Source organism: Undibacterium sp. Ji50W (assembly GCF_049340445.1).
Taxonomy (GTDB): Bacteria; Pseudomonadota; Gammaproteobacteria; order Burkholderiales; family Burkholderiaceae_D; genus Undibacterium.
In genome coordinates this window covers 749730-807400 of record NZ_JBMPOX010000001.1, presented here as the reverse complement: position 1 = coordinate 807400, position 57671 = coordinate 749730, and the positions used below count along the sequence as shown (strand labels likewise).

Sequence of the window (57671 nt, the reverse complement as noted above, 5' to 3'; positions counted from 1 at the left end):
GGCACGCTGCACCTGCATCAATGTGCACAGTGCAGTGATGAATTCACTGGTCTGCATGGTGGCGGCGGGATTGAAATATCCTTGCGCATCTTTGTGCAGCACGCCGAGTTGCAATAGTTTTTCGATCTGATTCCGGTAGTAGGCGTTTTCTCCGCTGACGATGTCCTTGGCAATTTCTGGATAAATCGTGCTCCAGTCATTGGCGGCAATAGCTGACTGAACATCGCCTCTGAGTGAGGCGGCAATATGGGCTGCAAGTGGATCGCCGCTTTTGCCCAGATGCACCAGTTCGGTTGCTACAATGCGCGCATATTGCTTCGCCATCGATTCCTTGAAATGTGTCCCGTCTATTTTCTGGGCCGGATGGCCGTTGGCATAACTGCCATCATTGGTTTTACCCGGTGTTTCGCCTGCTTCCAGCGACATCACCATCGCCGTGGTTGCTGCAACACCATTCTGGTTGAAATACTCGACGCTGAGCGAATTGAGATCAACCACGGTGATGCCGAGTTCGGCACCAATTTTTTTCATTAAATCGGGAAAGCGCCGTTTGTTAAATGAGTTGACGTAGATATAATCTGGTTTGGCTGCACCGTTGACGCGCGACATCGGCGTGACCAGTACCGGCAGCATACCGCGCGCACGAATCGCAGGCAGGTAGACATCCCGGATCATCGCTTCGTACATGGCTTCGGTTGCGCCGCGTCCTAGCCGGCGCATTTCGTCTTGACTCTCATCGTTGTGGCCAAACTGGATCAGCACGATGTCGCCGATATAGCCACTCATCAACAGATCATTGAAGCGTCCTTCAGAATAGGCACTACGGAACGAACGCCCGCCCTGTGCGTAATTGACGACCCTGACTTTTTCCTGGTCAAACAATTGATCGAAAACTTGCCCCCAGCCGCTCATCGGTGCCTCGTCGAAGGTATACGACTTCATGGTCGAGTCGCCCAAGGTGTAGATGGTTGGCAGCACATTGGCTGGACGCACTTGCGCTGGGATCGGTGTGATGATGATTTCTTCCACGCCAACCGGTGTATTGAGTTTCTTTGGTTCAATTTCGATATCGATGAATTGCTGACCATTGACGTAGCGGTAAGACCAGTCTTTTCCATTCGTAGCAATACGCGTTAAATTCGGCAACAAGCCCGCAGCATCCCAGAATGTAGAAGGAATCAAGCGACTAGCCTGCATGCCCGAGACCGATACAGTGGTATCGCTGGCATTCGATGTGGTGCGTACCCGGATAGCGTAGGCTCCGGGTGCAGCTTTGATTCGAAACGCCATGCCGAAATTATTGTAATTATCTTTCTCGAAGCCCTTCTCTGCTTCAAACGCCGGTTCGCTAATCACAAAACCATTGCCGTCGCTGCGAATCTGCGCAGTGTGTACCACACGCGCAGGGAAAGCACCGGTCTGCTCGATAAAACCGTATCCGGCTTTGGCGTCGAACAGTGGTGCGCCTGTACCATCATTCCAATTGACATTGGTAGCGCCGGGTTGGGTTTGATGTGAGAAATTGAAGCGCATCTCCGCAGATGCTGCCGTGATGCCGGGCGATACTGATGCTGCCTGCACGGGGGATGTCAGGTAAAAAAATGCAGCTACCAAACTGCCGATGCCAGCGCGCGTGACCATATGAAAAGTTAGATGCGTTGAATTATTCATTACCTCGTCGTCCATTCCATTGATAGAGTGCGCCTAAAAGCGAATGCAAAAGTGTACGTGGGAAGTCTGTGAAATAGCAATGGCAATCGACAGGCCACAAAAAAACGACCAGTTTCCGGGTCGTTTCTTAATGCAAATTCAGCCGCTGCAGATTATCTTTGGTAGCAAGATCGGATCGTTTGACTCTGAGATCGTAAACACGTTCTAAGTAGGACATTCTTCCACCAGTTCTTCGAAGAGAAGCTATCGCGTAGTATCTCTTTTCCGTCAATCAGTATTTACATCAGCCTGGTTGCACAGCACACTATTTTCCTTACCGCGTTTGGCTTGGTACATGGCGTCATCTGCCAGTTTGAGCAGGTCATTTGTATCGCCGGAATGTTCTTTTGCCATGGCGATTCCGATGCTGACGTCAACGATCACGTCTGTTTCGCCAATACTGATAGGAAGTATGATTTCCTTGCGCATGCGTTCTGCGATCATACCTGCTTCGCCAGCATCGGCATCTGGTGCAAGCAGGGCAAATTCATCTCCACCCAGGCGGCACAATACATCGGTTTCTCTTTTAATTGCGTTCAGGCGTTCGCCTATCGTACGCAAGACAATATCACCAGCCTGATGGCCATACGTGTCATTGATGGGTTTGAACTGGTCCAGATCAAGTACCAGCACTGCGAATTGTCTGTTCGAATGACGTTTTAATCTGGCGAAACTGGCTTTCAGTTCTTCGTTAAAGCGCCAGCGATTCGCCAAGCCGGTTAAATCATCATGTGAAGCCAGATACAAAGTACGTTCATCGCGCAGACGCTGTTCGGTGACATCACGTGCAACGGCATACAGAAAATTAGAGCCAGGTATAGGTGCCGGCGTAGTCCAGTTCAACCAGCGATAACCGCCATCTTTGTGCTGGTAGCGATTGTCAAAACTGATGGTGTCTATGCCCATGCGCAGCTTGTCTACTTCTTGCTTGGTTTTTTCAAGGTCTTCTGGATGTACAAACTCAAGAAAGCTGCGCGATAACAATTCTTCTTGTGTATACCCCAGTGTACGTTCAAATGCCCGGTTGATTTTATGGAAGTACCCGCTGGTTGTGGCAATGCACAGCATATCCAATGACAGACTGAAGAAGGCTTCGCGCTCTTCCACTATTTGTTGAACCAATTCCAGGCCATGCTTTAAAGAGTCTGCCAGTTGGTAATGGTGTTCGGCTTCTTGCTTAAGTGCAGATACCAGCTTATCTAATGACTCCAGCCTTTCAGCGCGAGAGCGCAAGGTTTCCACCAGTTCGCGCAAAGAGGTCTCGTCTATTGGAGGACGTTCAGCTTGAACCATGGTCATTTTCTCTTTTAAAGTCTTGGTAATTTTTATATAAACGCATCTTTATACCTTGCTGATACTTCTCGCATTAGCGTTATCAAGGGCATTTCTGATTTATAGCGTAGTGTGCATATGACCGCAATAGCAGGTTCGTCATGCATTGCTCATGATCAGGATAGAGTTAGCTCAGCGCTGGTTGAAAAAATGTTACGACCAATCTGAATTAATGGCGCCGCCTGATAGACGGCGCACTTTTCATGTAGATGAATTTTGATAATTGATTGATCACAAATTTGGTTTGTTGAACAAGTTTTGGCCAAGCCTAAATAATGCCCGGATGTGTGGCATTTTTCTCGAAAGAGTAAATTTTGATCATGTCCAATGGTTTGTGGTGATATCTGCTTGCATAAAAGTCAGGGCAGCTCATGTACGTTCATCTCTTGCACGTTCATCGAAAAATTAAATGCGCTCAAATGAGGTTCGCACACCTTGCCAAATATCGTTTGGTTCGTCGGTGATTTTCATCATTGGGGCGTCATGGGGTAACATCACAGAATGCGCCCACAGCATGGTAGTGCCTTAGAATAGAGTTCTTGCCAAATGCGATAACGTCCTCAAGCACCGCTACTCGACCATGACATTGTACAGAAAATCCTTTTTGATAGGCGCACTGCTCCTGCTCGCCAGCGCTGTGACCAATGCCCGGGCCCAGGCAACATGGATCTGGTATCCCGGCGACTTTGAAATCTGGTTGAGCAACCAGATGCAGGTTAAACGTATCGAGCGCGATGCTTATTTCATGCCGTTCTGGCGTTTGTACGGCCACCAGCCCCAGCTCAACTTTACCCGCGAGGTGAACCTGCCTGTTGCCGAAGACATCACGGTGCATGTCGAAGGCCGGCATGCTGCGAACATTGACGGTCGCTTCGTACAAGGTGACCAACACCACATCCATGTCCCGGCAGGCAAACATAGAATCAACTTCCAGGTGTTCAATCCTGTGACACCGCCTGCCATTTTTGTGCAGGGCCCAAGCATCCAATCCGACGACAGTTGGCTGGTGGGGCCGCGCCCGAACGCCAGGTCGCCTGAATTAGGCGCGGTCTATGCCGCGCGCTGGAATTTCGATGGTGAGGACCGGCGTCCATCGCAATTCAAGTTGTCAACGCAGGAAATAATGCCAACCAGCCTGAAGCCGGGAGTACAGTCGCTGCTGGTGGATTTTGGTCAGGAGACGATAGGCTTCGTCAAACTGAAGCAGCTTAAAGGCAGCGGCAAGCTTAGCTTTCATTATGGCGAGACTCTGGAAGAGGCCATGGCTACCGAGACCGGCGAAACGCTGGACCGGTTCAGCGTCAATGGGCACGACGGTGAATTCGTGGCACCCGAGTCGCGCGCGTTGCGTTACGTGAACATCCAGTTCGGCGATGGGATGAGCGTGGACGGTGTGTCGCTGCTCTACGAATACCTGCCGCTGACCCGCCACGGCAGCTTCAGAAGCTCGGACGAGGAATTGAACCGCATCTGGGATGTATCCCAGCGTTCACTGGAATTGAACACGCGCGAATTCTTCCTTGACGGTATCAAACGCGACCATTGGGTCTGGGCTGGCGATGCCGTGCAGACCTACCTGATGAATTACTACACCTTCTTCGACAACGAAGCCGTCAAGCGGACCACTTGGGCACTGCGCGGGGCAGACCCAGTCGACATGCACGTTAATACAATTCTCGACTACTCGCTTTACTGGTTCATCGGCATCCGCGACTATTATCAGTATACGGGCGACGCTGCGTTCTTGAAAAGCGTGTATCCGCGTATGGTCACGTTGATGGACTTCGTACTCAAGCGACGCAATGCCAACGGCATGCTGGAAGGCAGGCCTGGCGACTGGGTTTTCGTCGACTGGGCCAAGATGCCCAAGGATGGCGAGCTGAGCGTCATCCAGTTGCTGTTCGCACGCAGCCTGGAGAGCATGGCCGATTGCGCCGACGTCGCCCAGGACCGGGAACATGCGACCCAGTATCGTCAGTTAGCCTATGAGCTTAAGGACAAGATCAAGGCCACGTTCTGGGATACAGAAAAGCAGGCTTTCATCCACAGCCATCAGAATGGAAAATTGAACCGCCTGGTGACGCGCCATCCCAATATGCTTGCGCTGACGCTGGGCTATCTGGATGAGGACCAGGCGGCAGCGGTGAAGCGCAATGTGCTGCTGAACGACAATGTACCGGCAATCACCACTCCGTATATGCGCTTTTATGAGTTGGCAGCATTGGCCCAAAGCGGCCAGCACGACTATGTCATTCGTCAAATAAAGGATTACTGGGGCGGCATGCTGCGCGATGGCGCGACCTGCTTCTGGGAGGAGTACGATCCCAAACAGACCGGTATTGAACGCTACGCGATGTATGGCAAGGCCTTTGGCAAGAGCTTGTGCCATGCATGGGGAGCCAGTCCGCTCTACTTGCTTGGCAAATACTACTTGGGGGTAACGCCGACCCAGCCGGGTTATGCAGAGTATCTTGTCGCACCGCACCTGGGTGGCTTGAAATGGATAGAGGGCAAGGTGCCCACACCGCATGGCGATATCGCAGTCGCCGTCAGCGAAAAACGGATCAGTATCGTCAGTGCAGGTGGCAAGGGTAGCTTACGTTTCATTAGCAGCAGCAAGCCGCACAGTGATTCCGGTATCGTGCGCAGCCTGGGCGGCGATTTGTTTGAGCTGCCCTTGGAGCACGCCGGAAAGTACGTGGTGGATTACACCGCAGCGGCGCAGCAGTAGATTGGTGAGGGCCTGGGTTCAAATGCCCTCGATAGATAGCGGGCGACCTGTCGCGACGAACTGATCAAAATGCGCCGACGTAGTTTTCTGCCAGCGCCGTTGCCATTGCGCGTGAGCTGACCACGCATTCCAGTTCTGCTCGCTGCATTTCACGCTGGAATGGGCTGGCGTCAGTGAAGTTATGCAGCAGGCTGGTCATCCACCACGAAAAGTACTCAGCGCGCCAGATGCGCTTCAAGGCTGCTGCCGTGTAGCCATGCAGCCGGTGTTCTTGCCCCTGGTGGTAAAACTGTTCCAGCCCCTGCGCCAGCAAATGCACGTCTGACACCGCCAGGTTCATGCCCTTGGCACCGGTGGGCGGCACGATGTGTGCGGCATCACCCGCCAGGAACAATCTGCCTGACTGCATGGGCGTAGACACAAAACTGCGCATACCGATGATATTTTTTTGGAAGATACGTCCTTCATTAACCCGCCAACCATCGTTGTTTTCCAGGCGTGCATGCAATTCGGCCCAGATGCGGTCATCCGACCAGTTGTCGACGTGATCGGCAGGATCGTACTGGAAGTACAGGCGCTGCACGGTAGGTGTACGTGTGCTGACCAAAGCGAAACCGCGCTGGTGCTGCGCATAGATCAGTTCATGGGATGATGGTGCTGATTCCACCAAAATGCCGAACCAGCCGAAGCCATAGGTGCGCTGGTAATCCTGACGGCCCTGTGACGGCATCGCTGGTCGCGTGACACCGTGGTAGCCATCACAGCCAATGACAAAGTCGGCCTCGATGCGTGTCGCTGCACCTTGATGGGTGAAGCTGACCGATGGCGCGACCGTGTCAATGCCATGCAATTCCACCTCACTGACCTCGAACAGCAACTGTCCTTGCGCTGCCTGCCGGGCAGCCACCAGGTCCTTGATCACTTCATGTTGCGGATACACGGTGATGGCCTTGCCGGTCAGTTCGGTCAAGTCAATGCGGTGACGACGGCCATCGAAGGCTAGTTCTATCCCATGGTGCAGTGCACCCTCGGCTTGCATGCGGGCACCGACACCGGCGTTCTTCAGAATGTCCATGGTGCCTTGTTCCAGCACGCCGGCACGGATTGTCGCTTCAATCTCTGCCTGGCTGCGCGACTCCAGTACGATGGAGTCTATGCCGTTCAAATGCAGTAGATGGGATAGCAGCAAGCCAGCAGGGCCGGCACCGATGATAGCAACTTGGGTACGCATGATGTCTCCGATATGGTTTTAATATGTCGTCATCGTAGCGCCGGACCGGTCGAAAAAAAATGGATGAAACAGCTTAAAACTTGTACTATTTCGACACTTCATCATTTTTAGCCTATACCATCATCCATGGCCCGCAATGCAAAACCGGCACCATCCGACATCCCACAGTTTGGTCTGTATGGCGAGTATACAAAGGGCGAGAGTGCCGAATTTGTGCACATCGAACTCATAGAAACGCGCAGCCGGGTGCACCACTGGCATATCGAAAAGCATACCCACAGCGGCTTGTTTCAGGTACTTTTTCTTTTTGGCGGCGAGGTCAGTGCCAGCATCAATGGCGCTGTTTGGGAATGCAGCGCGCCGACCGTCATTACCATCCATCCATCGGTGGTGCATGGCTTTGATTTTTCGACAGAGGCGCACGGCTATGTGCTGACGGTGGATCAGAACGTGGTTTTCGCAGTGGCAGAAAATCATGGCGACCTGTACTCTTCACTGTTCGTTGAGCCACTGGCGATTGACCTGGTTGGCCATCCTGAGCTGCGCACGCGGCTGGAGTCACTGTTGCAAAATTTACTGACGGAAGCAGCCTGGCCGCAGTATGGTCACAGGCTGATGCTGGAATGGCTGGCGCGCAGCACCTTGCTGCTGCTGGTGCGCCTGAATGAAGAGCGCCGTTTTGTCGATCAGTCGGGGCGTCGCGACTTTGAATTATTTAGCCACTTCCGCGCTGAGGTGGAGAAGCATTACAAGGATCAATGGCAGCTCAACCAGTATGCGGCTGCGCTGCGTGCTTCGCCAGTAAGCCTGAACCGCCTGTGTCTCAAACTATCCGGCAAATCGGCATTTGACATCACACAAGACCGGCTGATACTGGAAGCCTGCCGCAAGCTGACTTATTTGCCCGCCAGCATCGCCAGCATTGCCTATGAACTGGGGTTTCAGGACCCGGCCTACTTCAGTCGCCTGTTCAAAAAACGCATGGGTTTGACACCCAAGGAATTTCGCAGTAGTTGAGGTGCAGTCACGGTATCACAGCAAGGCATTCAACTCGACCTGGATCTTGATCAGTGCCGGCAGGCATCGCTCCACCATTTGTTCACGCGGCATGCGACCGGCATGCACGCTGATGTTCATGGCTGCCACTACCTCGCCACGAAAATTCTTGAGCGGGACGGCGATAGTGCGCAGCCCCAACTCCAGTTCCTGGTCCACCAGCGCATAGCCTTGCGTGCGGGCATGGGCAATCTCCAGTGCCAGGCGCTGCTTGTTGATGAGGGTGTATTCGGTGATTTGTTCCGGCTGGGCGCGCTCCAGGAATTGCTGGACCTGCTCTGGTGGCAGATGTGCCAGCAGTATCCGTCCGTTAGCAGTGCAGTAGGCAGGCACCCGAGTACCTGGCTGCAGCGTGACGGACACCAACTGCCCGGCACTGGCGGCAGCTACACACACCAATTGATCGTGATCCAGCACGCCAACCGATGCCGCTTCGCCCAACGAATAAGCCAGCCGGTATAGCAAGGGCTGCGCAATGCGCGGCAAGCGTGCTGAATGCAGATAGGATTGCCCCAGACGCAGTACCATCGGTGTCAGCGCGAACAGCTTGTTGTCATGTCGCATGTAGCCAAGATGGGTCAGCGTGATCAGATAACGGCGTGCCGCCGCCCGCGTCAAGCCGGTGCGCTCGGCTACTTCGGCAATGGTCAGGCGGCTGCGCTCCTGGTCGAAGGCAGCGATCACCTGCAAGCCTTTTTCCAGGCTAGCCACCATGTCGCGCTTGGCGGGAAGTTCGGGTTCTGCTGACATAAGACAGGAAAATAAAGAATTTATGTGAATTCGTGCGATTGTCGCACATTTTGTGCGTATAGCGAATGTTGCCTGCATGCGGTGTATTGTGATGCCGGGACACATTTCATACCATGGTTTTCACACAATCTTAATAACAGGAGACCTGTCTTGAAATTCGATGCTATCGCGTCCGGCGTCTATCCGGAACTGATCTATCCACCCTACAAGTCCACGCTGAAGCGCGGCCCTACCCAGCCACTGTTGCGTATCCAGGCAGACCAGCCGGTGCTTGACAATCTGGTTCCCTCGCCGCGCATCCTGCTGCCTAATGACGCCGACCTGACCGCGCGTGGCGTGGGCGAGCCGCTGGGCGAAAAGATCGTCGTTACCGGTCGGGTGTTCGATGAGGATGGCAAACCGGTACGTAATTCGCTGATTGAAGTCTGGCAATGCAATTCCGCTGGCCGTTATTGGCACAAACGCGACCAGCACCAGGCACCCCTCGATCCAAACTTCTACGGCTTTGGCAAGATGATGACTGATGGCGATGGTCGTTACCGCTTCATCACCATCAAACCCGGCCCTTACCCATGGGGTAATCACGACAAGGCATGGCGTCCGGCGCACATCCACTTTTCCTTGTTCGGCAATGTCTATGCACAACGCCTGGTCACCCAGATGTATTTCCCCAGCGATCCGCTGTTCGACTACGACCCTATCTTCCAGAGCATCCCGGACCTGGCCGCACGCCAGCGCCTGATTTCGCGCTACAGCCTGGAACATACAGACAGCGACAAGATGCTGGGCTATGAATTCGACATCGTACTACGTGGCCGCGACGCTACACCCATGGGCATTTAACGGAGAAACCCGCATGAGCAATATCACGACATCACAAACTATCGGTCCCTTCTCGCATGAAGCCTGGCAATGGGCCGTGGATGCAACCGCTGCAACACGGCTGGAAACCACAGTAGCCACCATCACCATTAGCGGTGCTATTTATGACGGCGATGGTCAGCCTGTCAATGATGCCCAGATCGAAGCCTGGCAACCGGCCGAAGCTGGCGCGGAAGCGGCACAAGCGCTGCCGGGTTTTCGCCGCGTGCCAAGTGATGACGCGGGCCGTTTCAGCCTGCGGCTTTCGCAAACTGAAACACCCACCAAGGGTGAGCCGGCCACCTTCATCACGGTATTCGCGCGTGGCCTTGTCAAGCACCAGTTTACCGCCATTTTCCTGGATGACGACAGCGGTCTGGCACAATCTGCCATACTGCAACAGGTGCCGGAAAATCGCCGCCCTACCCTGATTGCCCGCAAAACCGCGCCCGGCACCTATCACTGGGACATCTGGATGCAGACCGATAAGGAAACCGCATTCTTTGACTATGTATGACCTTGCAGCGGAGTTCTCTTGAGCGTATCCATTTTCGACAACTTCCTTACCACGCCGGACATGATCGCCGTCTTTGACGATGCAGCGATCGTGCAAGCCATGTTGCGCTTTGAAGCAGCGCTGGCACAGGCCCAGTCTGAGGAAGGTTTGCTTCCGGCGGCGACGGCGCGTGCCATTGCCGGCGTCTGCAATGCGCAACTGTATGACATTCCTGCCATCGTCAATGCTGGCCGCCGCGCTGGCAGTCTGGCGATACCGCTGGTGCACGAGCTGACACGCACCGTGGCGCTGTACGATGCAGAAGCGGCGACGCGTGTCCATTGGGGCAGCACCAGCCAGGACGTGATCGACACCGCCATGGTGCTAGCCACGCGTGACGCACTGCAGTTGCTGGACGATGGCTTGCATGAGCTGACCAGTCACCTGCTGCAATTGGCAGACCTGCACATTGCGACGCCGGTGCTGGCACGCACGCTGATGCAACCGGCGCAAGTCAGCAGTTTTGGCTTTAAAGTGGCTGGTTGGCTGGCACCGCTGGTGCGCGCACGCGCACGCCTGCGCGAGTGTGCGGCACGGGCCTTGCAACTACAATTGGGTGGCGCAGTCGGCACCCTGGCCGTAATGGGTGAGCAAGGTGCGGCGGTGGCGGCACGCGTGGCCCTCGATCTGGGCCTGAAGGTGGCGGACGCTGCCTGGCATACGCAACGCGACGAATGGGTGCGACTGGGGCTGGAAGTCGCAGTCCTGACGGGTAGCCTGGGCAAGATCGCGACCGATGTCAGTCTGATGGCACAAGGTGAAATCGCCGAACTGGCTGAACCATCTGGCCAGGGGCGCGGCGGTTCTTCTGCCATGCCGCACAAACGCAATCCGGTATCGTCCATGATCACGCTGGCGGCAGCCATCCGCACGCCGCAGCATGGCGCGGCGCTACTGGCCAGCATGGGGCAGCAACACGAACGCGGGCTGGGTAACTGGCAAGCCGAACTTGCCGAGTGGCCCGGTCTGTTTCTTAGCGCGCACGGCGCGTTACAGGCACTGAACGACGCTTTTGCAGGCTTGCAAGTGGATACCGGCCGTATGCTACGCAATATCGACGCTCTGCAAGGGCTGGTATTTGCCGAAGCAGCATCGGCGGCACTGGCAGCCAGTATCGGCCGTCCGGCAGCTCACCGGTTGCTGGAGAAAATGAGCAGCGAAGCGCTGGCCAGTCAGCGTCATTTGGCGGATGTGCTGGCCGATGTGGTACAAGCCGACGCCAGCTTGCGCCAACAAGTTGATCTGCCCGCCCTGACGGCACTATTCGATCCAGTCGCCGCTACCGTACCCGCACAGCGCCTGGCACGGCAACAACTGGTCCGCCTGCGCAGCGACATTGCGGCACAAAATACTCCCCACTTTTATCACAGGACTATCGCATGAGCTTTGATCCTATCGACCACGATTTTGAGCGTGGGCTACACAATCGCCGCAGCATCCTGGGCGACGCCTGGGTGGACCGCTCGCTGGCCGGTGCCAACAGCTTCAACGCCGAATTCCAGAACCTGATTACACGTTTTGCCTGGAATGAAATCTGGGGCCGGCCAGGTCTGGAGCAACAGACCCGGCGTGCCATTGTCCTTGCCATCACGATTGCGCTGGGGCGCTGGGAAGAATTCGATCTGCATGTGCGGGCCGCACTGCTGGGCGATGACACTAACCGCCTGACGCCGGACCAGTTGAAAGAGGTCTTGATACAGTCGGCCATCTATGCTGGCGTGCCTGCTGCCAACACCGCGTTTACCCATGCGCAAGTGATCCTGCGTGAAGTGGGGCCGCAGATCGGCTATGAACTTGCCCCGCTGTCACCGTATGTGACCTGCCACCCCGGTATTGGTCATGCTGCCCGTAGCAGTGGCCAACCGGCGCTGCACTACACTACCCGCTTGCCACGTAACGGCAAGGTGCCGCGCCATACGGTGGTACTGAGCCACGCACTGGGTTGTGACCTGAGCATGTGGGACGACCTCGCCAATCTGCTGGCCGAAGATTGCCGGGTGATTGCCTACGACCATCGCGGTCATGGCAGTTCCGAAACACCCGCAGGCATGTACAACATGGCCGACCTGGCCAACGATGCGGCAAGCCTGCTGCGTGAACTGGATACCGGGCCGGTCGTCTGGATAGGTTTGTCGCTGGGCGGGATGGTGGGGCAGGAACTGGTACTACGCCATCCGTCGCTGATACAGGCACTGGTGCTGGCCCATACTACCTCAGGCTATCCCGATGCCGCGCGTGAGGCCTGGCGCCAACGTATCGCTACCGTGCGCGAGGGCGGCATCGAAGCCATCGCCGATGCTGTGATGGGGCGTTATTTTCATGAGCAGTTTCGCATCGATCACGCAGCCACGGTCGCCCGCTTTCGCCGTCGCGTGGTCAACACAGATGCAGCAGGCTATATTGCTTGCTGCCATGCGGTCGGCGCAATCGATACAACTGCTCGGCTGAGTGCCATCACTGCGCCGACGCTGGTGATTGCTGGCGAGCTGGACCAGGGCACGCCAGTGGAGATGGCGCGCACACTGGTGGCCAACATCCCCGGCGCACAGTTGACGATACTGGCTCAGGCTTCGCATCTGGGCTATGTCGAACAACCGCAAGCCTTCACGCTGGCTGTCCGGGAATTTATAACCATACTGTGAACCGATGCTGGCCATCAGAGGGTCCGCCGGGCACGGATAAACGCTTAAGTCCAGACGACGCCGGGAAGAGGATTAATCGCCAGCAGTGCTTTCTGATCCTGCAAATACTGGCGCAGGCAGAAAGAGGCGTCATGAGAGCGCTCCTTCAGGTGTTGTCTGCAATCAGCCGTTCAGTGTGCGGCCACCGTCAACGATGATTTCGGAGCCGACAGTCCATCGGGACTCGTCGGAAGCGAGATACAGCACCGCCTTGGCCACTTCCTCCGGCGTGCCGAAGCGACCGAACGGAATGCTTGCGGCAATGTCCTTGTTGACCTGGTCACGGTAGGCATCAGGGATACCGAGTTTGTCGTACAGTGGCGTTTCAACCGGGCCAGGACTGATGGCGTTGATGCGAATACCGCGTGCTAGCAGTTCGCTCGAAAGCGTCTTCGACATGTTCAGAAATGCAGCCTTGGTCGCGCCATATACCGACGAATGCGCCGCACCGACATGCGCGTTGATCGACGTATTGAGCACCACCGATGCGGGGTTCGCGAAGACAGGCAACAGCGCCTGGATCAGGAAGTATGGCCCCTTGACGTTGATGTCGAACGAGCGGTCGAACATTTCTTCCGTCCACGCTTCGATCGGCACCCAAACGGATACGCCGGCATTGAGAAAGGCGACATCGAGCTGGCCATAGTGCGCCTGGATGGCTTGCGCCAATTCCTTCTGAGCGGCCACGTTGGCAGAATCGGCGCGCAGCACCAGAACCTCAGTGCCAAGTTCCGCCTTGGCCTTTTCAATGGAATCCGGATTGACGCCGGTGACGATGACGCGTGCGCCTTCGGCGAGGAACTGCTTGGCTGTTTCGAGGCCAATGCCACTGGTGCCACCGGTGATGAGTGTACGTTTGCCTTGCAAGCGGGACATAAAAATTCTCCTGTAGATGATTCGTGGCCAACCAAGCTTGGCTGACCTGCCGTGAGGAGAACTATGCGCTCATGCTTGAAATTAGATAAGATAGTGTTTTTGTATATGTTTCATGCTTGTAGTGCATGAATAGGAGATTTAACTTTGGACCTGTTTCTTGTGATGACATGCTTCGCGCGTGCGGTGGAGACGGGCAGCTTTTCCGCTGCCGGTCGCGACTTGGGCTTGGGGCAGCCGAACGTCAGTCGCTATGTGGCGGCGCTGGAAGAACATCTACAAACTCGACTGCTGCACCGGTCAACGCGCAAGCTTGTCCTCACGCCAGAGGGAGAACGCTACTATGCGGAAGTCCGGCGCATCCTTGACGCCGTGGACGAGTCAGAATCGTCCTTCAGGGAAAACGTCGATCCGTCCGGATTGCTGCGCGTCGCCTGCCCGACCGCTCTGGCCCATGCATTTGTGTTGCCGCATGTCCCCGCTTTCCTGGAACGCTATCCAGGATTGGCGCTGGATCTACAGATCAATGATCGCTATGTGAGTCTGTTAGATGAGGGAGCTGAACTGGCGATTCGGATTGGGCATTTGGAAGACAGTGCACTGCGCGCGCGGCGCATCGGTTTGTTCGAGCGCGTTTTCGTAGCCAGTAAGGGCTATCTCGCTAAACGCGGCGTTCCCGTCACACCGGATGATTTACGCGGGCACGATTGTGTGATCTACACCCTGCTGTCGACAGGTACCACATGGCGCTTCCGGGATACCCAAGTTCCGGTATCCGGCAGGCTCAGTGTCAACTCACCTGAGGCCGTACGTGAATCGGTCAATGCGGGACTAGGGATCGGACATGGACCGGAATGGCTTTTCGAGGAAGGGCTCAAGAACGGTAATTTGCAGTTGCTGCTGACGGAACACACTGCCCCTCCGGTCCCGGTTCAAATCATCTATGTTGCAAACAGGCTGCTGCCGACGCGGGCTGTGGTATTCATGGATTTCATTGCCGAAGTGTTTTCCCAGATTCCAGCTCTTAACGCCGTTCAACTGCAAGTAGGGCAATAATCCTATCGACAGGAAGTGGTTATCCGCCAACCCCTCGGCGACGGGAACGTTTCGCTGAACCAAAGAACGCGTGGCTGGCGCAAATTGTTCTAGCGAATCGGCCCTGGCAGCTTTCAGGAGCGCCGTCGCCGTGGATCAAGCCTTCGCGCTCTTGACCGCCGCGCGGTTGGCGCGCTCAGCCCACTGCTGCAGTTGCTCATGATCTTCAGTCACGTGGGCGGGTACTTCCCAGTAAGATTTCAGCGCATGTTCGTCGCCTTCACTCACGTAGCCCAGGCATGGGAACCTGCGGCCTCGTAATTCTTGCGCGAGTCGTCATCAACCTTGAAGTAGAGGCCACCATGCCAAACCATGGCAAAGACATGACCGTGCCGATAGAGTCCGACGGCACCGAACAACGGCCGCGTAGTGATCTTCGCCCAGGAGGAAAGCTGATCTACGTAATGATCTGCAAGTTCTTGGGCCTTTCGGGATTGCTGGGTCATTGCCTGGGTCCTTTTTTTGAGGTGGTTTGTCCGGTCCTTGGCCTGGATCGGCCTATCATGCACAGGCATGCTTTCGACGACCAACTGATAGGATGTATTGACCAGTTCAGTGATCAACTGCGGGGTGATGCCACGGCCCGCGCCGACGGATATCCAGTGCCCCTTGTCCAGGTAACGTCCAAAAGTCACCGTTTGGAAGTGATCACGCAGCGCACTCGCATGGTCAGGATCGGCTTTTAGTGTGATGATCCTCTCGTCGGGATCATCGGTGACGATCATGAAAAGTTTGTCGCCGACCTTGTACACGTCCAGCTTTTCCACGAATGGGCGGCCGTGGCTCACACCTGGCAGCGATGTCGCTACTTCTCGCGCCAGCGTCTGAAGTCGGCGCTGCGAAAGGCTCCTTGTACCTGACCTCCAGTCGCCGGAATCGCGCACGTTCATATGAATACCTGTCCCAATATGCCTGTAGGACTCGCGTGTTTTCGTCCTGGGAGCGCCTTGGCGCTGCTCCATGCGTCTTTTGCCACGAGCTTGCCTTGCAAGGAGCGCGGAGAGCAGCGTTCCTCGATCAGGAGGCCGAGGGAATTGTCATGGACTGCGTTATCGCCCAATTCGAGTGAACGATACGCCATGCGCCCGTGATCTTCCGGTAAACCTCTGTCGAGTTCCAGGCACGTAGCAATTCTTCTGTGCCGTTGGCATCCACGACGTAGCTACGCAGGTTATAGCTCAGGACGGCCAGGTCACCCGCCTCGCTGGTGATCACATGTGGATTGAGATACTCACTGCGCACGATATGCGGGTTCTTATACAGCTTCTGGATGTGCGCGACGACGGCGTCGCGTCCCACCAGCATGCTCTCTAGAGCAGGATCGAAGTAGCTGATGTCATCATGGAAGTTGTCGAGATAACCGCGGTTGTCTCCCGCGCTCCATCGCTCATTGATGGAGCGCTCCAACTCAAACACTTCCTGCTTGACCATTTCAAGATTGATGTTCATTGCTGATTTCCTTATTGTCTCTAAAAATGTTATTTTCTCTCACTGGGTGCAATCTATAAAGGCAGAAATTTGCATTTTTACGATACTTTTCGGACAATTTTTTTGTGACGGCTCGTGATCTCGCTGCTGGAAGGAGTCAATGAAATGATGGAAATATTAAGGAACCAGGTCCAGGAAATTCGTTATCGGCCCGAAGGTTTGTACCCCTATGGCCTGGAGGTGTTTCGTGTCTCAGATCTACGTCGAAGGACGAGCCGGGAAGACATGCGCCGAACCTACGGCTATACGTTCTACATGCTTATACTCGTGACCGAGGGGCAGTGCAATCAAATGCTGGATTTCCAGCCCATCTCAGACGTGGCTGGGAGCCTGATCATGGTTCGCCCTGGGCAGGCACATAACTTTGGAGAATGCGAAGCGTGGGATGGCTGGATATTGTTGGTGCGTCCGGATTTTCTTTGGCCCAAGTCCTCGCGTGAGAACCTTCGCTCTGGATTCGATATAGAACGCTTCCCAGCCGGCGTGCGCATTGATGCCAAGGATTTAGAGCGTGCAGAATACGCCATCCAATGGCTGAGGCATGACGCGGCGCGAAATGACGAAAGCAGCTCAGAACGTGCGCGGCATGACCCTGGGAAATCCGAGGAATTTATCGAGCACATGCAGTCTCATCTGCGATATGGCTTTTATGCGCTGGTTTCCTGGATTGCCATTACCTACAGGGACAAGGGCTTGGACGATCTGCGCAAGAGACCGGCGTTGAGGCGTTTCCATCACTTCAAGGCATTGGTGGAGCAGCATTTTGTCGATTGGAGAAGCATCACTACTTACGCTAGTGAAATGGGGTGCACCGAGAGAAGCCTCACCCGTGCGGCCCTGGATGCCGAAGGTATTAGTGCCAAGGAGTATATTTTAAGACGGCTTGGCCTGGAGGCGAAGCGTCTAATGGTACATACCGATTGGCCTGTCGGCGTCATTGCCGATCATCTTGGCTTCAAAGAGGCCACTCATTTTAGTAAATTCTTCCGGCGCATCAACGGATGCACGCCTCAGCAATTTCGATCCGCGAACGGGCATGGTGGAAGCGGGCGCTGTAGCGTGCCCGAATAAGGCGACCTTATTGTTCTCGGTCTTGGGCAATGGCCCGAGTCGCAGCTTCTTGGCCGTGTTCAAAGTGAAATTCCCTTGGTGAGATCAGGGCAGCGTTGCGCATCGATGGCACGCTCGAGCCGAAGTGTTTTCAAAGGTTCCTGCACTCAATGCACTCAATAATGGTAACTAAACCTGTCAATAAATCGTGTGGTTACAGAAGCATTTGGGTATTTTTACACAAATCGCGGCCGCTCCTCCATCAGGTCATTGTCCTTACGGATGGTCTGATGGTCAACATGGCCGGCAAATTATAAATCCAGCAGCAAGGTGGCAGTTTTGGCGCGTGAACAGCAGGGAGTAAACTGATTATTGGCAGCCTGCTCCACCTCGTCCAGATACTGGTCGCGGTGGTCGGGCACGCCGTCCAGCACCCGTGTCAGGCAGGTACCGCACACACCCTGCTCGCAAGATGCAGGAATGAACACGCCGGCATCGTTCAGCACCCGCAGCACCGTGCTATCGGGCGGAATGACATATACCTTGCCGCTTGAAGCCAACCGCACTTCAAACGCCTGCTCGCCTCCAGCCGCCGCAGTTGGAACCGTGACGGCACCGAAGTATTCCAGGTGCACCTGGTCTTGCGGCCAGTCGTGCGCTTTGACCGTGGCCTTTACATGATCGATGAAACCGGCCGGGCCACACAGATAGATGTGGGTCTGACGGTCCAGTTGCGTCAGCAGCGTGGCCAGATCCAGTTTTTGCGCGGCATCGCCACTGTCATAATGAAAATGCACCTGTGCCGCGAAGCGCGATGCTGCGATGCGCTGACGGAATGCAGTGCGCTCAGGTGAGCGTGTGCAATAGTGCATCTCGAACGAAGCCCCTTGTGCTGACAAGGCTTCCGCCATGGCAAGAATTGGCGTGACGCCAATGCCACCCGCCAGCAGCAGGCTGTGTTTGGCTACAGTCAAGGGGAAAAGGTTCTTCGGTATGCTGATCTGCAAGGTGGCGCCAGCTTGAATATGCTCATGCATGGCTTGCGATCCGCCGCGTGATACAGGGTCGCGCAACACGCCGATCAGGTAGCGGTGACGTTCATGGGGCGGATTGCACAGCGAGTATTGACGCACCAGGCCAGTGCCAATATGCACGTCAATATGTGAGCCAGCCGTAAACGCGGGTAGCAGTGTACCGTCCGTGCTGACTAATTCGTAACTGCAGATACCCTCTGCTTCGATGTGTTTGCGCTCTACCCGCACTTGCAGCAAAGCGGCGCTCATATCGCCTGCTCCCGCTCCAGCCATTGATCCAGCACGCGACGTGACTGCACGCCGCCGGCATCGATATTCAACATCAGCAACTTGCGCTCGGGATGATGCAGGATATTGGCCTGCTGTCGTTCCAGCATCTCGCGGTCCTCGCCGAAGATCTTGCCCTGGCCTTCACGGATGGTGGCGGTCAGTTCCTTGTCGTCCGGCCTGAAATTGCGCGCCATGCCCCAAAAGTACCAATGTGAGGTCTCGGTTTCTGGCGTAATGAAGTCCACCACTATGCTCGACGCCTTGTGTTGCAGACCGGCGTCGTAGCCGCCCTTGCCTGCATGTGCGACGCCGACCTCGATCATCACATGACTGGGCGGCGTGAAGCGACAGATTTGCCAGCGGTCCACCGGCACATCATCTGCCAAGCCATTGCCACGCAAGGCGGCGCGCCAGAACGGCGGTGCCATGATGTTTTCCATGAAACGGCTGGTGATGACTTCTTCGCCCTCGACGCGGGTGTGGACCGGGGCTTCGTCAATCTCCTTTTGGCCTATGCTGGACGCATGCACATAGGTTTCGTGCGTCAGGTCCATCAGGTTATCGATCATCAGCCGGTATTCACAGTTGATGTGATACAAGCCGCCGCCATAAGCCCATGCCGGATTGACTGCCCATTCCAGGTGGTGGATTTTGGCCGGATCGGCCAGTTCAGGTTCGCCGGTCCATACCCAGATGAAACCATAGCGCTCCTCCACCGGGTAACTGCGGATGCAGGGGAAACCGCGCACGCGCTGGCCCGGCATGCTGATCACCTTGCCGTCGCAACCCATCTCCAGCCCATGATAACCGCACACCAATTGGCCATCGCGCACAAAGCCCAGCGATAGCGGCGCGCCGCGGTGCGGACAAAAATCCTCTACCGCCGCCACCTTGCCCTCCGGCCCGCGATAGAAGACGATAGCCTCACCGCAGATCTTGCGTCCTAATGGTTTATCTTCGATTTCATCCGGCGTGCAAGCCACATACCAGGTGTTTTTAGGGAACATCTCAGTCTCCTTTTCTAATTTTGAATTAATATTCAGTGTACTGAATGTAGTAGAGTATAGACTGGAATTTGGCGATGTAAACGCCGCACATGAATTTTTTTACGTTGCAACGCACCAGTTGAGAAAGCGCTATGCAAAAAACAGAGAGCAAGCTGATTGACTTGTATGAACATCCGGGCCATTTGTTGCGCCGCGCACAACAAATCTCGGTGTCGATTTTTTACGACGAAATGGGGACCGAACTGACACCTGTGCAGTACGCCATGCTGCGCAACCTTGAGAATCAAGAAGGTATCGACCAGGTATCGCTGTCTGCCATCAGTGGCATCGATACCTCGACTGGTGCCACCGTATGTGCACGGCTGGAGGAAAAGGGGCTGCTGGAACGGCGGGTCATCCCCACCAATCGCCGCCAGCGTGCACTGACCATTACCCGCGCTGGAGAACAACTGTTGAGCGACCTGATTCCCGGCGCGCAACGGCTGCGGCGTCGCTTACTGGCACCGCTCACAGATGTTGAGCAGCAACAATTCATGAAGTTGCTGAGCAAACTTGTGCGGGAAAACAACGAGCAAAGCCGTGCCCCGCTCGCCGATAGCGCGCCGGTCGCACGCGAGCTAAGCTGATATAAAAAACGGAATATCCCGTTCATCATCTCTCTATGTCAGTGTCCGCAATTCAACCATGAATACTTGTGACTGTTGGCGCGCTGCCGAATCGCGATATCAAATTATCAAATGGATCATCTACATCACATCTTCCGTAGGACTGACAAAAAAGGCATCCCGCGCGACGCTGAGAAGTAAACTGCTGGCGCATAGGTACATTGGAAACCCAAAATCCTGCTGGCTTTTCATCTTGCGCAGTCAGCCGTCTCCAACAGTTCCGTCATCCGACGGAACAGCAGCAGCGGTGCCACCGGCTTATGCAGCAGCGGAATGCCAGACGCACTGGCCTCGCGCAGGCGTTCCGGCGCAGTGTCGCCAGTGATAAGCAGCGCCGGTATATCGACGCCGCACATCGTGCGTAGTGTGCTGACGGCCTGAGCGCCGTTGCCCTGCTCTCGCAAACGGTAATCGCTGATGATCAAATCTGGCACCCGCGCGCAGGCCGACGCTATCGCCTGGTCGATCGACATCGCCGCCGTGCAGTCGCAACCCCAGCTCTGCAGTAAGCGCTGCATGCCGGCGCAGACCATTTCTTCGTCGTCGATCACCAGCACGCGCACGTCTTTCATAGTCGAAAAATCCGGCACGCTGTCGGCTGCCAGTTGCGGCAGTAGCGCGCTGTCTGACACCGGCAATGCCAGCCTGAAGACGCTGCCGCGCCCAGGCCGCGACGCCAGTGATAACTCGCAACCTAGCTTGCGTGCCAGACTGTCGGCAATCGCTAATCCCAGGCCCAGACCCTTGCGGCGGTCGCGTTCCGGATTGCTCAGTTGATTGAATTCCAGGAAAATCTCCTGATGCTGCGACGCATGGATGCCGATGCCGGTATCCCATATTTCCAGCAGCAGATGGCCGCCACGCCGGCGGCAGCCGATCAGCACGCCGCCTTGCTCAGTGTAGCGGATGGCGTTCGATACCAGGTTGCGCACGACGAGCTCGACCAGCGCTGGATCTGAATCGACGATGGTCGATGTTTCGCGCGAACGGTACACGATCCCTTTTGAGTCGGCCTGCCCGGCCAGATCGTTTTCGATTTTATTGAGCAGCACCTGCAAAGTAAAAGGCCGTAGATGGGACTCAATTACGCCAGCCTCGATGCGCGAAAAATCCAGTAGCGTGTCGAGCATTTCAGACGATGCCTGCGCCGCAGAACACACGCATGCCAACACCTCGCGCTGTAGTATCGACAGCTCACTGCGCGCCAGCACTTCCAAAAACAAGCCCTGCGCATGTATGGGCTGGCGCAGGTCGTGGCTGGCCGCTGCCAGGAAGCGCGACTTGGCCAGCGTGGTTTCTTCAGCCTGCTTGCGGGCGTTGAGCTCCAGTTCCACCTGGTGTTCCAGCATACTGGCCTGGGCTCGCGCTGCCTCCGCTTGCAGATCAAGATTTAAATGATGCGCGGCATTACCGATTGCACGCACTTCGTCTGGCCGGTAGGAAGCATCGTCCGGCTTGGTTGCCATCAGAATGAAACCGGTGAGTTCATTCCGGTGCAGCATCGGTCGCACCAGTACCTGCGCTCCGCCGAACGCGGCCAGCCGGGCGGGGCAGAGGCCCCCAAGCAAACGTTCCAGATCCGCGTTTGTCGGCACGAAATGTGACTCGGCACCCTCCCCGCTGTTGGTAGCCAGCATGCAGCCGATTGGACTACACAGGTAAATGGCACATGCGCTGGCACCGGAGTAGCAAACCAGCGCTGCAAGATAGTGCGCCAGCAGCGCGTCATGGCCATGCACGTACTGGGCCGCATTCAGCGCGTCTTGCAGTGTGCGCTCGCGTAAATCCCAGTCGCGCCGGAACAGCAGGCGCGCGAAGTGTTCACCAAGCTGGTGCAGATGGCGGTAGCCAACCAGCAGTAGCGCCCCAATGGTGCCGTCCAGCAGCAGCCGCCGCCAAAGCTGTCCGCCCTGAAGCAGCGGTGCAATCAAGACCTCGGCCGTGGCGATGCCCAGCAATCCCGCCAGCAGCACGACCACCCACACGGTCAGGCGATTTACGGCCAGGCCGAAGTCAAACACACGGTGGCGCAACATGGCGTACGCCAAACCGCAATAGCAGCAAAAGAGGATGGCGTTCTGCATCAGCGAAAACTTGACATCGAAATTGGCTGATCCCAGTGCCACGATCAAGGTGCTGGTGGAAGCGGTAACGCAAATCACGCCCATGCAAGAGGCGATCCACGCCAGCTTTTGCCGCATGACGCCCTTGCTGGCACGCCAGGAAAACCAGAGCGCTGTGAACGAAATCAGCGCCTGGAGAATGACCGGAATACCGCGCAAGGCATCGAGCGTACACCAGCGGCGCACGGCCCACGGCAGCGCATAGAAATCGTCTGCCATTTGCATTGCGCAGATAGTCCCGGCCAACAGCAGTTGCCCGCGAAACAGCTTGCGCACCCCGGGCAATCTGATATGGGGCAACTCTTCGGGGAAGATCAGAGTAAAATAAACAAACGCCGTGAAGGCCACAAACATATTACTCGGCAGGATAAGCGTCACCAGCAGGTCCGGCCAGGTCCCGCCGGGTAGTTGCCAGGCAAACGCCAGCGGGCTGAAGATGGTCATCATCATCGCCATGGCGCGCATGGCACCGCTGTCGGCGCGGCGCCAACCAACCAGCAAGGCCACCAGCAAGGTGAAGTAAACGCCAGCCCACGCCGCCACATAGTTCAAGGTTTGTACCAGTGACAAGCGCAGCTCAGGGTCAGCTACCGGCCTTACCGTCAGATGTACAGGACCGGCAACGCCGCGCACCGTGAGACCGACCAGCTCGTCGGTGCCAAGCTGGCGCAGCACATCGCGAAAATTATCAAACACGACCTTGTCGCCCAGCTTGAGGCCAGCCTGCGCCAGCGGCGAACTGGCATCAAGGCGAGTAATTGGCTGGTAGTAATTGCTGTCGGCTACGCCAAAACTTGCGGCCAGCGTGCCTGCGGTTGGCGTGATCACGCGTTCCCAGTAGGTGTTGGCCCAGATGTCGAGTGCGAGGTAGACCAGCGTGATCGACACCAGACATATTTTCCACGACACTGCAGGAAGCTGCGGGCTGGACGACTGCAACGCGGCTGGCAAAGCGCTACCCCACCATACCCAACCGGCGTGCCGCGACGATCGCCTCGGACCGGTTGGATACCTGCAGGGAAGCCAGTACCGCCTGCACATGCACACGGACCGTATTTTCCGACAGCAGTAGTTGCCTGGCGATCACCTTGTTGGGCATGCCCTGGCAGAGCAAATCCAGCACTTCCGTCTGACGTGGTGTCAGACGCGGCGCGGCGATCTGCGTAATCCTGGGCGTTTCAGGCGATACCGCCTCGCCGTTCAGCACTTGGCCTATCAGCGCCAGCATGTGTTCGCTGGTATCACCCTTGGACAAGAACGCGGTCGCCCCGCATGCCAGGGCCAGCTTCACCGTTTTTTGCATCGCATCGGAAGACAGCATGACGATGGGTGTATGCGGCCAACGACGCTTGAGCAGGCTGATGCCATCTATCCCGTTCAGTCCCTGCAACAGGATGTCGAGCAATACCAGGCATGGTGCCGTCTGGTCGGGTTCGCTGCGTGCCTTGCGCAACGTCTCCTCCAACGAGGCCGCCTCCAGTATCGGTATGCGCAGATTCTGCCGCAGCAGCATGGAGAGACCAGAGCGAAACAGCGCATGGTCGTCAATGATGAGAATGTGGGCAAGCAATTAGTCAGGTACTTATTAGATAAGCATGGATGTTTTGGGGGATTTTGTCAGATCTGGTCTGACAAGGCTAGCGACAAAGTCCGGGTGAACAATTAACATTTCGTCCGCATTTTAACCGCCTTATAGATAATTTTACGCTTCCTTTCTTTTAAAATCTTTTAGCTCGTTCTGATTACTTATTTCGATCAGCTGTTTCAATCAGCTGCTTCAATCAGTTATGCCGGTCATGTGCCCATCTTTTTCTTGGATCTGTTATCTGAATGTGCGTGGTTTTGACGACATGCTAACATCTGCGGCTGGCGGCATGGTTCATCACCGCCGCCATACCTGATCGTACGGGGATATCGGGCGAAGGCAACAAGCACGGCTTAAGCGCTAGCTTACCTTACTATGCAGCAACTATAAAGTTGTTTTGATGTCCGGCTAAACTTTCCGCATTATGAAGCGGGCGTGGACATAGGGTTTGATCTTCCCAGTTTTTGGAATTCGCGCTCGGCGGCACAGCGTATATGGTGGCGGGTGACGTTTGTTCCATCCTGTGCCGCGAGAAAGGCTGCAGCCAATGCTACGTTCTTGATGTTGCCTCCACTAAGCTTCAATTCTTGCGCCAGCTCATCCATATTCACGTCATCAGCCAGGCACATGCCAGACGGCCAGACACCGTTCCAGATCCTGCGTCGTTGCACCTCATCGGGGAATGGGAAGTGCACGATAAAGGCAAGCCGCCGTACAAAGGCATCATCCAGATTCTGGCGCAAATTGCTGGCGAGAATAGCGATGCCCTGGTACTGCTCCATTTTTTGCAGTAAATAGCTGATCTCCAGATTGGCATAGCGATCATGCGAATCTTTTACCTCGGTGCGCTTGCCGAACAAGGCGTCGGCCTCGTCGAAAAACAGCACGGCATTAGCCTGGGCGGCGGCGGTGAACAGTCGGTCCAGATTTTTCTCTGTTTCACCGATGTATTTACTCACCACTGCAGCCAGATCGATACGGTACAAATCCAGCCCCAGTGCATGTGCCAGCACTTCGGCGGCCATGGTTTTTCCGGTACCGGATGGGCCGGCAAACAAGACCGTTGTTCCGGTGCCGTAGCCCAGCTTGCTGGCAAAGCCCCATTCTCCCAGAACCTGGTCCTGATGAAGAAAACGTGACGTGATTTCATGCAATTGCGCCAGCGTGTCAGCGGGCAGGATCAGATCGGCCCAACTGTGACGGGGCTCGATCAACTGTGCCAGCCCTGCAAAGACATGCCGCGTTTGCTGGCGCGCGGCGGCGAACAGCAAGCCGTCCAGGTCTTGTGCTGCGGTAGTCGCCATGGGCTTGAGGCGCAGTTGACTGGCCACCGCACGCACCGCGTCCCTGGTCTGGCTGCTATTGAGCTGGAAGCGCGCGGCCAGCGTGGCAGCCGCATCAACGGACAAACTGTGACGGCCAAGTTCTGCGTGCCAGGCATGCTGCCTGCTGGCACGCGTTGGGGCCGGCACTGACAAACTCAACATGCCAGTATCAGTACCACCACCAAAATTACGCGTCTCTGTGCCAGTGAGCAGGCAAACGGTTACGGGGTAGCTCAGGTGATCAAGCAGCGCGTACAGTTCCACAGCGCTGTCGGCAGCGTACAGCACATCGACGTTATCAAAGCAGACAATGGCACCATGCAGCCAGGCATGGCGCAAGGCGGCACCAAGCGTAGCGGAAAATATCCGTTCATGCGGTGCCTGGGCTTGCGCCAGCTGCTTCAGTTGTGCCAGGTCCAGGTGTAGCACGGCTTGCTGTAACGCTACACCCAAGGTATCCGCCACTGCCTGCAGAGCGAGCGCATCAGGGCCATGGAAATGGCAGCGCAACGGCGCTTCGCCAGCCACGGCCTGGCGGGCAGCCTGCGACAGGGCTGCCATCGGCAAGCCCCAGTGCTGCTGGGCCAAACCTGCGTCAGCAGCCGGCGCGGTGGCATGCACACGGGCGCAAGCGCTGAGACGCGCATCGATGCCGGTTTCGCCGAGCAAGGCTGCCACTACCTGTGTGTCTGGCTTTATTATATGGATAGCGAACGGCACCGCAGCCTGGCCCGATTCCGGCAGCAACTGTAGCAGCCCATAGCGCAGCAGTGGCGCGGACGGCAAGAAGCGCGCACGCATACGCAGCTTTTCCCCGGCACTGCCGCACAGCAGATTAAGCGCAAGGTCGACACTGGGCCGCTTGCGGCTGACATCGTCCTGTAAAAAAGCGTACAGCCTTTCGTAGCGCAGGTCGAGTTCTGGCGCAACGGCCAGCAGCACGGCGGCGATGTCGAATGGCGTCAACCCGATGGCGGTGGCAAGACGCCCAAATGCCCCCGGTAGCGGCGCGGCGGGAAATGCGACAGCACCCAGGCCGGCAAACAAAGCCTGCCCCGCAGGCTGTGCCAGCAGCCGTTCGACTTCGTTAGGGGTAATGTAGAGGCCGCGGTAGGAATCGCGGATAGACGCATCACCGACCAGCCCGCGCGTGACACCAAGCGCCAGGCGCAAGCGCTGGTCCAGCCAGTTTAGCCAAGGCGCCAGCGGGTGATCGTCGTCAGTAATACCAGCGTGCGGTACCACCGTCGCGTGCACGTGCGATGTGGACGAAGTGCTCGACTGCCGCGGTGGAGAACCAGCCTTGGGCATGAATGGCATGCGCGTAGGTTCAGCAAGAGCGGCTTGAGGTGTTTGCGCTGTCAGGATGGCCGATTTCATAGCGAATAGCTCCAAATTATTAAGACTTGCGGGAGCCCAGAATTACCGATAATTCTGGCTACCTGCTGAAGTTCGCTTTCAGAAAATCGTTCACGACTTTTCAGAAAATTACTCACTGCTGACCTAACTGGCCATAATAATATATCTCATACTTATCTCCTATTGCTCTGTACGTCATCAAGTATTTTTCGCCTGCTAACTTCATTTTGAAACTGCGTTTGTTCTAATAAAATCTGCCATTGTCTTTTTATTATTCAGATATCTAAATCTCTCCACGTCATCCGAAGGGGAGAAGATGAAGAGGCGCTGTCAATGCTAACAAGATATAGCTTATCGTTTTGCACATTCAGCTCACACTCCACGTAATCTCTCTTATAAATGGAAATACTGTGGCCGCTGGTTCTGACGGCGATCCACGGCCTCGGTTATCGGAGTTCTTTCAACACAATCGGAGGTCCATTCTCATAGGGTATCTTGTAGATGCCAATGCTCTCTGGCTTGAAATGTTTGCGTGAGGCCCCGGTGTTGTACTGTGTTGCTTTGTCCGCATAAGGGTGAAGATGCACGCAAAAATCTCTGACCGATCCATTAGTGAGAGTGACCTTACATTTCATTTCGCTCGTAACCATATTTGGATTACGGCTCTTAAGCTCCACCCATTTGTCGTCTTTGGTTATCGTGGCAATTTTCTCAGTGACGACGTCACCGACAGCGGTCAGCCATTCAGTGAACTTTGTCATTTTGTCGAAGCGATTCAAATGTTCTTCGCCAACCGCCTCTTTCAGAACCTTCAGTTCGCTGCCATCCGCCTCTGTGGTCAAGCATGTTCCGACCCTAGTCTGTTCGAATTTAAAACGGGTGCATAAGGCCAGTACCTTGATCAAGTCCTCTGTGCTTGCAGCTTTTTGGCGTACGTCATGCACTAGCTTAGCGCGAGTGCTTTTTGGGTCGGGTGCGGCATCAAGTACCCGCTTAATGTCAGCAGGATCGTAGTGTACTAGCAAGGTCGTCAGATGACCTATAGCAATGTCGTCGCTGAAGTAGTCGGCCAAATTCTTCAGCAACGGCGCAATGTTGTTGATTCGCGCAAAAGGTACATTGGCGCGGTGCAGCGCGAGAAGCAACGCAAGATCATTGTCGTTGTCGCCGAAATTGCTGATTGCCGCTATGGTCACGCCAATTTCCATGAGTGCTTTTAACGTCGCTGCCTCCGGTACCAGTCTGCGTATTTTCGTAGTAGTGATATTGCCCAAGAACAAGGGGCGCGTGCCGGGCGCCGTGACCAATGCGTCGATCAGCAAGGTCGCCAGCGGAATATCTTCGCCAACCACCTTCAACGCATTCAACGCATCAGGATGGAAGTTGACTCTAGTGAAGTAGTCTTGATAACTACCGCGCACACGTGCTTCCTCCGCCGGGCCTTCGTCCTTGTCCACGGTGGCCTTTTTTTCCTCTTCCTCTTTTGTGATTTTTTCAACTTCTTTAGCCGCAAATTCCTTCCTTTTGGCTTTCAGCTTGCCTTGCAAATCAATGGGCTTACCTTCCAATATTATCCATCGTTTACTATCTTTTTTTGTCAATGTTTTAATGGCATCATTTTCATACTTGAGATCCGCCGCGGTTCGCTCAATCTCCGCGGCTTTGCTCACCTCATCCTTTCGTTTGGCAATCAGCTTCGCAGCTGCCATCGCGCCGCGCTGATCTGCATGCTTATTGAATTTTGCAGATGCGGCTTCTTTAACTTCTGCAGGTACGGCTTCTTTAACTTCTGCAGGTACGGCTTCTTTAACTTCTGCAGGTACGGCTTCTTTAACTTCTACAGGTGCGGCTTCTTTAACTTCTACAGGTGCGGCTTCTTTAACTTCTACAGGTGCGGCTGTTATTGCTTCTGCAGGTGCGGCTGTTAGTACTTCTAACTTTTTTTCCAATGCTGCTATCGCGTCTTCGAGAGTGTAAATTTGATCTGCCTCCCGAAGAACAGAAGCATAGCGACGAATTTCTTCCTGGTATTTTTCTTCTACAGCGTGTTTATTAATAAAAGGTTCAACCGCTTTTTTAAATTTTAATTTGTTGGTTTGTGAAAATTTCATCTGCAGGGGTGCAGATGAAGAGGTACTGCCTATGTTGAAGAGAGAACGTTCATTTCCTCCCACACTTCGCTCACTCACAGCCTCAGCTTTCATACCTGACATGCGATGCCCCATGACGTCGGCCTCTGCCTCCAGGGCATCGTCTGCATTAACCTGTACCCCACTCTTCATCTGAAAAGTCGGCCGGACGCGGCCCTGTTTTTGTTGCACCACGTGCCAGAGTTCGTGCGGCAAATGTTGTTCTTGCCCGGGGGCCAGGTGGATATCCGTTCCCTGTGCGAAGGCAAGCGCGTTCACAGAAGCGGGTTTCGATGAGTTGTAATGAACCTTTACGTCACGCAAGGTATAACCAGAAAATAATTCCATGTTTGTCTTTAAATGATCCGGAAGTCCCGTGTCGTTTGCTTCAGGCCTGTTTTCTCGCTGGGATGATTCCACTTGACGCTGCACCAGCGCGCTGTTAGATACGCCTTCGTTGAATGTGCGATGATAATCCGGCAGGCCAGGCGCACGCGTTACGGCATTACCTACCTGATGTTCTGCTTGCTGTGCACTTGTCGTTTTCACGATGAAAATCTCCCGAATGAGTTGTTGTAAATCTTGGACTGATGCTGCGCATTCAAATTTATTTCCGTATTTGAGCAGGGATCGTCAGTTGCATGATACGCGCCGGCTCATAAGCAGGATCAAGCAGTAGTGCTTGCTGTACATAGTGCAACGCCTGGGTGAACTGGCACATATTGTAATGGCACATTGCGATGTTATATGACGTGGCGGCATTCTCGCCATAGAGTCTGCAGGATAGTTCAAGATATACAATGGCGTCGGGGTAGCACTCGATTTCGTACATTAAGCTGCCCAGTGCGTAGGCGAGATCGCGTTCTTCGCCCATGGGGTAATACTTGTCCCAGACTTGTTTCGCCATCGCGCTGATTTCTTGTTTGGCAGCAGTATCGAGGTTTTGCGCATGCTGCATAAAAGCGTCGTAACATCCCCAGAAGTTTGCCGCATCCCATGCACTAACACGCATATAGGCCAACAATTGTTCTAACGACAGATGTTCGGCATTACTTTGGACGAAACATTTGAGTACATAATAATCGTCGGGACCAATCTGGCTGATTGCCTCCCTAAACGCTTGCTCAGTTTCCATGAACTGGCTGGGCTCTTGATTAACAGGTACATCATCAAACATGGCGGCGCAGATGTGCAGACTATCGTGGCGATGCGGTGTAGTGAGAAACACGCCACCTTCGCCACTGACATATTGGCCAATCGCGTGGTAATTAACCATCAAGGATATACTGCCATGATGCACAATCTGCGGCGGCACCTGATATAGCAAATCGTCTTCGCGGCTGTAGCCTTTGTCGCCCGAAATGAGAAGCAAACGGTTGTTGCTGATACTGCGTAAATGACCAAGATAGCGAATGGCTTGCGCCGGCATCAAAAAATGACTGTCTGCCAGATATTGCTGATAGAAGTCCAGGATGCAGTTCAATTCTGGTTCCGGGTAATAATCACGCTGAGCCCTGGCCATGGAAAAATTGCTTTGGACGCGCACCAGCAGGCTGGGATCGTTCATATCAGGCTCGGCCACGGGGCTATGCAAGCTGATCAAACTTTCGTAGAGCTGGCCTCCGCCAACATAGAAGGCGTCCTGCTCAATGCTGTCGAAGACATAATTGGCAAGCACGATCAAGGGATTTTTAAGGTGCCCTACTCCCAGGACTTTTCCTGAGCGAAGCAACACAATCTCTTTAAATTCACTCAGATCCACCAGGGCGAAATCGAGAAAACCCTGCTCGACATAGGTCTGTAGCAAGGGATGTTCGCGCCAGAATTCCAAATTTTTTTCGGAGAAATCGCTCATGATGAACGTCACCGCAACATCGCGCAAAGCTGATTGCCGCAGCATTGAAAAAAACGACTGAAGGAAGTGATAAGAGAATCGCCCCGATCCGGCCCCCAATTCCAGTACATATACAGGTTCGTCAGGTACGTGCGGCTGACGGTCGTCGCGCAGCATATCGCGGATATAGCCGAACACCACCTTGGCATAAGCCTGGGCGATAAAAGTATTGCTGGTCACATAGTGGGGTACGATGCTTTGGCGCCATGCGTCGATGGTTTGCTCACGATAAAAATTTCGTTGCAGGCGCCAGAGCATTGAGTCCGACAGGCGCTGATTTTCTTCCAGCACAAACATGTCGGGTGCAATTGCTGGAGTATGCGCTGACGCGGCCAGGGTCATGCCGATTTCCTCTCCTCGATATCGATCACGCCTGGCTCGCTGGCATGCTTGTCTTCGCTTACCAGTTCTTTGAGCGCGGTAATCGCACCGTGTATGCGCAGCATGGCTTCTTTCAATCTTGTTTCTTCCACCCGCAAATCATCCAGGCGCTGCCGGCCTTTATCGAACTCGGCTTCTAGTGTTTCAATGCGGCTATATATTTTTTGGTTCATAAATATCCTTCAACGTCTTTTCTCTCTTTCTGAGTAATCCATGATCTTTTAATTTCATTGTTAGCTCGCCAATATACGCCGAGTTCGCCGTTGTCTTTTCCATTAGCATTCTCGACAAAGAATACGAAGTCACCGTTTTTTTGCAATTTTTGCAATAGACCCTCTTTTTTAGCAGCATCCATATTATTGGAATAGGTTCTGCCGGGAGAGTTGAAAACTAATCCAAGCACCTCCATTTCGCTGCCTATGATGGTTTTGTCCCAGTCTGCTTGATGGTTTATCCAAAGCGAGTAATCATATGCAACCAGGGCACGGCCTGGTGTTCTTGATTCTTCAGCACGCTTCCTTGGCCGCATACTTCCTAATTTAAAATCAGAGCCCAGGCTAGTAAGATCTCCTCTGATTTCTGCCCCGCTGGCTATGACAACCTTATCCCAGTCACTGTCATAATTTAATACCAGATCCGAAGCTCCCGCGACCAGGGCTCGTCCCCGGTGTCCTCTTTTTTCACGATTTGCACCAAGCTTGAAATCATTGGCATGACTGGTAATTTCACCGTGGACTTCCAACCCACCCTTGATTTCCACCCCGCTGGCTATGACAACCTTATCCCAGTCACCGTCATAATTTAATACCAGATCCGAAGCTCCCGCGACCAGGGCTCGTCCCAGGTGTCCTTTTTTTTCACGATTTGCACCAAGCTTGAAATCATTGGCATGACTGGTAATTTCACCGTGGACTTCCAACCCATCCTTGATTTCCACATCGCTGGCCACTTCCAGTTTTCCTGCTAATCTGGCTGGGCCATCAACATCAAGTCGATTCGATATTTTGCAGCGTCCCTCAACGGTAAGGTCGCCATTTCCTCCCCATGCCTTACCGACCACCACTCCTTTTATGTTCGCGATATAAAGTTCTTCTTCGCCGTATAAATGCATGCGTTTTGACATGCTATCAAAGGTCACGCAGTCTGGTGATTGTGCTAGTCCTGATTTTAGTGTTCCATTAAATCCGATATATGCATTCAACTCTCCTTGATAATACATATCAACATAGTGCTCTCCGGATTGTATGTTTAATGCCAAGCCAGTTTGGGATATAGATACATGGCGCTTGCTGTTATCTATGTCTTTGATCAAGGCGTTTTTGTTTACGGAAAATTGAGCAAGCTTGATGTATTTCGGGTCAAGTTTGACGTCTGTTTCTGCACTGACAATGCTGAAATTAACGGACTCCATTTGCCGCGTATCACCGATCCACGAAAGTTTGTTTTGATCAACAAATTCCGTGTTCTTCGTTCCCTCCTCCTGTATGCATATACAGAGCAGGTAAGGGCCGTCGTCAAGGCCTTCGGGAAGCGTCAGTTCTTTGTCAGTTTCCAGCCATAATTCACAGCCATTGATATCAATTGCAAGCCCTCGGCTCACTGTGATTTTCTTTTTGGAAAGGTCGCCCACAGTAACCGAAAAACCCTTGCGCACTCCATGGCTGTATAGCTCTTTGTTGAGCTTACGGCGGCGCATCAGATGGTATTCCTGCTCTGTTATCAAATCCTCTGCTTCAAGAAATTGTCCTGCGAAATATGCCATCCGCTGATAATCCATGGCGACTTTGTCGATTTCCGTGATATTTTTACCCACCAGTTTCTCCCTTACTTGTGATTGCAGTTGGGGCTTGACCAAGCATCATGTTGCCCGGCTCGATCTTGCCGTTATTTCTTAAGCCCACCTGGGCGGGATTGGCTATTTTTTTTTCCAGATTGGGTGTTTTCCACTTGCGTTCAATCGTCCCATGTTTTTCATGTTTTTCAATCAGGTCAGCGACCTGGAAAGTGGTAAATTTAGGGCGTAACTCATAGCAGGTATGTGCCGGCTTTTCACGTTGAATCAGGGCGTTGGCCACGCGGTTCAGTCGCTCCAGTTCGTTGAGATCGCCCTTTACGCGCAGATGGTCCAGGCTCAACATCACGACGAAGCTGTGCGGCTTAGCGGTACTCCAGATTTGTGCGATTTTCCCGGTAAAGTCTTCCAGTAACTCCAGCATCCCGGCCTTTGTTCCGCGCTGGCGATAGCGCGGAACGGTCTGGCCGACAAACTGCCGGTAGAGCGGTTGTTTGTCGGCCGGGTAGTCCGCATCGATGGTCAGGCCCATCCAGCTGGCCAGCCATGGCAAGTGGTCCAGCGGCGCCCTGTACGGGTCCAGTTGGGTGGCCAACTGGCTGATTTTCTCTTCCAATCCGTCGCCTTGTCCATCAGACAGCAGCACACGTTCGAAAGCAAGGAGAAAATCCCGCAACTGCGTATCTGCGTGGTACTGCGCCGGCAGCAATTCCAGCAATTCAGTCGTCATCTTTTCTGGCATGTGTTTCTCCTATTCATTGCTTAGCGCCCAGCGCACGGCCAGTTTGATATACGCATCCGGTCCCGGAATGATGCCAATGGAATCAGGCTGTCCGTCTACCGTTAGCGTCAATTTCTTCACATAGTCGACGCCGGTCACGCGCGTGATTACCGCATAGAGTTCAGACTTGTAGAGTGCCTTGCCCGGCGGCGGTGGTCGATAGCCCTCTTCACCCGCAACGCAATGAAAATGGTTCTGCAATGCCTGTGTTAGCGCCAGACCGACTTGTTTCCCCTGGTCCGAACGATGCTCAGCAAAACAGACTAGTTCTACATTTATGGTTACCTGCAACGGCCGTGCAACCATCACATGCAAAGTAGCGCGATTGCCCTCAGGGATGGCGGCAAGGGTCTCATCGCTGCTAATGGTGAGCGCCGTACAGCCCTGCAGCTTCTTGCGCGTATTAACGAGCATCGTTTCGTGTTTATCCGGGCTCATAGTGGCATTGCCGACCAATACCAGCGTCACATGGCCAATGGCGTTGTGCTCAAGGGATTCGACGTTGTCCTTCTTGACAAGCTTGGTACGCGGCAGGCAGCGTGCGTGCTGCACTCCGTTGACAGTACCAGCCAGTTGCTCGAAGTCGCTGGCCGTGATAGCGCGCTTTTCTACACGCAGACCGCAAATCGCCTTAGCCAGGTCGTCATCGATGTGCTCGCCGGGTTCTTGACCGGGGGCGAGCAATTTAAGAAAGGCTTTCTTGTGCTCGGTCGTTACACGGTTCACGCGATAGATCAATTGCTCGCTGACGGACGCAAACAACTCGATCAGGGTGATGCCGGGGTCCGACAGATTATGATCGGTCCAGGACGGTGCAAGACCGGGAATCATGGCGCGGCCTTCGTCCACCAGGTCGGCGAAGCGTCGGTCATCGAGATCGGGAAGTTCAATAGGCATAATGGCTCTCAGCGGGTGTCGGATATTTTTACGGTTACTTTATCTGCACAGACAAGGAAGCGCTTCGTATCAAATATCTTCTTATGCTGGGCAGTCTCCTTGTAGCTGATATCCAGTGCCGAAATATATTTGACATGCGGGGTGCCAGCCAGCACGGCATAGAAATCGGATGCGTGTGGTAGCCGTCCGAAGGGCCAGCCACACCCATCCCGCCCACCAGTCAGCGGATGCAGGTAGGCCAGGCAACGGCGGTTTAGCTCGTCTATCGTAGTTACGGTGTCACGTTGCGACTCAATCTGTACGCTGACGTTGACCACGACCGGCAAATACAGCGGCCCGACCACTTCGACATGTGCCTCTACACAGCAGCGTTCACGCAGATAAGCACGCACCCGCTGGAGCAGATCGAGCGTAGGCTGCGGCCTTTCCCCAGTGTCGGCAGGCACGATGATAACGCTCACCTTGCCAACACCGCTCTCTTCGTCCGTCTTGGTGCGGAGGATCTTGTAGGCATTTTCCTGCAAATTGTGTAGCGGCACGCATTCGGCGCGGGCCACCCCGGTCGTCGCTTGCAGCGCGAGATCTTCGTAATCCTCTTTGGTCACCGCACGCTGGCGGTGGCGCAGACTGCGCGGGGCGCGTTGCAGCAATGCTGCGGTCTGTTCGGCTTCAGCGCCTCCGCTGGCGGCAAACAGATTCTTCACACGCACTACTTCGTAGGTGTTCGATACGATGCTTTTGATCGCACCGGCAAAAACATTGCCAGCCGCGCCGCCCCCAGCCCTGTAGTTGGTTAGCCTGATATTGCGCGCACCGGCCGGCGGTATCATGCCGCGTTTGCCATCGCCAAAACGCAACTTTCCACTCTGGCGATTGAGTACATAGTGACGGTCACAGGGGCCGGAAGCATGAAAATCCGGCGTTTCCTGCCAAGGTACCCAACTGTCCTCGGACACAAGGGGCTCCGCGCCGGTATTGGCGGCGATTTCGAGCACGGACAGCAATTGACCGCTCATCACGGGCTGGTGCGCGGCAAAAAACTGCTGATTGACTTGTCCTGAACTGGAACCAAGCACCTCACCGACCAGGGTCTGACACTGAAGTGCCGCCACGCTATTGATCGCAACGCAAAGCATGGCTGGCTTGGTAGGATCCTGATCACCGCTGACAGACAGCCAAAACGGGGTGGTGTTTCCGGCCGGGCCAAGAAAGCGAATGACGCCGGAGCGGGTGAGTCCGTCGGTCTCATCTTCCACCGTGATCAGCGTTCCTTTTCTGTCATCCTTCCGGCCGAGCTCCCATGTCAGCCCTTTACGTTCTTTGTCTGACTCTTTGTTGGACGATGAATCGGCAGCTTGATACCGCGGACTATCTATCCAAACGTACAGCTCAACCGGCTCGCCCTCGGGTAAGCGTGCCGTTTCCTTATACTCAAACAGGAATGTATACCGGTTGTTTTTTCCGCTGAACAGCTCTCTGGCGGCACCGTTGCCATCATCGTTACCATTGTCGATCAATGTAGACCAGTCGTCAGTCACGCCGCCGTTGGCGGCCATCAGTGACTTCAGACTAAGATTGCTGAGCCACAGGTCTTGCTCCGTTTCAAAATAGAGCACGGCATTGCTTGCCGCCGACAACGCCTGCAGCCGGGTACCGGCCGGCAGCAGCCGCCCTTGTCGCGCGGCACCATCCAGCGCAAAGCTAACCACCGTCCGCGCCGGCGCGGCTGCAATCGGCGTATTGCCCAGCAGGTCAAGAAAGGCGAGGAAATGCTTTTCCTGAGTGCGGTTGATGCGCTCGACGATGTGGTGGCAGTAACGCGCAAAAATGTGCACGAGTGCGTCGCAGGCTTCGCCTCCATAAGGTTCGCTGGTGTCGGTGCTGTCGCTTTGATTAGCAGGCTGCTTCCAGCCATACACGGCGCTCAGCACGTTGTAGAGCTGGCCACGTGTCTTGTGACGCAGATCGGTTTCGCTGCGGGTATCGATCAGTGGAGGACGAATGCTCATTACAGCCCTCCCCGCTCTATATAAAAGGGATACACCAGGTTATAAACGGTATCGGTACTTCGAACACGATAGATGATGTCGATATTTAACTTTCCTTCATCCGGTAATGCCGAGACCTGCACGGTAAGCACGTCGATGCGCGGTTCAAACTTCGCCAGCGCGGTTTGAACCTGTAGTTGGGCCAGGATCGCGGTGACCGGATTCATGGGTTCAAACGTCAGCGCTTCCATGCCGCCCCCAAAGTCGGGGCGCATAGCGCGTTCGTGGTAGGCGGTACCAAGGATCAGCCGGATAGATTGCCTGATGTGCTCGTCGTATTCATTCATCCCTAGCGTACCGCCCATCAGCCGGAGTGGAAAAAAGGCAATTCCCCGTCCCAGTATCTCTCGATTATTTTCAGTTGAGTAAGGCATTACGTTTCTCCTTGATTGATGCTGCCGGTAGCAGTGATAAGGTGCGGATGTGGTTGACCGGTGTGTGCTGACTACCCTGGAAAGAAACATGCAAGATGAGCTCGTACAGCCCGGTCAGCCGGGAAGTGCTCTGGAACACAGCGAACTGCTTCTTACCGTCGCGCCGGACTGTGATCTGCTGCCCGGGGGTGTACGGCAGGAGTTCCTCCCCGGGTCCTTCATCGTTTAGCGCACGCAAATACAAGTTGAAGCGCCAATTATTGTATTCCGGCTGGCACTGACGGGTGCCGGAAAGCCGCTTGTCCGGCGACCAATTGACAGGCAACTGGAACTCTATCTCCAGCCAGTATTCCGAAGGCGTGTCCGGTAATTGGTGCACGGACGATACAAAGGACTGGAGCACGTGGATCAGGCATTGCCCCACGTGGTCGGGCGGCAGGCGTTCGCCACCAGCGATGCCACCGATCGTCACCTTTTGCCAATTGTCGATCCTCTCGCCTTGCTGGTCGCTCGCCGCCAGCGTGATGTACTGCGCGCCTGGCTCTAACTGCGTGCTTTTCCACGCCGGCGGCTGTTGTGCCAATTCGACCGGCTGCTTCAGCGACTCGTGCCACTTGTCTTCGCCTCGCTCTGGAAAAGGCAACGACGAATACCAATGATAGTAGAGTGCTCGCACCGGTTGGACTTCGGCGGCGCCGGTGAAGCTGATCTGCTCACCTAAAGCAAACACGTCGCCGTTATGCGGGCTGGAAATAATTAAATTCTTCAGACTCATGACTTTAGCCCTGCCCACTGACATTCAGCACCACTGGCGCGCCATTGGCCAGAATAATGGCCTGGTCCCCTTCCACGCTGACGGGGACACCGCCAACCCGGACCGTGCTACTGCCTGGCAGCAGCAGACCTGGCCAGATGCCAGCGCCAGTGGTTCCTTGTACGCAAGTTCCTCCAGCTACCACTCGCCTGTCTTTGTTGATACAGACCGTGCGGTTGAATGAATTATTCACCCAAACCAGAGTGCCTTCAGTCAGGGGTTTTGCGGGCGGTGTCGGTATTATCACTGGCACGGCGTTGCTACAATGGGCTGTTTCCGACGTTTCCATTACTACGAGAATCTCCTTACCCTTCGCAAGTACTTTTGTCGCTTTCAGCTTTAATGCACCACCCAGATCAAGCACGCCCAACAGTTTCAGTTCGCTCATGCTTTCCCTTATTTTCCGGTAATTTCGTTGCCGCTGATCGCCGTACTGTGGCCGCCGGTGTTGACTGTCAGTGTGCCGTCAATCTCCACGTTTCCCTTCATCTTGATCGCACCGGCAGTGATTTCGATATGCCCTTCCTCGATCGAAAACCTGATGCACTGCTGCTTATCCTTGGTCGAGATTTCAATACTCTCCTTGCCTTCAGTATCGATCAGGCTGATCTTGTTGCCACCTCTGGTTTGGATCAGCTTGACGTCATTGGTGATTGTGCCATCTCCCCCTGGCGGCTTGGCATTGAGATGCCACACGCTGCTCAGCAAGGCAAATCCGATGTCCGACCCCAGTACTGGCACCACTAGTACCTGATCGCCCTTTTCCGGCAAAAACAACACGCCGCGCCCTGCGCCCGCCATTGCCGTAGCGACCCGGCATTGCAAGATGCTTTTGAGCGCGGGCAGGTAAACGTCGAGACAGCCGTTGGCGTCGAGTTTTACCGTATCGACCACGCCCAGATACAGCGTGCCGGGTAATTCATTCATATATGCAGCCTTAATGTGAAGTCTGTGCGAAATCCTTCATTGTCGATCCGGTGCACCAGAGATTGCACCTGGTACTCACCGTCGAAGCGTGCCATGCCAATCACGTTGACGATGCAGCCCACCCGCATCTCTGGATTGCCGATGGTGCTGCCTTCACCCGTGATGAGCATGCCCATCAGGCGGCGCATCTCGGCACCAGCTCGTTGCTTGGCTTCGGTCGCGTCATGCACAATGATGTTGTGTACGGCATTGTCTGCTACCAGACTGGCCTTGGCAGCCTGCGACAGACGGCCCCAATAGCTTTTTGGTGGTGTCGTTCGGGCGCTCACCTCTTCGGCCTGTGCCGTATTCCAGCCCCGGCTTTCTACTGCGCCCACCTGACCGCTAGTACTGAGGCGAAAAGACAGACTGAAGAGATTGACGCCCCGCTCCAGGCTGATTTTTTTGCCTGGACGTTCGCGGCGAAAGTGCAAGATGTTGCCGTCGGCCCAGAAATGACAGCCATATTGATCGGCAAGCTCGGCAATCAAATCCAGATAGCTGATGCCAGCCTGCATGCGGGCGCGTCCCGGAGGTGCTGTCATCTCGTCCTGGGTCAGGCTGTCGATAGAGAGCAACAGATCGAGTATCTTGGACGCAATAAAACTGAGTACCTCGTAATCGTTCATTTCGTCCATGTACCGCATGTAGACATTGCCTACTGCGGCCGTGCTGAGCGCGTCATGCCCCTCCACCTGGACGTGCAATCCTTCTTCGCTGTCCAGTTCGACGGTAATTGCGCTGACTGTGCCTGCCATGACCATCTTCAGCGGGGTCTCGGCGTTACCCAGGGAGATTTCCAACACATGGCCTTCACAGAGCGTTCCGCGATTGGGTCCCTGCAGGCTATCGATCAACATCAGCATCGGGTCTTCGATCTCCAGCGTAAAGCTGCCTTGCTGATTGGCACCCAGCGACACCGACATCCGGTTGATCACTCCCAGCACTGCTGGGTCCAGTGGCACGCCGTTCCGGCTCAGCATCACTTGTCGCAAGCCGTAAGCCACCGGGTACAGGCTTGCCGACCCAGTCCGCGCGCGGATGTCCACATCGGTCGCCGATGCCTGACTCCACGGCTGTTCGCTGAAATGGATGGTCATACCAACCCTGTCAAGTTAAGCAATTTTCCGGCCAGTACTTTGCGCGGGTTATCGATTTGGTTGGCTATGGCAATTTCGCGCCATTTGGCCGGGTCTTGATAGTGCCTGCCCGCGATGGCGGGCAAGGACTGCCCTGGCGGTACCTTATGAATGGTGGTGACCGCCCGGTCCCTGGCATCTTGCCCCGCCACACTGATACCCTTGAACTCGACCTGCAGCTTGGCCCGCAATGGCATGCCTGCAGTGTTGAAATAGTCGAATTCGGCCCGTACACTGACGATGACGCATTTGAATACCAGCGAGCCCCATATCAGCAGCAATTGCGGCGGGGCCTTGCTGCGCGGTGCCAGTTGCATCAGACTCTCTATGGCGTTGGTGCGTTCGCGCACGTCGGTGCCGGCATCGCTTGTGTCAAAGAAGAACTCAGTGCTCAGGGAGTCGGCTATGCCGCTGACATACTCCATTAAAACTGAGGATTTCCCCGGGACCCGGCTTTCCTTAAACTGGTTGGAACGGGACAGCGAATAGCTCGGTGGATTGAACATCACCGGTATCGTCTGGCCACCACCATCAATATTTACGATCACTGCCTTGGTCAGCGCCATCAGATTCTCCCTTTGATTTCACGTTCCCGGCGTTGTTCACGTTTAATGATACGCATCACCCGCGTGGCTATCTGTTCCATGCCGTCGCGATCGATGTGCGGTATTGCAGATGTTTGTGTCTGTTGTACCCGGTCCGGCCTTGCCTTGGCCGCAGATGGTGACTGTTGCCAGATGTCAGACGGAGGAATGTCGCCGCGCGCGCGCGTGGCCTGGTCAAACAACAGGTCGCCGAGGCTGGGGGCGTCATTGGCTTTAGTGGCTGCATTAATTACGGCTGCATTAATTACACTAGCCGCACCCGCCATGTCAGTCATGTTACTGGCGGACCCGGCCAGCACCATGGCGGGCCACTCCTGCCGCACGGTGGGCAAAGACTGTCCTGCAGGTGCCAAGCGCTGGGAGCGCTGCTCCAGTGCGATTGCCGGCTGCGCCGCCAACAATGTCGTGGGCAAGCGTCGACCTACTTCTCCTGAGATTAGTGCTGGTGCCGGATCTGGACGCATCTGCATGCCCAACTGCTCGGGCGACCATTTTACGCCTGAAGGCACTTGCCCGACTGCTCGCTGCTTTAGTGGCGGTGCAGCCTGCAGCACTGATATCGCTTGCGGCACTGATATAGATGTGGGTCGATGAAGCGGCCTGTCAATTTTTGCCGCCAGGCCGGATGGCGGAACTGACGTCGCCAGCCCAACGCCCCGGTGTGCCGCAGGCAAGCCTGCCGCAGTCGGCGTGGCGGCTTGATTATCTGGCTCAGGCGTGCGTGACGTCGGCTTCCAGCGTGGGGATGGCACAGCTATTTCGCGAAAATTTGTCGCTGGCAATGCTACGGCACCACGCGCTGAACGCCGCGTTTGCTGTACTACCACAGCTTGCCAATTCAGGGTCAGCACGGTCCAGGCACCATCGGCCCGTCCCACGATCATCGATTGCAGCGTGCGCTGCCTTGCCATCACATTCCGCAGGCAAGCCATCGTCGCCAGATGCAAGCCACCCCGCCGCAGGCCGTGCGTGGGGCGTGCCCAGCCCTGCATGTAACGCATCCAGGCCATGCTGGCCAGCAGCCCGGGCGGCAAACTCAGTCCTGCGAGCTGGCTCGTCGACGGCGGATTGATAGGGGTAGTCATCGTCTATGCTAAATGTGATGTATGTGAAGTATGTGATAGCTCAAGATTTATACGGGATACTTCTTCCGCCCAGCGACGGCGTTCGGCATGTTCCATGTTCATCAAGCGCTCAGGCGGCCAGTGAAAATGGTAAGCAATAAAGGCTACCTCCTCGTACAGCCGAGCGATGGGGTAGCCTACTACTCCCCCACTTTTTCTGGCTCGACCTCGAACGTGTGCTGGCAACTGGGACAAGCCACCGCCACGCTTAGCGAAGCACTGCTGTTGATGCGGTTGTAAAAGTCTTGAAGGTAGGCCAGGTCTGCCGCGAACATGCCTTCGATCACCTTGGGATTGATCGCATCCAGCGCACCCAGCCGCACCACCACTCGTGCCAGCAGGATCAGCACCAGATAGGCAGGGTTGCCTTGCACCCGCGGATCTTTCTGTGGCAAGATCTCGTCGGCTGCGGTGGCCAGGCGCATGGATCCTTCGCGATGCACCGTGCCTGCCGCATCGACATAGCCCTTGGGCAGCACAAAATCAAACTCGGTGGCGAAGTCGCTCATGCTGCTGCTCTGATCAGACGTTCACAACTGATTGTCAAGGCGTCGATTGCCGCTTCCTTGCCAGTTCCACTCAGGTCGGGTGCCTTGTATTTGCTGGGCCAGGCGCCGAAAAAATTCCAGCGTACCTTTTCCTGGCCCAGGTCGTCGAGCAGGATAATCGAACCGTTCTTGCGCTGCAGCTTGCCATCCAGAATGCCTTGATGCCAGTCATACAGTTCACGCGAATCGGTGATACCCCACTTCAGTGTCAGATCAGGAAAGCTACTCTTTCCCGGCAATTTGCGGACAGTCGACGCATCGCCGCCTTCGCGGTATTCCACCACTTCCACATCTGAACCGAATCCGCTGCAATCGGAAAACCCCGCTTGCGTCAGACCGTCGATTTCCAGAAGAAAGCGAAAATTTTTATATGGATCTACTCTGGCCATGATTTTTTCCCTGTGATCGGTGCGGACAATTAGCCGCCAGAAGATTGATGGATACGGAATATAACGAACTCAGCCGGTTTGACGATTGCCACGCCGATCTCGGTGACCAGTTGACCGAGCTCACGTTGCGAAGGCGGATTGACATCAGCGTCGCACTTCACGTAAAAGGCTTGCTTGGCCGTTTCGCCGAACAGGGCACCCGAGCGCCATTCATTGGTTAAAAAGTCCGTGAGCGTGCGGATCACGCGCTGCCACAAAGCCGGTGTGTGGGGTTCAAACACGACGAACTGGGTGCCGGCGTCGATGGACTGACGCAGATAGTTCATGTAGCGACGCGTACTGATGTAGCGGAATTCGCCGTTGGCATCGCCGCCAACGGTGCGAGCCCCCCAGATCCGGTAGGCGCCATTCATGAGGCGGATTACGTTGACGCCAGCTGTATTCAGATCTCCCTGAACGTTGCTCGTTATTGATTCCTGGATACCGGCAATACCAAGCAAAGCTTCGTTCGCCGGCGCCTTGAACACGCCGCGCTCGGCGTCGCTACGTGCGTAGACACCTGCAACATGGCCGCCGGGCGGCACATAGATCAAGCTGTTTTCCGGTGTCAGCGGATCAACTAAGGTCATGGCTGGATCCGATACCTGAAGCCACGGATGATAAATCGCTGAATTGGGATTATGCAAACTACTGATTAGCGCTTTGGCGCCGTCTGCTTTCGTATCTTTAACAAAATCCAGGATGGCGAATCGTTTGTAGAGCTGGGCATAGTCTTTCAGCGCGGCGTTCTTGTTCAGCCCTGGCGCTACCACCGTCGAAATCTCATCCAGTGCCGCTAGTGCCGTGATTGCCTTGTCAATGTCAATCGTGCTGGCCGGTTTAACACGGACAACATAGCAACGGCTGCCGCCATTATTGAAAAAGCCATACACCGCGTGTGCCAAATAGGGCTGATAATTGCTGCTCTTCAGATATTCTGCTTTCCTGGCGTCATCCGTCGTTTTAGGGTCCGACGATTCGACAGCTGTGGAACTCTTAGCCGATGCAATGAAGTCGCCGAACAATTGAACATATGCTGGCCAGGAAGTGATCAGGTAGGGGACGTTCTCCTTAGCTTCAACTTTGTGGAAGGCCCATAAACAGTTTTCTCCTGGCTTAGATGGCCGTACTGGCAGGTAGATGTCATCGGCGAGACAGCCTATGAATCCCGGCGTGCTGGTCCCCACACCTGCGATCGGCCTGGACAGCGGTGGTACTTCTTCTACATACACTCCTGGCGACACGTATGACATGGCATATTTCTCCTGAAATTAAATTACTATTGACGTCCTTAAACCCCGAGCAGGGACCTGTCTAATGATTTTCTGAACCCACCTTCCACTCCCGCACATCAACTTCCTTACTGAGTACCAGTGCTTCTGTCACCTCTGCAGTACCCGGTGTCATTGCCACTGTGGCGGTCACTGTAAAGGCTGGCCGCAGTTTTCCACCCACGGCAGTCCAGAATTCTGAGATGTTCTTCGTCAAGTCGGATTGCATGACCACCAATTCAACAGGGAAAGACTGGGTTCCGAGCCAGGTCTTTGTCTCACCCAAAACGTTCTTCGGTGCCAGCACTGGCGTTGCGGCGAACAGCTTTAGCACTTCACCCAAGAGTTCGTGCTGACGCAGGACCGCGCTTTGACCAGACTGCCCTGCTTCAACCCAGGCCGTCACCAGATAGGAACAGGCGATACGTAGCTCGGGAGCGCCGATCACCACAGTCTTGCCGCTGACGCCTTCGCGTATCACCGGCACGCTGCTGCGCAAATCTGTGCGTTCCCGCACGTCGAACAGGAACAGATTGATGCTGTTTTTTACTGGTTTATAAGCCTCCGTCGGGCTGTCATAGGACAGATCAGCCTCTCTCAACAGGGATGGAACGTGGCGTTGTTGCAGTAGCTCGCCTAGGGCCTTGGTCAGATTGAAAAACATCACCCACCCTTTCTGCTAGCTAAGCCACAGTGTGCTATGCCGTTGCTGTCGAATAAATTGATCATCGCCAGCTTTTTTCGCGATAAACAGGCTGAGCCATTTGAGCACGGATGAACGAGCAAATTTTAGGTAGAACATATGGTGGCATTAGGTTTGATCGCAAAGAATTGTTTACGTGACACAATACTAAAGGTCTTTCAAAGTTAATAACATAGTCCAATTGAGCTAGGCGAATGCTCGCGGCAACTGCTGAATGCGCCGATGGTGGCGGCTACGCTCGCGATAATCGTAGAGAATCCAAGCTTGAAAAATGAAAACGTGACGTCAAGGATGTCGTCATGTCGTAAGTGAGGGATGGTCCGTGCCTGATATTGCATCCGCACAACGATTGATATGTTGGAGGCACCGGCAACGCGCTTCGTGCCAGAGCATCCCACCAATCCGTGCTGGTGGCGAACGCTTGCCGTGGCCGCGCAACGACGCGGTGAATAAGCGCGTCATTGGTGCCAGCACAGCAGGCACCAATGACGAATGTGGAGTAATGGCAATTCATGAGATTGCTGACCAAACTTGTGCAGGAAAACAACGAGCAAAGCCGCGGCTCTCTCTCTTATAGCGCACTGGCCGCGCACAAGGTAAGCTGATATAAAAAAGAATATTCCAATATTCCATTCATCACATCAGGAGACATCATGAAACGCTACGCCATCGCCAGTTTGACCGCCCTGCTACTTGCTTCCGCCCTGCCCGTCCTTGCGCAAACTGCCAATAAGGCCGATGCCATTGCCCTGGTTGACAAGGCGGTGGCAGATATCCAGAAAAAAGGCATCGATGAAGCCTGTAAAGACTTCTCTGATCCCAAGGGGGGGTTTATCCAGGGTGACCTGTATGTGTTTGTCCAGGATGCGCAGATGATAATGGTCTGCCATGCAGTAACGCCGAAGATGAACGGCAAGGACATGTCGCAGTTGAAGGATGCCAACGGAAAACAATTCGTACAGGAAATGCGTGAAGTGGCCCAGTCAAAGAAACCCGGCTGGGTCGATTATGTGTGGGTCAATCCAGCTACCAAGGCGCTGGAAAACAAGACATCCTATATCCGCCTGGCTGAAGGCAAGTACACAGTCGGTGCGGGGATCTACAAGCCCAAATAAGCCGGCTTTCGATTACCAATGCGTCAGGCTACTGCGACGAGACGGTCCAGCCTGTCACCATCGGCCAACAGGCTGGCACTGTCCGAATCGTGCACGATGCGCCCGCGATCAAGCACGATGGCGCGCTGGGTCAGTGACAGCGCCAAGCGCGCATGCTGCTCGACCACGATTACCGACATGCCTTCGTCCTGGACCAGTTTGCGGATCACCCGCGATAGTTCCTGCACGATGATGGGGGCCAGGCCTTCCATAGGCTCATCCAGCAGCAAGATGCGGGCGTTGGTCATCAGTGCACGTGCAATCGCCACCATCTGTTGCTCGCCACCGGACAACTGGTTACCCATGTTGGTACGGCGCTCGTACAGGCGCGGGAAAATCTTATATACCTTCTGCAGATTCCATGGGCCGGGGCGGGCCACCACAGTCAGATGTTCTTCCACCGTCAACGAGGGAAACATATGCCGCTCTTGCGGTACCCAGCCAAGACCAGCACGCGCGCGTTGATGCGTGGGCATGCGCACGATGTCGCACCCTGCCCAGCGTATGGCACCACTGTGCAGTCGCGTCAATCCCATCAACGTTATCAACAGGCTGGTTTTGCCGACGCCATTTCGACCGAGCAAGGCCAGGCTGTCGCCTTCGTGTAGTACGAAGGATACATCCTCCAGTACCACCGACTCGCCATACCCGGCGCAGACTTTATCGAGTGCCAACAACTCAGGCATATCAGACATATTCGGCCTCCCCCAGATAGACTTCCCTGACACGCGGGTCTGCCGCGATTTCTGCCGGCGTGCCTTCGGTCAGCACCTTGCCAGAAACCAGGACCGTGATGCGGTCGGCGAAACGGAACACCAGCCCCATGTCGTGTTCAATAAACAGCAGCGTGACGTCGCGCGGTAACTGGGACAGCACCTCGAACAGTTCCTTGCTTTCCGCCTGCGGGATGCCTGCTGCCGGTTCGTCCAGCAGCAGGATGCGCGGCTTGGTGGCCAGCGCCAGTGCAATTTCCAGCAGTCGCTGTTTGCCATATGCCATGCTGCGTGTCATGCTGTTGGCCTGGTCGCTCAACTTGAGTGTCGTCAACAGGGCCATCGCCTCATCAATGACATCGGCTTGCCTGGCTACTGTCTGGTACCACACCGACTGCAACCCGCGTCGCTCGCAAATCGCTAGTGCCACAGACTCCAATACCGTCATGCCCGCGAACAGGGTGTTGAGCTGGAAGGTGCGTGTCATGCCACGTTGCACACGGCGGTGCTGTGGCAGATGTGTGATGTCTTCACCGCCCAGATACACCTTGCCGCTGCTGGGTATGAGACCGCCAGTCAGCAGATTGATGAAGGTGGTCTTGCCGGCACCGTTGGGACCGATCAGCGCATGGCGTGCGCCGGGGGCGAAGCTCAGGTTGATATCGCTGTTGGCGACGAATGCGCCCCACTGCTTGCTTAAGCCTTCGGTGCGTAATGTGATGTCTGGGTTATTGTTATTGGCATGCTTCATGTTTGCTCCTTGCGCAGCCATGATTTGAAGCGATGGGCCAGTACTTCCAGGCCACCCAGAATGCCGCCACGCGCAAACAGCACGATCACCACCAGCAGCAGGCCGATATAAAACTGCCAGTAAGCCGGATTGAGGCCAGACAGATAGTCCTGTGCCAGCATGAACACCGCCGCACCGATCAGCGCACCATACAGACGGCCAGTGCCGCCCAGCACCAGTATAATCAGCAGCTCGGCAGAGCGCGGAAAACCCAGCGAATCCAGCCCGACAAACTGTGTGGTTTGCGCCAACAGCGCCCCCGCCAAACCGGCCACTGTCGCCGCGACCGTGAACACCGCCACCAGGCGACGATTGACATTGACACCCAGCGCAGGCATGCGGTGCACGCCTTCGCGGATGCCGATCAGGCTCAGGCCGAACGGCGACTTCACCAGCCGGCGCAGCAGCAAAAATACAAGAAATAGCACGGCCAGGCTGTAGCAGTAAGCGACATTGCCGTTCAAATCGAACTCGAAGATACCGAACAATTTACCCACCACCATGCCGGATAAACCATCTACGCCACCAGTCAGGAAAGATGCCTTGTTGGCCGCTTCAAACAGCATCAGGCCGATACCCAGTGTGACCATCAGGCGCGTCAAATCCTGGCCGCGCACCACCAGCCAGGCTGTGAGGAAGCCAAACAGGCCGGCAATTGCAGCACCAGCCAGCAGACCACTGAATGGTTCGCTCCAGCCGTGTACGGACAGCAGGCCGGCGGCGTAGGCACCCAGACCGAAAAAGGCGGCGTGACCCAGCGAGACGATACCGGCATAGCCCAGCATCAGGTCCAGCGACAGTGCGAACAGGCCGGTGATCATGATCTGGCTGATCAGCACCAGGTAACCTGGAAAAGCAAAATATGCCGCCACCGGCAGTAGCCAGAAGGCGACTTCCAGTGGTGTCCAGCGGTCATGTGGCAAACGTGGTACCGGCATGATCTGAGCTTGGGTGGCGGTTTCGGTGATGGCGTTCATGCTTTCCTCCGTATCAGGCCAGCCGGGAACAATATCAACAACAGCACCATCAGGCCGTAGATGACGAAGGCACCCACTTGCGGTACATAGTATTTTCCTGCGACGTCGAATACGCCCAGGATCAGCGCCGCCAACAGTGGCCCCTTGATCGTCCCGGCACCACCCACCGCGACCACCAACAGGAAGTAAACCATATACTTGATCGGGAAGGTTGGGTCCAGCCCAAGCACGTCGATACCCAAGCCACCACCCAGGCCAGCCAGGCCTGAACCGAGCGCGAAAGTCAGGCTAAACACCAGGCTGACATTGATGCCCAGGCCCGCAGCGGCCGTCTGGTTATCCACAGACGCACGGATCTGCGCGCCAAAACGGGTACGTTCGATCAACAATCCCAGCGCCACTGTAACCAGCACCACCACACCAATCAGGAACAGGCGGTAGACGCCTATGTCCAACCCCAGCAGCGCTACCTGGCCGCGCAGCCAGTCCGGTAGCGTGACAGGCTGCTGGGTCGGGCCGAACAACCAGGTGGCACCGGCCACTGACATAAAGGTAAGGCCGATGGAGAATAGCACCTGGTCCAGGTGGCTGGCCTGATACAGGCGACGATACAGCAGCCGTTCCAGCACCAGTCCCGTGATGGCGGATGCCAGGAAGGCCAGCGGCAGCGATGCCAGAAACGGCACGCCCAGGCGCGACAGTAGCGTGACACTGACATAGCCGCCCAGCATTGCAAACGCACCGTGTGCCAGGTTAATGAAGTTCATCATCCCCATCGTGACCGACAGGCCGACACTGATCAGAAACAAGAGGCTACCGTAGGCAATGCCGTCAAACAGTACACCGGCAAAATTGGCTAGCACGTCAGGCTCTCATTTTGATTTTGTTTTTTCATTGGTTGTCTCCGCTACTTCTCTACAAGCTACATGATTTGCATTCTTGCTTCACACTCTTTCTTCACACTCTTTCAATGATCATAGCAATGCCCTGCCCCACGCCTATGCACATAGTGCACAGCGCATACCGTCCACCGCTGCGATGCAACTGGTAGCTTGCCGTGGTAACCAGGCGTGCGCCGCTCATGCCCAGCGGATGGCCCAGTGCGATGGCACCGCCGTTGGGATTGACGCGTGGGTCGTCGTCAGGCAGGCCTAACTGGCGCAGTACGGCCAGGCCTTGCGCCGCAAAGGCTTCGTTCAGTTCTATCACATCCATCTGCGCCAATGTCAGACCGGTCTGGCGCAACAGCTTTTGCACCGCTGGTTTCGGGCCGATACCCATCACACGTGGTGCCACACCGGCAGTCGCCATGCCGACGATGCGGGTTAAAGGCTTTAGTCCATACTGGAATGCCGCGTCCGCATTGGCGATCAAGAGTGCACAGGCACCGTCATTGATGCCAGACGCATTGCCAGCGGTAACGCTGCCATCTGTTCTGACCACGCCTTTCAGCTTTGCCAATGCTTCCAGCGTGGTAGCACGCGGATGCTCGTCCTGGTTGAAGACGACAGGATCACCTTTCTTTTGCGGCAGCGATACCGGAACAATTTCACGCGCAAAGAGATCTTCGGCAATGGCGATAGCAGCCTTGTTCTGGCTTGCCAGCGCAAATACATCCTGGTCGGCGCGGCTGATGCCATAGTCCTGAGCAACGTTTTCTGCCGTTTCCGGCATGGTCTCGACGCCGTAAGCTTCCTTGAATGTCTTGTTGATGAAGCGCCAACCCATGGTCGTATCTTGCAATGACGCATTGCGCGCAAACGCCGAATCAGTTTTGCCCATGACGAATGGGGCACGCGTCATCGATTCGACACCACCAGCGATCAACAGCCTGGCGTCACCAGCCTGGATGGCACGTGCCGCCGTACCGATGGCGTCCATTCCTGACCCACACAGCCGGTTGATGGTGGCGCCTGGCACTTCCTGTGGCAAACCGGCCAGCAGTGCCGACATGCGCGCCACATTGCGGTTGTCTTCGCCGGCCTGGTTGGCACAGCCATAGATGACGTCATCCACCACCGTCCAGTCGACGCCGGGATTGCGGCGCATCAGTTCACGCATCGGCAGTGCACCGAGGTCGTCAGCGCGCACGTCCTTTAATGCGCCGCCGTAGCGGCCGATGGGGGTTCGTACTGCATCACAGATATAGGCTTCGTTCATGTCATCCTCTCTTGTTTCAACGGTAACAGCGGTGCACCAGTGACGGCTTGCAGCGCTTCAAAGCTCAGACCGGGGGCCATCTCGCGTACTGCCAAGCCTTGCGGCGTTACGTCCAGCACGGCCAGGTCGGTATAGATACGATTGACACAGGCCATGCCAGTTAAGGGATAGCTGCACTGGCTGACAATCTTGCTTTCACCGGTCTTGGTCTGATGGTCCATCATTACAAACACTTGCTTGGCACCGATTGCCAGGTCCATGGCGCCGCCGACAGCGGGTATGGCGTCGGGTGTGCCGGTATGCCAGTTGGCCAGGTCACCATTGGATGCTACCTGGAAAGCGCCCAGCACGCAGATATCCAAATGGCCACCACGCATCATTGCGAACGAATCGCCATGGTGGAAGTAGGCACCGCCAGTCAGTAACGTGACAGGCTGTTTGCCAGCGTTGATCAGGTCTTCGTCTTCCTGACCGGCCGCCGGTGCAGGGCCCATGCCCAGCAGGCCGTTTTCGCTGTGCAGAAACACTTCGCGCTCGGTGGGCAGGTGGTCGGCCACCTTGGTTGGCAGACCGATGCCCAGGTTGACATAGGCACCTTCAGGAATGTCCTGCGCCACGCGGGCGGCCATCTGGTCGCGGGTATATTTGTGCGTCATGCTGCCTCCTTCACTACACGCTGGACAAAGATGCCTGGTGTGACGATCACTTCAGGATCGAGTTCACCCAGCGCGACCACCTGCCGCACTTGCGCAATGGTGGTCTTGGCAGCCATCGCCATGATGGGGCCGAAATTACGGGCAGTCTTGCGATACACCAGGTTACCCCAGCGGTCGCCGTGCAATGCCTTGATCAGCGCGAAATCGGCATGGATCGGCGCTTCCAGCACATAGTGGCGACCATTGATGAGACGTGTCTCTTTGCCCTCTGCCAACTGCGTGCCGTAGCCAGTTGGCGAAAAAAAACCGCCAATGCCGGCACCGGCAGCTCGTATACGCTCGGCCAGATTGCCTTGCGGGGTCAGTTCCAGTTCAATCTCGCCGGCACGGTACAGCGCGTCGAAATGATGGGAGTCTGTCTGGCGCGGGAAGGAACAGATGATCTTGCGCACCCGTTTGCTCTTAAGCAGCGCGGCCAACCCGGTTTCGCCATTGCCGGCGTTGTTGTTGACGATAGTGAGGTCGCGAGCACCCTGCGCGATCAGCGCATCGATCAGTGCGGACGGCATGCCAGCGTTGCCGAAGCCGCCGATCATGACCGTGGCACCGTCGTGGATGTCAGCCACGGCGCGCTCCAGCGATTCAAAAGTCTTATCAATCATATGTTTGCCTTTGCGATTCATGTTGTGCGATAATCGAACAAATGATTGTTTATCGCACGAATAGTGTAACAACGTCGCGCCCCCAAGGTCAACAAATAAAACGATAGCACTTACCGACTGCATTAAAATCACGCCATGTCCAAGAATCTAAAGACTACCAAAGCCACCAAGACCACCGCTGCAGAAGCCGGGCAAGAGCACGAACCAAGCATCTCGGAGCAGATCGACGCAATGACTGATCCCAGTTTCATGACCTCGCTGGCGCGCGGTCTGGCTGTAGTGCGGGCCTTCAGCGATTCACGTAAGCCGCAGACCATCGCCAACATCAGCCAGAAAACCGGGATTCCGCGGGCCGCCGTGCGACGCTGCCTGCATACCTTGCGTGAACTGGGTTACGTGGATGCAGAGCTGAACAATTTTTCACTGCGCCCCAAGGTGCTGACGCTGGGATATTCTTACCTGTCGTCAACCCCGCTAACGGTGTCAGCCCAGCCTTACCTGAACAATATCAGCCGTAGTCTGAACGAATCGAGTTCACTGGCGGTGCTGGATGACGATGAAGTGCTGTATGTCGCACGTGCCGCCACTTCGCGCGTGATGTCGGTGGCACTGAACACCGGCAGCCGCCTGCCCGCCTATTGCACTTCGCTGGGCCGTGTCATGCTGGCGCACCTGCCACCCGAGGATCTGGACCAATACCTGGCACGCACCAGGCTACGGGCAATGACGGAAAACACGGTGGTTAACCAGAAACGCCTGCGCGAAATACTGGCCAAGGTGCGCCAGGCTGGCTACGCCATCAATGATGAGGAACTGGAACTGGGATTACGCTCCATCGCCGTACCGGTGCGTGGTGCATCCGGCACGGTGCTGGCAGCATTGAACGTCGGCGCACAAGCATCCCGCGTCAGCGTCAAGCAACTGGAACAAGAGTTCCTGCCAGTGCTGTTGCGCGGCGCACAAGAGCTTTCGATACTGTTGCCTTAGAACCGCGTTCTTGGCAGCGGTGGATGCAGTAATAAGTATCTAGTGGACTGTAACAATTGAAAACAGAGTGCCTTCCGCTTGCGCGACGACCATGGCTGCGTTGCAAATGCTCGCGATAGTTCACTATCGCTCCGCATAAGTGTTAACCTTGCCTTGCCCTGATCGCCGGGCAAGCGTCTTTCACTTCTGTTTCAAAGTTACAGTCCACTAGGCTGCATTCTTCATTTTGGACCATTTCTGGTCTTATGCGCATCATTTTTAAAGTGTGCGATTATCGAACAATGGATTGTTAATCGCACATACATTGGATACTATGTATGCGGCAATGGCGATCAACGAAAGCCGCATTGCTTGCATTACTGGCATTGTAGGCGTTACAGAATTGATGCCTGCCCTTGCAGGCAAGTTGCCTTGGCCATTCTTCATATAGAAAACAGAATACACAGAACGCATAGAACAATATAGGAGACCAGCATGACGATGAAAAAATTGGTATCGATGGCGACACTGACAGCTGTTGCATTGTTTGCGCTGCCGCTGGCGCGGGCTGAGGACACTATCAAGATTGGTCTGATCGCCGCCTTCTCTGGCCCCTTCGCCGATTACGGTAAACAGATGGAAGGCGGCATCAAGACGTGGATGGCGCAAAACGGCAGCACAGTTGCAGGCAAAAAAATCGAGATCATCATCAAGGACACTACCGGGCCTTCGCCTGAAATCGCGAAGCGGGTGGCGCAAGAACTGGTGGTGCGCGACAAGGTCGACTTTCTGGCTGGCTTCAGCCTGACGCCGGAAGCGCTGGCTGTCGCACCCATCGCCGAGCAAGCGAAGAAGCCGATGATCATCATGAATGCCGCCAGCTCGGCGATCACCACCAAGTCCAACTACATCGTGCGTTTTTCGATGACGCTAGCGCAGATTTCCGCCCCCATGGCGACCTGGGCGGCGAAGAACAACATCAAGAAGGTAGTGACACTGGTGGCGGATTATGGACCCGGCATTGATGCCGAAACGGCATTCAAGAATGAGTTTATCAAAGGTGGCGGCACGATCACTGAAGCAATCCGTGTTCCGCTACGCAATCCGGAATTTGCACCCTATATTCAGCGCGTCAAGGACGCCAAACCTGATGCCGTGTTCATTTTCGTGCCCGCTGGCGAACAAGGCGTCGCCTTCATGAAAGGCTACCGTGAACGTGGCCTGGCTGCGGCAGGCATCAAGGTGATCGCCACTGGCGACCTGACCGACGACCACGCACTGCCTGCCATGGGCGACACCACACTGGGCGTGATCACCACCTTCCACTATTCAGCAGCGCACAAATCACCAGAGAACCTGGCTTTCCTGAAGAATTTTGCTGCTGCCAATCCAGGCGCGGGTCGCCCCAGCTTCATGGCGGTGGCGGCGTATGACGGCATGGCAGCGATCTATGAAGTGGTACGCAAATTGAACGGCAAGATTGATGGTGACCAGGCCATGGCTATCCTGAAGAATATTCAGCTCAACAGCCCGCGTGGCCCGATTACCATCGATCCACAAACCCGCGATATCGTGCAGACAGTCTATGTGCGCAAGGTTGAAAAAGTCGGTGACGAATTCTACAACGTCGAATTCGACCAGTTTCTGAACCAAAAGGATCCTGGTAAATAAGCTGATACCAATCCGCCATCAATGGGCGCATCGCATGTTGCAATCCATGCCTGTATTGAACAGATTGCGAGCGCCCTGATCCCAACCGAAATCGGGGATATAACGCGTTTAGGTTGTGCCGATTGCTTGGCAATCACGATTGGATTTGGTCCCGGTTTGCCTCGCCCTCCTTACAACAGGTAGTGAACCCACTTTATACCTTGTAAAATACAATTTGAATCAATCTGTTTGAGAAATCAGGCAGGGCCTGGATTGGCATGCATGCCCGATGCGGCAGAACTGTAAAATTGATTGGCCGCCTCGACGCGCTCTGCCGTGTAGCTGGCGACTTCTGCGTTCGTAGAGAAATCGCGGGTGATCTTCTTTCCGCTGTCAGGATGTCCCGGCAACCGGGCCACATAAATGCTCAGGAATTCGTTTATGTAGGGCACGGGTTTCGCGTTCAACATGGATAGGGGTGGACTCCACGATTTAGTAAGCGTGCCGTCGCTGTAAGGAATCGTACTGCTGCCAGTGCTCGGATCAGTGCTCGGCAACTTCGAGTAGGGTGTGATCCAGATTGGGCAATCTTGACGCATTGTGCTCTGACCGTACTGAGTGAATGCCGACTCGAGCGTGGGTGCAGTCGCGTCGCGTTGTGTCAGAGGTTCGATGACTGGTTCACCAACCGGATTCATCGTGTTCATTTTGTCAATCAGGAAGCGTAGTACTGACGTGTTCTGATACTGATGGCTATCTACTCCCGCTTCCAGCCAGGGTGAAATCAGCAAAGCTGGAACTCGTAAGCCGAGCAGCGAGAAATCAAATGTCGAATTGAGCGTCCAGCTGTTTCCGCAGTCGCTACCTGAAACGTACTGCGTCGTTGGCTCCGCCCCAGGAACCGGTGGTGTGGTAGCAGGCGGAAACACATGATCATAAATTCCGCCATTTTCATCAAAAGTGACGACCAACAACGTGTCTTCCCAGCATGGGCTGCTGCGAAGCGTGTTGTAGACTGCAGCCAACAAGTTCTCACCAGGTTGAATCAGGGAGTTCGGATGCATGCTGGTGTCGGTGTAGGCGTCAGTTGATGGCAACCAGCACATGATGAAACTGTAGAAAGGAAGGCTTCCATTCTGACAATCGGTTGCGAATTCAGAGATGGACGCTCCCCGGTAAGGGTTGACATTTGAATTCAAAAACGCAGTGTCGATCTGGCCAAGCTTGCCACCCTCGGCTTCCGGTACATATATTTTCCACCTGGACGGTTGATAGTCGTGCGGGAAAGGACTCGGGAGAGGCTCGATCAGGGAGAATATGTTTTGATATTCGTTCTTTCCGCTATCGCCATCGTCTATCCCTACACCTGTCCTGCCGGTATGAATGAAAGCGCGATTGGGCAAGGTGTGTCCTGGCATATCGCAGTGCCAGTTGTCACAGAGAACGAAGTTTTTCGCCAGCGTGTGAAGCACCTGGAGTTCGCCGTCTTCGAAATACGTCAGGGCTGCCTGGCCCTGGATCGTAGGCTGATCGTCGATATCTCTGTACGTCGAATAGAAACCCGAATTGGTCGTCGGATAAGCCTGCAGCGCTTTTTTCCCCACTGGAGCTCCATTCGCATAACCCGAAGTGTAAATCGTTGCAGGCTCAGAAGGCAGGTGTTTTTTATCACCTGTGAGGGTGAAAATCGGGCCGAACAGATCGGGCATCATGCCGTCACCGAAATTGTGGTTGAAATCGTTCTTCTGAGGAAGAGACGGATCAATCGGAGTCGGATACACGTGAGGATTAGTTTCCGATGGTGGTTTGAGTGGATCAGGAAGGTTATAGTAATTCTGGTTGATCTGGCCGTTCTCAAAGAGACCGTTTACGTCGGGGAAAGCACCAAAAATATGGTCAAAGGACCGATTCTCGAACATCATCACGACAACGCGATTGATATTTGCGATCCCTGGAATCTCATTGCTTGCATTCTGCTTCATGTTCTATCCTCCGGTTTGGATTCTGTGGCATATAAACCGACGTTTCGCCTTTATATGCATTCAGATTCATTTCTGGATAGGTCGCTGACTGAAGCTGGAGAACTGCGTAACCGGGTGCTACGGGATCTTCGGTTGGTATGACTAATTTCCAAACGGCTTGGGCGTGGTCATTAATCGAAACCAATGTCACTGCGCTATCTATTTCAATGCAAATGATGCACTTCAGGTCAAAAAAAACATGCTGATCGGCACTGAAGAAGGTCAATCAATTTTAAAATGTGGCCGATCGTAATACCTTGATTTACAACGAAGTTTTAATTTGGCGAATAAACTTGCAACAAAAATACCCTACGCCTCTTTAGGTAAGGGCGGCAGATAAATAGTGGGCGACTTCGCTTCTTTGAAGCCGCCAATTAAAATAAAAAATATTATTAAATTTAGCAGACATTTTAACAATAGCAAGAGCTTATTATTGAGCTACCGTTTTAAATTGCGCGAAAAGTACGATTACCCCAGATAGCCTGCATCATGTGAAACCAGAATTCAGCCCTGCTGCAGTTTTTTCATCCTGTATGACAACTGTGGGCGTGTCAGGCCCAGCATGCGTGCTGCAGCTGACAGGTTGCCGTCAGCCCGCTCCACCGCCGCCAGTATCAAGGTGCTTTCCAGATGGTCCAGCGACCAGCCCTGGTTTTGTTCGGACGCTTGTTGCAGCATGGCAGGCAGCACGTCGAGCAGCGCACCGCTGGGCGGCGCTTCCGCTGCGGCGGCACCGTGGCCTGTCAGGCGGCCTGTCTGTGCCAGCGAGAAATACGAGGTTTGCGATTCTTCACCGCTGGTGAACAGATGGGGCAGATCGATAGGGCCATCTTCGTTGGCAAAGATGACACCGCGCTCCACCAGGTTTTGCAGCTCGCGGATATTGCCGGGGAAGTGGTAGTTGAGCAAGGCATCAACCGCACGCGCCGTAAAGCCGATCACGCGGCGCTGATGCTTTTGCCCATAGTGGCGCATGAAGTAACCCATCAACAGCGGGATGTCGTCGCGCCGGTCCCGCAGTGGCGGCAAGTGGATGGGGAACACGTTCAGGCGGAAGAACAAGTCTTCGCGAAAGCGCCCCTGTTGTATCTCTTCGCGCAGATTGACATTGGTTGCGGCCACCAGCCGCACATCCACCTTCACGCTGCGCACGCCCCCTACCCGTTCAATCTCGCCCTCTTGCAATGCCCGTAGCAGCTTGCCTTGCGCGACCAGGCTGAGCGTTCCTATCTCGTCAAGAAACAAG

The 57671-nt window shown here is 55.1% G+C and carries 52 protein-coding genes (2 of these 52 cut by a window edge); 12 read left to right on the top strand and 40 right to left on the bottom strand.

The genetic code is table 11. The annotated features are described in order from the left end of the window. Window positions 1-1581, bottom strand: partial view of a GDSL-type esterase/lipase family protein gene (locus ACO0K9_RS03600; RefSeq protein ID WP_422981832.1) — the 5' portion only. The gene continues 447 nt to the left of window position 1, outside the view; 1581 of the gene's 2028 nt are visible here — the first part of the coding sequence; its start codon is at window positions 1579-1581; its stop codon lies off the left edge, out of view. Window positions 1582-1938: 357 nt separating this feature from the next. Beyond that, window positions 1939-3009 (bottom strand): diguanylate cyclase domain-containing protein, encoded by a 1071-nt coding sequence (locus ACO0K9_RS03595; protein WP_422981830.1) that lies wholly within the window; start codon window positions 3007-3009, stop codon window positions 1939-1941. A 613-nt stretch (window positions 3010-3622) separates the two neighbouring features. Between ACO0K9_RS03595 and ACO0K9_RS03590 the strand changes: the two genes are divergently transcribed. Next, window positions 3623-5773, top strand: a complete 2151-nt coding sequence (locus ACO0K9_RS03590; protein ID WP_422981828.1) for a family 78 glycoside hydrolase catalytic domain — start codon at window positions 3623-3625, stop codon at window positions 5771-5773. Between the two features lie 64 nt (window positions 5774-5837). Here the strand turns inward: ACO0K9_RS03590 and ACO0K9_RS03585 are convergent, their stop codons facing one another. Further along, complete coding sequence (locus tag ACO0K9_RS03585; protein ID WP_422981826.1) at window positions 5838-7004, bottom strand: 4-hydroxybenzoate 3-monooxygenase; 1167 nt, start codon at window positions 7002-7004, stop codon at window positions 5838-5840. Window positions 7005-7130: 126 nt separating this feature from the next. Here ACO0K9_RS03585 and ACO0K9_RS03580 point away from each other — a divergent pair, with 126 nt between their 5' ends. Beyond that, on the top strand, window positions 7131-8021 hold the full coding sequence (locus tag ACO0K9_RS03580; RefSeq protein ID WP_422981824.1) for a helix-turn-helix domain-containing protein: 891 nt from the start codon (window positions 7131-7133) through the stop codon (window positions 8019-8021). A 15-nt stretch (window positions 8022-8036) separates the two neighbouring features. Here ACO0K9_RS03580 and ACO0K9_RS03575 read toward each other — a convergent pair whose 3' ends face one another. Beyond that, complete coding sequence (locus tag ACO0K9_RS03575) at window positions 8037-8810, bottom strand: IclR family transcriptional regulator domain-containing protein (RefSeq protein ID WP_422981822.1); 774 nt, start codon at window positions 8808-8810, stop codon at window positions 8037-8039. Between the two features lie 150 nt (window positions 8811-8960). Here ACO0K9_RS03575 and pcaH point away from each other — a divergent pair, with 150 nt between their 5' ends. Genes pcaH through ACO0K9_RS03555 form a run of 4 tightly spaced genes read left to right on the top strand, consistent with a single transcriptional unit; the run spans window position 8961 to window position 12869 of the window. After that, window positions 8961-9653: a protocatechuate 3,4-dioxygenase subunit beta gene (gene pcaH, locus ACO0K9_RS03570; RefSeq protein WP_422981820.1), complete on the top strand. Its 693-nt coding sequence runs from the start codon at window positions 8961-8963 to the stop codon at window positions 9651-9653. Window positions 9654-9666: 13 nt separating this feature from the next. Beyond that, a complete protein-coding gene (locus ACO0K9_RS03565) occupies window positions 9667-10188 on the top strand; it encodes a protocatechuate 3,4-dioxygenase (protein ID WP_422981818.1) in 522 nt (173 codons plus the stop codon). An 18-nt stretch (window positions 10189-10206) separates the two neighbouring features. After that, window positions 10207-11610 (top strand): 3-carboxy-cis,cis-muconate cycloisomerase, encoded by a 1404-nt coding sequence (gene pcaB / locus ACO0K9_RS03560; protein WP_422981816.1) that lies wholly within the window; start codon window positions 10207-10209, stop codon window positions 11608-11610. Beyond that, a complete protein-coding gene (locus ACO0K9_RS03555; RefSeq protein ID WP_422981814.1) occupies window positions 11607-12869 on the top strand; it encodes an alpha/beta fold hydrolase in 1263 nt (420 codons plus the stop codon). The genes pcaB and ACO0K9_RS03555 overlap by 4 nt, the downstream gene beginning before the upstream one ends. 162 nt (window positions 12870-13031) lie before the next feature. Here the strand turns inward: ACO0K9_RS03555 and ACO0K9_RS03550 are convergent, their stop codons facing one another. Then, entirely contained in the window at window positions 13032-13784 is a 753-nt protein-coding gene (locus tag ACO0K9_RS03550) for an SDR family oxidoreductase (protein WP_422981812.1), read from the bottom strand. 144 nt (window positions 13785-13928) lie between these two features. On the opposite strand from ACO0K9_RS03550, the gene ACO0K9_RS03545 reads away from it, so the two are divergent. After that, window positions 13929-14837, top strand: a complete 909-nt coding sequence (locus tag ACO0K9_RS03545) for a LysR family transcriptional regulator (protein ID WP_422981810.1) — start codon at window positions 13929-13931, stop codon at window positions 14835-14837. Between the two features lie 263 nt (window positions 14838-15100). Here the strand turns inward: ACO0K9_RS03545 and ACO0K9_RS03540 are convergent, their stop codons facing one another. After that, window positions 15101-15766, bottom strand: coding sequence for an MmcQ/YjbR family DNA-binding protein (locus ACO0K9_RS03540; RefSeq protein WP_422981808.1), 666 nt, complete (start codon window positions 15764-15766; stop codon window positions 15101-15103). Between the two features lie 127 nt (window positions 15767-15893). Then, on the bottom strand, window positions 15894-16325 hold the full coding sequence (locus ACO0K9_RS03535) for a YybH family protein (RefSeq protein WP_422981806.1): 432 nt from the start codon (window positions 16323-16325) through the stop codon (window positions 15894-15896). A gap of 114 nt (window positions 16326-16439) precedes the next feature. Here ACO0K9_RS03535 and ACO0K9_RS03530 point away from each other — a divergent pair, with 114 nt between their 5' ends. After that, window positions 16440-17435: a helix-turn-helix transcriptional regulator gene (locus tag ACO0K9_RS03530; RefSeq protein ID WP_422981804.1), complete on the top strand. Its 996-nt coding sequence runs from the start codon at window positions 16440-16442 to the stop codon at window positions 17433-17435. 290 nt (window positions 17436-17725) lie between these two features. Here ACO0K9_RS03530 and ACO0K9_RS03525 read toward each other — a convergent pair whose 3' ends face one another. Further along, window positions 17726-18697 (bottom strand): PDR/VanB family oxidoreductase, encoded by a 972-nt coding sequence (locus tag ACO0K9_RS03525; RefSeq protein WP_422981802.1) that lies wholly within the window; start codon window positions 18695-18697, stop codon window positions 17726-17728. Next, window positions 18694-19725, bottom strand: a complete 1032-nt coding sequence (locus ACO0K9_RS03520; protein WP_422981800.1) for a Rieske 2Fe-2S domain-containing protein — start codon at window positions 19723-19725, stop codon at window positions 18694-18696. The genes ACO0K9_RS03525 and ACO0K9_RS03520 overlap by 4 nt, the downstream gene beginning before the upstream one ends. A 131-nt stretch (window positions 19726-19856) precedes the next feature. Here ACO0K9_RS03520 and ACO0K9_RS03515 point away from each other — a divergent pair, with 131 nt between their 5' ends. Then, the gene (locus ACO0K9_RS03515; RefSeq protein WP_422981798.1) at window positions 19857-20351 is read left to right on the top strand and encodes a MarR family winged helix-turn-helix transcriptional regulator; all 495 of its coding nucleotides are present in this window, start codon (window positions 19857-19859) and stop codon (window positions 20349-20351) included. A gap of 227 nt (window positions 20352-20578) precedes the next feature. Here ACO0K9_RS03515 and ACO0K9_RS03510 read toward each other — a convergent pair whose 3' ends face one another. From ACO0K9_RS03510 to ACO0K9_RS03405, 22 genes are all read right to left on the bottom strand, one after another. After that, complete coding sequence (locus ACO0K9_RS03510) at window positions 20579-21739, bottom strand: hybrid sensor histidine kinase/response regulator (protein WP_422982522.1); 1161 nt, start codon at window positions 21737-21739, stop codon at window positions 20579-20581. Window positions 21740-23468: 1729 nt separating this feature from the next. Continuing rightward, window positions 23469-24083: a response regulator gene (locus tag ACO0K9_RS03505; RefSeq protein ID WP_422981796.1), complete on the bottom strand. Its 615-nt coding sequence runs from the start codon at window positions 24081-24083 to the stop codon at window positions 23469-23471. A 437-nt stretch (window positions 24084-24520) separates the two neighbouring features. Beyond that, window positions 24521-26803 (bottom strand): ATP-binding protein, encoded by a 2283-nt coding sequence (locus ACO0K9_RS03500; protein WP_422981794.1) that lies wholly within the window; start codon window positions 26801-26803, stop codon window positions 24521-24523. Window positions 26804-27228: 425 nt separating this feature from the next. Beyond that, window positions 27229-29460 carry an eCIS core domain-containing protein gene (locus ACO0K9_RS03495; RefSeq protein ID WP_422981792.1) on the bottom strand — a complete coding sequence of 744 codons (2232 nt, stop codon included), beginning with the start codon at window positions 29458-29460 and terminating at the stop codon, window positions 27229-27231. 58 nt (window positions 29461-29518) lie between these two features. Then, window positions 29519-31147: a hypothetical protein gene (locus ACO0K9_RS03490; protein ID WP_422981790.1), complete on the bottom strand. Its 1629-nt coding sequence runs from the start codon at window positions 31145-31147 to the stop codon at window positions 29519-29521. Beyond that, entirely contained in the window at window positions 31144-31359 is a 216-nt protein-coding gene (locus ACO0K9_RS03485) for a hypothetical protein (protein WP_422981788.1), read from the bottom strand. Before ACO0K9_RS03485 ends, ACO0K9_RS03490 begins: the two co-directional genes overlap by 4 nt. Then, on the bottom strand, window positions 31356-32999 hold the full coding sequence (locus tag ACO0K9_RS03480) for a hypothetical protein (RefSeq protein WP_422981786.1): 1644 nt from the start codon (window positions 32997-32999) through the stop codon (window positions 31356-31358). Before ACO0K9_RS03480 ends, ACO0K9_RS03485 begins: the two co-directional genes overlap by 4 nt. Continuing rightward, window positions 32992-33720, bottom strand: a complete 729-nt coding sequence (locus tag ACO0K9_RS03475) for a phage tail protein (protein ID WP_422981784.1) — start codon at window positions 33718-33720, stop codon at window positions 32992-32994. The genes ACO0K9_RS03480 and ACO0K9_RS03475 overlap by 8 nt, the downstream gene beginning before the upstream one ends. Before the next feature lie 9 nt (window positions 33721-33729). Beyond that, window positions 33730-34656 carry a hypothetical protein gene (locus ACO0K9_RS03470; protein ID WP_422981782.1) on the bottom strand — a complete coding sequence of 309 codons (927 nt, stop codon included), beginning with the start codon at window positions 34654-34656 and terminating at the stop codon, window positions 33730-33732. A gap of 8 nt (window positions 34657-34664) precedes the next feature. Further along, complete coding sequence (locus tag ACO0K9_RS03465) at window positions 34665-36665, bottom strand: putative baseplate assembly protein (RefSeq protein ID WP_422981780.1); 2001 nt, start codon at window positions 36663-36665, stop codon at window positions 34665-34667. Beyond that, window positions 36665-37078, bottom strand: a complete 414-nt coding sequence (locus ACO0K9_RS03460) for a GPW/gp25 family protein (RefSeq protein WP_422981778.1) — start codon at window positions 37076-37078, stop codon at window positions 36665-36667. Before ACO0K9_RS03460 ends, ACO0K9_RS03465 begins: the two co-directional genes overlap by 1 nt. Continuing rightward, window positions 37062-37853, bottom strand: coding sequence for a hypothetical protein (locus ACO0K9_RS03455; protein ID WP_422981776.1), 792 nt, complete (start codon window positions 37851-37853; stop codon window positions 37062-37064). Before ACO0K9_RS03455 ends, ACO0K9_RS03460 begins: the two co-directional genes overlap by 17 nt. A gap of 4 nt (window positions 37854-37857) precedes the next feature. After that, a complete protein-coding gene (locus tag ACO0K9_RS03450) occupies window positions 37858-38280 on the bottom strand; it encodes a hypothetical protein (RefSeq protein ID WP_422981774.1) in 423 nt (140 codons plus the stop codon). An 8-nt stretch (window positions 38281-38288) separates the two neighbouring features. Beyond that, complete coding sequence (locus tag ACO0K9_RS03445; protein WP_422981772.1) at window positions 38289-38819, bottom strand: phage baseplate assembly protein V; 531 nt, start codon at window positions 38817-38819, stop codon at window positions 38289-38291. Continuing rightward, window positions 38816-39958, bottom strand: coding sequence for a phage late control D family protein (locus ACO0K9_RS03440; protein ID WP_422981770.1), 1143 nt, complete (start codon window positions 39956-39958; stop codon window positions 38816-38818). The genes ACO0K9_RS03445 and ACO0K9_RS03440 overlap by 4 nt, the downstream gene beginning before the upstream one ends. After that, window positions 39955-40563, bottom strand: a complete 609-nt coding sequence (locus ACO0K9_RS03435; RefSeq protein WP_422981768.1) for a hypothetical protein — start codon at window positions 40561-40563, stop codon at window positions 39955-39957. The genes ACO0K9_RS03440 and ACO0K9_RS03435 overlap by 4 nt, the downstream gene beginning before the upstream one ends. Beyond that, window positions 40563-41687 (bottom strand): hypothetical protein, encoded by a 1125-nt coding sequence (locus ACO0K9_RS03430; protein ID WP_422981766.1) that lies wholly within the window; start codon window positions 41685-41687, stop codon window positions 40563-40565. Before ACO0K9_RS03430 ends, ACO0K9_RS03435 begins: the two co-directional genes overlap by 1 nt. 3 nt (window positions 41688-41690) lie before the next feature. Then, window positions 41691-41912 (bottom strand): DUF6760 family protein, encoded by a 222-nt coding sequence (locus tag ACO0K9_RS03425; RefSeq protein ID WP_422982520.1) that lies wholly within the window; start codon window positions 41910-41912, stop codon window positions 41691-41693. Then, on the bottom strand, window positions 41867-42235 hold the full coding sequence (locus tag ACO0K9_RS03420; protein WP_422981764.1) for a phage tail assembly protein: 369 nt from the start codon (window positions 42233-42235) through the stop codon (window positions 41867-41869). Before ACO0K9_RS03420 ends, ACO0K9_RS03425 begins: the two co-directional genes overlap by 46 nt. Next, window positions 42232-42663, bottom strand: a complete 432-nt coding sequence (locus ACO0K9_RS03415) for a phage tail protein (RefSeq protein WP_422981762.1) — start codon at window positions 42661-42663, stop codon at window positions 42232-42234. The genes ACO0K9_RS03420 and ACO0K9_RS03415 overlap by 4 nt, the downstream gene beginning before the upstream one ends. A 29-nt stretch (window positions 42664-42692) precedes the next feature. Next, complete coding sequence (locus ACO0K9_RS03410) at window positions 42693-43955, bottom strand: phage tail sheath family protein (protein ID WP_422981760.1); 1263 nt, start codon at window positions 43953-43955, stop codon at window positions 42693-42695. A gap of 61 nt (window positions 43956-44016) precedes the next feature. Next, the gene (locus ACO0K9_RS03405; protein ID WP_422981758.1) at window positions 44017-44637 is read right to left on the bottom strand and encodes a DUF4255 domain-containing protein; all 621 of its coding nucleotides are present in this window, start codon (window positions 44635-44637) and stop codon (window positions 44017-44019) included. Between the two features lie 692 nt (window positions 44638-45329). On the opposite strand from ACO0K9_RS03405, the gene ACO0K9_RS03400 reads away from it, so the two are divergent. After that, entirely contained in the window at window positions 45330-45791 is a 462-nt protein-coding gene (locus ACO0K9_RS03400; protein WP_422981756.1) for a cache domain-containing protein, read from the top strand. Between the two features lie 23 nt (window positions 45792-45814). Here the strand turns inward: ACO0K9_RS03400 and ACO0K9_RS03395 are convergent, their stop codons facing one another. From ACO0K9_RS03395 to ACO0K9_RS03365, 7 genes are all read right to left on the bottom strand, one after another. Further along, complete coding sequence (locus ACO0K9_RS03395) at window positions 45815-46516, bottom strand: ABC transporter ATP-binding protein (protein ID WP_422982518.1); 702 nt, start codon at window positions 46514-46516, stop codon at window positions 45815-45817. A 1-nt stretch (window position 46517) separates the two neighbouring features. Further along, window positions 46518-47294 (bottom strand): ABC transporter ATP-binding protein, encoded by a 777-nt coding sequence (locus ACO0K9_RS03390; RefSeq protein WP_422981754.1) that lies wholly within the window; start codon window positions 47292-47294, stop codon window positions 46518-46520. Beyond that, window positions 47291-48310 carry a branched-chain amino acid ABC transporter permease gene (locus tag ACO0K9_RS03385; protein WP_422981752.1) on the bottom strand — a complete coding sequence of 340 codons (1020 nt, stop codon included), beginning with the start codon at window positions 48308-48310 and terminating at the stop codon, window positions 47291-47293. The genes ACO0K9_RS03390 and ACO0K9_RS03385 overlap by 4 nt, the downstream gene beginning before the upstream one ends. Next, window positions 48307-49173, bottom strand: a complete 867-nt coding sequence (locus ACO0K9_RS03380) for a branched-chain amino acid ABC transporter permease (protein WP_422981750.1) — start codon at window positions 49171-49173, stop codon at window positions 48307-48309. Before ACO0K9_RS03380 ends, ACO0K9_RS03385 begins: the two co-directional genes overlap by 4 nt. Window positions 49174-49267: 94 nt before the next feature. Continuing rightward, complete coding sequence (gene pcaF, locus ACO0K9_RS03375; RefSeq protein WP_422981748.1) at window positions 49268-50470, bottom strand: 3-oxoadipyl-CoA thiolase; 1203 nt, start codon at window positions 50468-50470, stop codon at window positions 49268-49270. Further along, entirely contained in the window at window positions 50467-51126 is a 660-nt protein-coding gene (locus ACO0K9_RS03370) for a CoA transferase subunit B (protein WP_422981746.1), read from the bottom strand. Before ACO0K9_RS03370 ends, pcaF begins: the two co-directional genes overlap by 4 nt. Further along, the gene (locus ACO0K9_RS03365; RefSeq protein WP_422981744.1) at window positions 51123-51788 is read right to left on the bottom strand and encodes a 3-oxoacid CoA-transferase subunit A; all 666 of its coding nucleotides are present in this window, start codon (window positions 51786-51788) and stop codon (window positions 51123-51125) included. The genes ACO0K9_RS03370 and ACO0K9_RS03365 overlap by 4 nt, the downstream gene beginning before the upstream one ends. A gap of 135 nt (window positions 51789-51923) precedes the next feature. Here ACO0K9_RS03365 and ACO0K9_RS03360 point away from each other — a divergent pair, with 135 nt between their 5' ends. Both ACO0K9_RS03360 and ACO0K9_RS03355 read left to right on the top strand, forming a co-directional pair. Next, the gene (locus tag ACO0K9_RS03360) at window positions 51924-52775 is read left to right on the top strand and encodes an IclR family transcriptional regulator domain-containing protein (protein WP_422981742.1); all 852 of its coding nucleotides are present in this window, start codon (window positions 51924-51926) and stop codon (window positions 52773-52775) included. A 474-nt stretch (window positions 52776-53249) separates the two neighbouring features. Continuing rightward, the gene (locus ACO0K9_RS03355; protein WP_422981740.1) at window positions 53250-54425 is read left to right on the top strand and encodes an ABC transporter substrate-binding protein; all 1176 of its coding nucleotides are present in this window, start codon (window positions 53250-53252) and stop codon (window positions 54423-54425) included. A 236-nt stretch (window positions 54426-54661) separates the two neighbouring features. On the opposite strand, the gene ACO0K9_RS03350 is transcribed toward ACO0K9_RS03355, so the two are convergent. Further along, window positions 54662-56386 carry an alkaline phosphatase family protein gene (locus ACO0K9_RS03350; RefSeq protein WP_422981738.1) on the bottom strand — a complete coding sequence of 575 codons (1725 nt, stop codon included), beginning with the start codon at window positions 56384-56386 and terminating at the stop codon, window positions 54662-54664. Window positions 56387-56929: 543 nt separating this feature from the next. Then, window positions 56930-57671: the 3' portion of a sigma 54-interacting transcriptional regulator gene (locus ACO0K9_RS03345; RefSeq protein ID WP_422981736.1), read on the bottom strand. Its footprint extends 1067 nt past the window's final position; 742 of the gene's 1809 nt are visible here — the last part of the coding sequence; the start codon falls outside the window, past its right edge; its stop codon occupies window positions 56930-56932.

What these genes read in the sequence shown, in the direction of transcription:
- ACO0K9_RS03500 (WP_422981794.1), bottom strand. Translation starts at nt 26,803, where the DNA reads ATGAAATCGGCCATCCTGACAGCGCAAACACCTCAAGCCGCTCTTGCT.
- ACO0K9_RS03395 (WP_422982518.1), bottom strand. Translation starts at nt 46,516, where the DNA reads ATGCCTGAGTTGTTGGCACTCGATAAAGTCTGCGCCGGGTATGGCGAG.
- ACO0K9_RS03515 (WP_422981798.1), top strand. Translation starts at nt 19,857, where the DNA reads ATGCAAAAAACAGAGAGCAAGCTGATTGACTTGTATGAACATCCGGGC.
- ACO0K9_RS03555 (WP_422981814.1), top strand. Translation starts at nt 11,607, where the DNA reads ATGAGCTTTGATCCTATCGACCACGATTTTGAGCGTGGGCTACACAAT.
- ACO0K9_RS03465 (WP_422981780.1), bottom strand. Translation starts at nt 36,665, where the DNA reads ATGAGCATTCGTCCTCCACTGATCGATACCCGCAGCGAAACCGATCTG.
- ACO0K9_RS03430 (WP_422981766.1), bottom strand. Translation starts at nt 41,687, where the DNA reads ATGACTACCCCTATCAATCCGCCGTCGACGAGCCAGCTCGCAGGACTG.
- ACO0K9_RS03485 (WP_422981788.1), bottom strand. Translation starts at nt 31,359, where the DNA reads ATGAACCAAAAAATATATAGCCGCATTGAAACACTAGAAGCCGAGTTC.
- ACO0K9_RS03580 (WP_422981824.1), top strand. Translation starts at nt 7,131, where the DNA reads ATGGCCCGCAATGCAAAACCGGCACCATCCGACATCCCACAGTTTGGT.
- ACO0K9_RS03455 (WP_422981776.1), bottom strand. Translation starts at nt 37,853, where the DNA reads ATGAGTCTGAAGAATTTAATTATTTCCAGCCCGCATAACGGCGACGTG.
- ACO0K9_RS03365 (WP_422981744.1), bottom strand. Translation starts at nt 51,788, where the DNA reads ATGATTGATAAGACTTTTGAATCGCTGGAGCGCGCCGTGGCTGACATC.
- ACO0K9_RS03540 (WP_422981808.1), bottom strand. Translation starts at nt 15,766, where the DNA reads ATGAACGTGCGCGATTCCGGCGACTGGAGGTCAGGTACAAGGAGCCTT.
- ACO0K9_RS03470 (WP_422981782.1), bottom strand. Translation starts at nt 34,656, where the DNA reads ATGCCTATTGAACTTCCCGATCTCGATGACCGACGCTTCGCCGACCTG.
- ACO0K9_RS03490 (WP_422981790.1), bottom strand. Translation starts at nt 31,147, where the DNA reads ATGACCCTGGCCGCGTCAGCGCATACTCCAGCAATTGCACCCGACATG.
- pcaF (WP_422981748.1), bottom strand. Translation starts at nt 50,470, where the DNA reads ATGAACGAAGCCTATATCTGTGATGCAGTACGAACCCCCATCGGCCGC.
- ACO0K9_RS03535 (WP_422981806.1), bottom strand. Translation starts at nt 16,325, where the DNA reads ATGAACATCAATCTTGAAATGGTCAAGCAGGAAGTGTTTGAGTTGGAG.
- ACO0K9_RS03420 (WP_422981764.1), bottom strand. Translation starts at nt 42,235, where the DNA reads ATGAGCGACTTCGCCACCGAGTTTGATTTTGTGCTGCCCAAGGGCTAT.
- ACO0K9_RS03550 (WP_422981812.1), bottom strand. Translation starts at nt 13,784, where the DNA reads ATGTCCCGCTTGCAAGGCAAACGTACACTCATCACCGGTGGCACCAGT.
- ACO0K9_RS03360 (WP_422981742.1), top strand. Translation starts at nt 51,924, where the DNA reads ATGTCCAAGAATCTAAAGACTACCAAAGCCACCAAGACCACCGCTGCA.
- ACO0K9_RS03415 (WP_422981762.1), bottom strand. Translation starts at nt 42,663, where the DNA reads ATGGCCAGAGTAGATCCATATAAAAATTTTCGCTTTCTTCTGGAAATC.
- ACO0K9_RS03565 (WP_422981818.1), top strand. Translation starts at nt 9,667, where the DNA reads ATGAGCAATATCACGACATCACAAACTATCGGTCCCTTCTCGCATGAA.
- ACO0K9_RS03370 (WP_422981746.1), bottom strand. Translation starts at nt 51,126, where the DNA reads ATGACGCACAAATATACCCGCGACCAGATGGCCGCCCGCGTGGCGCAG.
- ACO0K9_RS03450 (WP_422981774.1), bottom strand. Translation starts at nt 38,280, where the DNA reads ATGAGCGAACTGAAACTGTTGGGCGTGCTTGATCTGGGTGGTGCATTA.
- ACO0K9_RS03440 (WP_422981770.1), bottom strand. Translation starts at nt 39,958, where the DNA reads ATGACCATCCATTTCAGCGAACAGCCGTGGAGTCAGGCATCGGCGACC.
- ACO0K9_RS03410 (WP_422981760.1), bottom strand. Translation starts at nt 43,955, where the DNA reads ATGTCATACGTGTCGCCAGGAGTGTATGTAGAAGAAGTACCACCGCTG.
- ACO0K9_RS03350 (WP_422981738.1), bottom strand. Translation starts at nt 56,386, where the DNA reads ATGAAGCAGAATGCAAGCAATGAGATTCCAGGGATCGCAAATATCAAT.
- ACO0K9_RS03575 (WP_422981822.1), bottom strand. Translation starts at nt 8,810, where the DNA reads ATGTCAGCAGAACCCGAACTTCCCGCCAAGCGCGACATGGTGGCTAGC.
- ACO0K9_RS03510 (WP_422982522.1), bottom strand. Translation starts at nt 21,739, where the DNA reads ATGCTGGAACACCAGGTGGAACTGGAGCTCAACGCCCGCAAGCAGGCT.
- ACO0K9_RS03525 (WP_422981802.1), bottom strand. Translation starts at nt 18,697, where the DNA reads ATGAGCGCCGCTTTGCTGCAAGTGCGGGTAGAGCGCAAACACATCGAA.
- ACO0K9_RS03585 (WP_422981826.1), bottom strand. Translation starts at nt 7,004, where the DNA reads ATGCGTACCCAAGTTGCTATCATCGGTGCCGGCCCTGCTGGCTTGCTG.
- ACO0K9_RS03595 (WP_422981830.1), bottom strand. Translation starts at nt 3,009, where the DNA reads ATGACCATGGTTCAAGCTGAACGTCCTCCAATAGACGAGACCTCTTTG.
- ACO0K9_RS03460 (WP_422981778.1), bottom strand. Translation starts at nt 37,078, where the DNA reads ATGCCTTACTCAACTGAAAATAATCGAGAGATACTGGGACGGGGAATT.
- ACO0K9_RS03475 (WP_422981784.1), bottom strand. Translation starts at nt 33,720, where the DNA reads ATGCCAGAAAAGATGACGACTGAATTGCTGGAATTGCTGCCGGCGCAG.
- ACO0K9_RS03520 (WP_422981800.1), bottom strand. Translation starts at nt 19,725, where the DNA reads ATGTTCCCTAAAAACACCTGGTATGTGGCTTGCACGCCGGATGAAATC.
- ACO0K9_RS03435 (WP_422981768.1), bottom strand. Translation starts at nt 40,563, where the DNA reads ATGGCGCTGACCAAGGCAGTGATCGTAAATATTGATGGTGGTGGCCAG.
- ACO0K9_RS03400 (WP_422981756.1), top strand. Translation starts at nt 45,330, where the DNA reads ATGAAACGCTACGCCATCGCCAGTTTGACCGCCCTGCTACTTGCTTCC.
- ACO0K9_RS03445 (WP_422981772.1), bottom strand. Translation starts at nt 38,819, where the DNA reads ATGAATGAATTACCCGGCACGCTGTATCTGGGCGTGGTCGATACGGTA.
- ACO0K9_RS03355 (WP_422981740.1), top strand. Translation starts at nt 53,250, where the DNA reads ATGACGATGAAAAAATTGGTATCGATGGCGACACTGACAGCTGTTGCA.
- ACO0K9_RS03405 (WP_422981758.1), bottom strand. Translation starts at nt 44,637, where the DNA reads ATGTTTTTCAATCTGACCAAGGCCCTAGGCGAGCTACTGCAACAACGC.
- ACO0K9_RS03385 (WP_422981752.1), bottom strand. Translation starts at nt 48,310, where the DNA reads ATGAACGCCATCACCGAAACCGCCACCCAAGCTCAGATCATGCCGGTA.
- ACO0K9_RS03390 (WP_422981754.1), bottom strand. Translation starts at nt 47,294, where the DNA reads ATGAAGCATGCCAATAACAATAACCCAGACATCACATTACGCACCGAA.
- ACO0K9_RS03590 (WP_422981828.1), top strand. Translation starts at nt 3,623, where the DNA reads ATGACATTGTACAGAAAATCCTTTTTGATAGGCGCACTGCTCCTGCTC.